General features: G+C 66.1%; 50 protein-coding genes (2 of these 50 cut by a window edge). 26 read left to right on the top strand and 24 right to left on the bottom strand.

Annotated features, from left to right (window positions below):
- The 3 genes in view from DR843_RS11085 to DR843_RS11075 are tightly spaced (each overlapping or abutting the next) and all read right to left on the bottom strand, a layout consistent with a single transcriptional unit that may run on beyond the window.
- Nucleotides 1–220 carry the 5' end (the start) of a DUF4350 domain-containing protein gene (locus DR843_RS11085; protein WP_109685823.1) on the bottom strand. The gene continues 815 nt to the left of window position 1, outside the view, so the window shows 220 of its 1035 coding nt (coding positions 1–220); it begins with the start codon at nt 218–220; the stop codon falls past the left edge of the window.
- A complete protein-coding gene (locus tag DR843_RS11080; protein WP_109685821.1) occupies nt 217–813 on the bottom strand; it encodes a DUF4129 domain-containing protein in 597 nt (198 codons plus the stop codon). The genes DR843_RS11085 and DR843_RS11080 overlap by 4 nt, the downstream gene beginning before the upstream one ends.
- Nucleotides 810–1784 (bottom strand): DUF7847 domain-containing protein, encoded by a 975-nt coding sequence (locus tag DR843_RS11075; RefSeq protein WP_146202556.1) that lies wholly within the window; start codon nt 1782–1784, stop codon nt 810–812. The genes DR843_RS11080 and DR843_RS11075 overlap by 4 nt, the downstream gene beginning before the upstream one ends.
- Nucleotides 1785–1811: 27 nt before the next feature.
- Here DR843_RS11075 and deoC point away from each other — a divergent pair, with 27 nt between their 5' ends.
- Both deoC and DR843_RS11065 read left to right on the top strand, forming a co-directional pair.
- On the top strand, nt 1812–2459 hold the full coding sequence (gene deoC / locus DR843_RS11070) for a deoxyribose-phosphate aldolase (protein ID WP_109685817.1): 648 nt from the start codon (nt 1812–1814) through the stop codon (nt 2457–2459).
- 5 nt (nt 2460–2464) lie between these two features.
- Nucleotides 2465–3064: a hypothetical protein gene (locus tag DR843_RS11065; protein ID WP_146202555.1), complete on the top strand. Its 600-nt coding sequence runs from the start codon at nt 2465–2467 to the stop codon at nt 3062–3064.
- Here the strand turns inward: DR843_RS11065 and DR843_RS11060 are convergent.
- Both DR843_RS11060 and DR843_RS11055 read right to left on the bottom strand, forming a co-directional pair.
- Nucleotides 3057–4655 (bottom strand): phospho-sugar mutase, encoded by a 1599-nt coding sequence (locus DR843_RS11060; protein WP_109685814.1) that lies wholly within the window; start codon nt 4653–4655, stop codon nt 3057–3059. The genes DR843_RS11065 and DR843_RS11060 overlap by 8 nt on opposite strands.
- Nucleotides 4613–5425: a purine-nucleoside phosphorylase gene (locus DR843_RS11055; RefSeq protein ID WP_109685812.1), complete on the bottom strand. Its 813-nt coding sequence runs from the start codon at nt 5423–5425 to the stop codon at nt 4613–4615. The genes DR843_RS11060 and DR843_RS11055 overlap by 43 nt, the downstream gene beginning before the upstream one ends.
- Before the next feature lie 31 nt (nt 5426–5456).
- On the opposite strand from DR843_RS11055, the gene DR843_RS11050 reads away from it, so the two are divergent.
- The gene (locus DR843_RS11050) at nt 5457–6869 is read left to right on the top strand and encodes an NAD(P)H-quinone dehydrogenase (protein ID WP_109685811.1); all 1413 of its coding nucleotides are present in this window, start codon (nt 5457–5459) and stop codon (nt 6867–6869) included.
- Nucleotides 6870–6922: 53 nt separating this feature from the next.
- Complete coding sequence (locus DR843_RS11045; RefSeq protein ID WP_109685809.1) at nt 6923–8257, top strand: HNH endonuclease; 1335 nt, start codon at nt 6923–6925, stop codon at nt 8255–8257.
- Nucleotides 8258–8413: 156 nt separating this feature from the next.
- On the opposite strand, the gene DR843_RS11040 is transcribed toward DR843_RS11045, so the two are convergent.
- The 3 genes from DR843_RS11040 to DR843_RS20095 are packed head-to-tail and all read right to left on the bottom strand — an operon-like array spanning nt 8414 to nt 9813.
- Complete coding sequence (locus DR843_RS11040; protein ID WP_109685808.1) at nt 8414–9415, bottom strand: pirin family protein; 1002 nt, start codon at nt 9413–9415, stop codon at nt 8414–8416.
- 8 nt (nt 9416–9423) lie between these two features.
- A complete protein-coding gene (locus DR843_RS20100; RefSeq protein WP_170119841.1) occupies nt 9424–9615 on the bottom strand; it encodes a hypothetical protein in 192 nt (63 codons plus the stop codon).
- 33 nt (nt 9616–9648) lie between these two features.
- Nucleotides 9649–9813: a hypothetical protein gene (locus DR843_RS20095; RefSeq protein WP_170119840.1), complete on the bottom strand. Its 165-nt coding sequence runs from the start codon at nt 9811–9813 to the stop codon at nt 9649–9651.
- 33 nt (nt 9814–9846) lie between these two features.
- Here DR843_RS20095 and DR843_RS11035 point away from each other — a divergent pair, with 33 nt between their 5' ends.
- Nucleotides 9847–10527 carry a TetR/AcrR family transcriptional regulator gene (locus DR843_RS11035; RefSeq protein WP_170119839.1) on the top strand — a complete coding sequence of 227 codons (681 nt, stop codon included), beginning with the start codon at nt 9847–9849 and terminating at the stop codon, nt 10525–10527.
- On the opposite strand, the gene DR843_RS11030 is transcribed toward DR843_RS11035, so the two are convergent.
- From DR843_RS11030 to DR843_RS11020, 3 genes are read right to left on the bottom strand one after another with little or no spacing between them, the layout of a single operon-like run.
- Nucleotides 10517–12277: an acetyl/propionyl/methylcrotonyl-CoA carboxylase subunit alpha gene (locus DR843_RS11030; protein WP_109685804.1), complete on the bottom strand. Its 1761-nt coding sequence runs from the start codon at nt 12275–12277 to the stop codon at nt 10517–10519. The genes DR843_RS11035 and DR843_RS11030 overlap by 11 nt on opposite strands.
- Nucleotides 12278–12295: 18 nt before the next feature.
- Nucleotides 12296–13576 carry a VWA domain-containing protein gene (locus tag DR843_RS11025; protein WP_109685803.1) on the bottom strand — a complete coding sequence of 427 codons (1281 nt, stop codon included), beginning with the start codon at nt 13574–13576 and terminating at the stop codon, nt 12296–12298.
- Complete coding sequence (locus DR843_RS11020) at nt 13564–14406, bottom strand: AAA family ATPase (RefSeq protein ID WP_109688858.1); 843 nt, start codon at nt 14404–14406, stop codon at nt 13564–13566. Before DR843_RS11020 ends, DR843_RS11025 begins: the two co-directional genes overlap by 13 nt.
- Before the next feature lie 23 nt (nt 14407–14429).
- Here DR843_RS11020 and DR843_RS11015 point away from each other — a divergent pair, with 23 nt between their 5' ends.
- The gene (locus DR843_RS11015; protein WP_109685801.1) at nt 14430–15401 is read left to right on the top strand and encodes a YihY/virulence factor BrkB family protein; all 972 of its coding nucleotides are present in this window, start codon (nt 14430–14432) and stop codon (nt 15399–15401) included.
- On the opposite strand, the gene DR843_RS11010 is transcribed toward DR843_RS11015, so the two are convergent.
- Nucleotides 15364–16632 carry an MFS transporter gene (locus DR843_RS11010; protein ID WP_109685799.1) on the bottom strand — a complete coding sequence of 423 codons (1269 nt, stop codon included), beginning with the start codon at nt 16630–16632 and terminating at the stop codon, nt 15364–15366. The genes DR843_RS11015 and DR843_RS11010 overlap by 38 nt on opposite strands.
- Nucleotides 16633–16651: 19 nt before the next feature.
- Nucleotides 16652–17254, bottom strand: coding sequence for a Maf family protein (locus DR843_RS11005; RefSeq protein WP_109685797.1), 603 nt, complete (start codon nt 17252–17254; stop codon nt 16652–16654).
- Nucleotides 17255–17320: 66 nt separating this feature from the next.
- Here DR843_RS11005 and DR843_RS11000 point away from each other — a divergent pair, with 66 nt between their 5' ends.
- Nucleotides 17321–18292, top strand: a complete 972-nt coding sequence (locus DR843_RS11000; protein ID WP_245934092.1) for a glycosyltransferase — start codon at nt 17321–17323, stop codon at nt 18290–18292.
- The gene (locus DR843_RS10995; RefSeq protein ID WP_109685794.1) at nt 18289–20559 is read left to right on the top strand and encodes a glycosyltransferase family protein; all 2271 of its coding nucleotides are present in this window, start codon (nt 18289–18291) and stop codon (nt 20557–20559) included. Before DR843_RS11000 ends, DR843_RS10995 begins: the two co-directional genes overlap by 4 nt.
- Here DR843_RS10995 and DR843_RS10990 read toward each other — a convergent pair.
- The 5 genes from DR843_RS10990 to DR843_RS10970 form a co-directional block, all read right to left on the bottom strand.
- Nucleotides 20535–22388: a Na+/H+ antiporter gene (locus tag DR843_RS10990; protein WP_109685792.1), complete on the bottom strand. Its 1854-nt coding sequence runs from the start codon at nt 22386–22388 to the stop codon at nt 20535–20537. The two genes, DR843_RS10995 and DR843_RS10990, sit on opposite strands and share 25 nt — an antisense overlap.
- A gap of 9 nt (nt 22389–22397) precedes the next feature.
- Nucleotides 22398–24044, bottom strand: a complete 1647-nt coding sequence (locus tag DR843_RS10985) for an APC family permease (protein ID WP_109685791.1) — start codon at nt 24042–24044, stop codon at nt 22398–22400.
- A 141-nt stretch (nt 24045–24185) separates the two neighbouring features.
- On the bottom strand, nt 24186–25844 hold the full coding sequence (locus DR843_RS10980) for a DUF885 domain-containing protein (protein ID WP_109685789.1): 1659 nt from the start codon (nt 25842–25844) through the stop codon (nt 24186–24188).
- Between the two features lie 9 nt (nt 25845–25853).
- Entirely contained in the window at nt 25854–26012 is a 159-nt protein-coding gene (locus DR843_RS10975) for an acyl-CoA carboxylase epsilon subunit (protein ID WP_109685787.1), read from the bottom strand.
- The gene (locus DR843_RS10970) at nt 26009–27628 is read right to left on the bottom strand and encodes an acyl-CoA carboxylase subunit beta (protein ID WP_109685785.1); all 1620 of its coding nucleotides are present in this window, start codon (nt 27626–27628) and stop codon (nt 26009–26011) included. The genes DR843_RS10975 and DR843_RS10970 overlap by 4 nt, the downstream gene beginning before the upstream one ends.
- Nucleotides 27629–27652: 24 nt before the next feature.
- Here DR843_RS10970 and DR843_RS10965 point away from each other — a divergent pair, with 24 nt between their 5' ends.
- From DR843_RS10965 to DR843_RS10955, 3 genes are read left to right on the top strand one after another with little or no spacing between them, the layout of a single operon-like run.
- Nucleotides 27653–29452: a biotin--[acetyl-CoA-carboxylase] ligase gene (locus DR843_RS10965; RefSeq protein WP_146202554.1), complete on the top strand. Its 1800-nt coding sequence runs from the start codon at nt 27653–27655 to the stop codon at nt 29450–29452.
- Nucleotides 29453–29462: 10 nt separating this feature from the next.
- Nucleotides 29463–30137 (top strand): response regulator transcription factor, encoded by a 675-nt coding sequence (locus tag DR843_RS10960; RefSeq protein ID WP_109685782.1) that lies wholly within the window; start codon nt 29463–29465, stop codon nt 30135–30137.
- 6 nt (nt 30138–30143) lie between these two features.
- The gene (locus tag DR843_RS10955; RefSeq protein WP_109685781.1) at nt 30144–31097 is read left to right on the top strand and encodes a sensor histidine kinase; all 954 of its coding nucleotides are present in this window, start codon (nt 30144–30146) and stop codon (nt 31095–31097) included.
- Here DR843_RS10955 and DR843_RS10950 read toward each other — a convergent pair.
- On the bottom strand, nt 31052–31552 hold the full coding sequence (locus DR843_RS10950) for a GtrA family protein (protein WP_245934091.1): 501 nt from the start codon (nt 31550–31552) through the stop codon (nt 31052–31054). The two genes, DR843_RS10955 and DR843_RS10950, sit on opposite strands and share 46 nt — an antisense overlap.
- Before the next feature lie 32 nt (nt 31553–31584).
- Between DR843_RS10950 and DR843_RS10945 the strand changes: the two genes are divergently transcribed.
- The 11 genes from DR843_RS10945 (at nt 31585) to DR843_RS10900 (ending at nt 49381) form a co-directional block, all read left to right on the top strand.
- Nucleotides 31585–32745: a 5-(carboxyamino)imidazole ribonucleotide synthase gene (locus tag DR843_RS10945; protein ID WP_109685779.1), complete on the top strand. Its 1161-nt coding sequence runs from the start codon at nt 31585–31587 to the stop codon at nt 32743–32745.
- Between the two features lie 19 nt (nt 32746–32764).
- Nucleotides 32765–33253: a 5-(carboxyamino)imidazole ribonucleotide mutase gene (gene purE / locus DR843_RS10940; RefSeq protein ID WP_109688854.1), complete on the top strand. Its 489-nt coding sequence runs from the start codon at nt 32765–32767 to the stop codon at nt 33251–33253.
- Between the two features lies 1 nt (nt 33254).
- The gene (locus DR843_RS10935) at nt 33255–34256 is read left to right on the top strand and encodes an LLM class F420-dependent oxidoreductase (RefSeq protein WP_109685777.1); all 1002 of its coding nucleotides are present in this window, start codon (nt 33255–33257) and stop codon (nt 34254–34256) included.
- Between the two features lie 46 nt (nt 34257–34302).
- A complete protein-coding gene (locus DR843_RS10930; RefSeq protein WP_109685776.1) occupies nt 34303–35469 on the top strand; it encodes an acyl-CoA dehydrogenase family protein in 1167 nt (388 codons plus the stop codon).
- Between the two features lie 515 nt (nt 35470–35984).
- The gene (locus DR843_RS10925) at nt 35985–39848 is read left to right on the top strand and encodes a sacsin N-terminal ATP-binding-like domain-containing protein (protein WP_211310226.1); all 3864 of its coding nucleotides are present in this window, start codon (nt 35985–35987) and stop codon (nt 39846–39848) included.
- Nucleotides 39849–39873: 25 nt separating this feature from the next.
- Nucleotides 39874–40587 carry a DEAD/DEAH box helicase gene (locus DR843_RS20390; protein WP_211310225.1) on the top strand — a complete coding sequence of 238 codons (714 nt, stop codon included), beginning with the start codon at nt 39874–39876 and terminating at the stop codon, nt 40585–40587.
- Nucleotides 40566–42104 carry a nuclease-related domain-containing DEAD/DEAH box helicase gene (locus DR843_RS10920; protein ID WP_342767180.1) on the top strand — a complete coding sequence of 513 codons (1539 nt, stop codon included), beginning with the start codon at nt 40566–40568 and terminating at the stop codon, nt 42102–42104. Before DR843_RS20390 ends, DR843_RS10920 begins: the two co-directional genes overlap by 22 nt.
- The gene (locus DR843_RS10915; protein ID WP_109685771.1) at nt 42101–45259 is read left to right on the top strand and encodes a helicase-related protein; all 3159 of its coding nucleotides are present in this window, start codon (nt 42101–42103) and stop codon (nt 45257–45259) included. Before DR843_RS10920 ends, DR843_RS10915 begins: the two co-directional genes overlap by 4 nt.
- 4 nt (nt 45260–45263) lie before the next feature.
- A complete protein-coding gene (gene drmB, locus DR843_RS10910; protein WP_109685769.1) occupies nt 45264–47081 on the top strand; it encodes a DUF1998 domain-containing protein in 1818 nt (605 codons plus the stop codon).
- A 187-nt stretch (nt 47082–47268) separates the two neighbouring features.
- Entirely contained in the window at nt 47269–48834 is a 1566-nt protein-coding gene (locus DR843_RS20385; protein ID WP_211310223.1) for a DNA cytosine methyltransferase, read from the top strand.
- A gap of 52 nt (nt 48835–48886) precedes the next feature.
- Nucleotides 48887–49381, top strand: a complete 495-nt coding sequence (locus DR843_RS10900; RefSeq protein WP_109685767.1) for a very short patch repair endonuclease — start codon at nt 48887–48889, stop codon at nt 49379–49381.
- Here DR843_RS10900 and DR843_RS10895 read toward each other — a convergent pair.
- On the bottom strand, nt 49331–49735 hold the full coding sequence (locus tag DR843_RS10895; RefSeq protein WP_245934231.1) for a transposase: 405 nt from the start codon (nt 49733–49735) through the stop codon (nt 49331–49333). The genes DR843_RS10900 and DR843_RS10895 overlap by 51 nt on opposite strands.
- Before the next feature lie 125 nt (nt 49736–49860).
- Here DR843_RS10895 and DR843_RS10890 point away from each other — a divergent pair, with 125 nt between their 5' ends.
- On the top strand, nt 49861–51153 hold the full coding sequence (locus tag DR843_RS10890; protein ID WP_109685761.1) for an acyltransferase family protein: 1293 nt from the start codon (nt 49861–49863) through the stop codon (nt 51151–51153).
- Here DR843_RS10890 and DR843_RS10885 read toward each other — a convergent pair.
- Together DR843_RS10885 and DR843_RS10880 are read right to left on the bottom strand one after the other, a co-directional pair.
- A complete protein-coding gene (locus DR843_RS10885) occupies nt 51095–52138 on the bottom strand; it encodes an LLM class F420-dependent oxidoreductase (protein ID WP_109685759.1) in 1044 nt (347 codons plus the stop codon). The genes DR843_RS10890 and DR843_RS10885 overlap by 59 nt on opposite strands.
- Nucleotides 52135–53268, bottom strand: coding sequence for an LCP family protein (locus DR843_RS10880; protein WP_245934089.1), 1134 nt, complete (start codon nt 53266–53268; stop codon nt 52135–52137). The genes DR843_RS10885 and DR843_RS10880 overlap by 4 nt, the downstream gene beginning before the upstream one ends.
- Nucleotides 53269–53317: 49 nt before the next feature.
- Between DR843_RS10880 and DR843_RS10875 the strand changes: the two genes are divergently transcribed.
- From DR843_RS10875 to DR843_RS10865, 3 genes are read left to right on the top strand one after another with little or no spacing between them, the layout of a single operon-like run.
- Entirely contained in the window at nt 53318–54316 is a 999-nt protein-coding gene (locus DR843_RS10875) for a glycosyltransferase family 2 protein (protein WP_425451555.1), read from the top strand.
- Between the two features lie 47 nt (nt 54317–54363).
- Nucleotides 54364–55206: an ABC transporter permease gene (locus DR843_RS10870; protein ID WP_109685757.1), complete on the top strand. Its 843-nt coding sequence runs from the start codon at nt 54364–54366 to the stop codon at nt 55204–55206.
- Between the two features lies 1 nt (nt 55207).
- Nucleotides 55208–56275 carry an ABC transporter ATP-binding protein gene (locus tag DR843_RS10865; protein WP_342767179.1) on the top strand — a complete coding sequence of 356 codons (1068 nt, stop codon included), beginning with the start codon at nt 55208–55210 and terminating at the stop codon, nt 56273–56275.
- On the opposite strand, the gene DR843_RS10860 is transcribed toward DR843_RS10865, so the two are convergent.
- Nucleotides 56272–56874 carry a TIGR03089 family protein gene (locus DR843_RS10860; protein WP_109685755.1) on the bottom strand — a complete coding sequence of 201 codons (603 nt, stop codon included), beginning with the start codon at nt 56872–56874 and terminating at the stop codon, nt 56272–56274. The two genes, DR843_RS10865 and DR843_RS10860, sit on opposite strands and share 4 nt — an antisense overlap.
- On the bottom strand, nt 56871–57671 hold the 3' portion of the coding sequence (locus tag DR843_RS10855) for a Gfo/Idh/MocA family protein (RefSeq protein WP_245934088.1). Its footprint extends 204 nt past the window's final position; the window shows 801 of its 1005 coding nt (coding positions 205–1005); its start codon lies beyond the right edge, outside the window; the stop codon is at nt 56871–56873. Before DR843_RS10855 ends, DR843_RS10860 begins: the two co-directional genes overlap by 4 nt.

Here is a 57671-nt window from a genome sequence, read left to right as displayed (position 1 = left end):
CAGAGGAGGGTGTCTCCATCAGTTCGGTCATGCTGCGGACCGGGGTGACGTCGACACCGGTCTGACTGAGCACCCGCGCGATCGCCTGCCCGCCAGCGGGATAGGGATTGTCGGGGTCGAAGAGGGTGGCGTTGCTGGTCTGCCGGCTGGCGAGGAAGACCGAGACAACGAGCAGCAGGAGCACCACGACGCCCCAGAACGCCCAGGGGTGCCGCTTCATGCGACCACCACAGGACGCGCAGCCCGAAGACGCTCATCCAGCCCCCGGATCCGGTTGACGTCAGCCTCGGAAGCCGGCACCTCGCCGTACCGGAAGAGGTCGAATCCGCTTGCGGCCCTCTCGATCTCGCCTGACTCGGCCGGGAAACAGCCGGCCAGGGGTCTGCCCAGTTCGTGCGCGGTCAGGCCGGGATCCGCGGGCACCAGCGCACGTTCCTGGCCACTGCGGGCCAGGGCCCGGAAGTAGTCAAGGTAGGCCCGGGTGTAGTCGCCCCGGGCGGCGGCCTCGGCGGCGCTCGTGCGTAGCTGCGCGGCGGTCGCGGTGGCGTCGGTGAACACCAGATCCTCGGCCACGCTCGGGGCAGCGCGGCGGGCGCGGAACCGGGTCAGCGAGTATCCGACGGCGATCACCAGCAGCACCAGCAGGATGGTCATCACGATGCCGGGCGCGGAATTGGCATGGCGCAGAATGGGATCCAGGACGTGGTTGATGAACCAATCCTTCGCCTCTTGCAGCCAGTTGCGCTGCGGGGCGTACTCCGGATTCGCCAACTCCTGCCGGAGCAGGTCGCGCGCGTGATCGGGATCAATCACGAAGCGGCTGCCATGAGGGTGACATCGAGCGCTTCCTTGCGGATCCGCTGGTCGATGTAGAGCAACCCGGTCACGTTGGCGGAGAACGGTGCGAGGACGCCGCCGATGATCGCCGACCAGATGGTCGTCACGGTTAGGGTGACCGCGCCGCCGAGGCCGAACGCGAGGAACGCGACAGGGGTGGTGGCCAGCCCGCTGACGAATCCGACCACGATCCGGGTCAGCACCTCGATGCCGAGAATCCGCCAGAACTGGCCGCGCGACAACGCCCACGACCGCTTGAGAGCGGCGATGGGACCCGCGCGCTCCAAGACGACGGCGGGAGCAGCGAGTGACCAGCGGGTCCAGACGAAGACCACGCCGGCCCCGATCGCGAGGGTCAGAGGAATGGCGATGGCGATGACCACCCCGGCATCGAGGGTGTTGGCCAGCAGGACGATGAGCCCGACCAGGAGGCCACCGACGACCGCGGTGGTGACCGCGAAGATGAGGGCGAGTCCGATCAGGGGCAGGATGCGCGAACGGATGCCCTGCCAGGCGGCGCCGATGCTGCACCGCCGGCCCAACACTGCTTCGGCGAGGACGAAGACCAGCATCCCGGCAAGCACGATCCCCGCAAGGCCGTCCAGTACGTAGCCGCCCGCCTGGGCGATGAGACCGCGGGCGTCGGTTTCCACCCCTCCGTAGAGGCTGGCCCTCGACAGCAGGGCAACCGCGAGCACCGAGGGGATCGCGGCGATCAGCGTCACCACCAGCGACAGGCCGATGGTTGCGGTCGGATTGCCCCGAATGGTCGCGACGGCGCCCTCCCAGATGTCGCCGAGTTTCAACGGCCGCAACGGGATCACGCCAGGTTTAGGGCTCAGCGGAATCGGTTGGTAGGGCATCATCGGCGCCTGCTGCCCCCATTGCGGCGTGCCGTAACCACCCTGCGGTGGCGTCCCCTCTGGCGGCGTCCAGCCCTGGCTCATAGCCGCAGCCTAGCTAGGCTGGCGACCATGCTGGCTGACCTGATCGACCACACCTTGCTCAAACCCGAAGCGACGGCCGCCGATGTGCAGGCGCTGATCGACGAGGCCGAGGAATTGGGCACCTACTCGGTGTGCGTCTCGCCGAGCATGCTGCCCCTGACGCTGCCCGACGATCTGAAGCTTGCCGTGGTGGCCGGCTTCCCCAGCGGTAAGCACCATTCCTCCATCAAGGCGGCCGAGGCGGCGCTCGCGGTGGCACAGGGCGCCGACGAAGTCGACATGGTGATCGACGTGGGTGCGGCCGTCGCGGGGGAGTACGAAGCGGTCGGTGCCGATATCGCGGCAGTCCGGGCCGCCGTACCCGATGCTGTTCTCAAGGTGATCATCGAGTCCGCGGCGCTGTCCGATGAGGCGATCGTGGCCGTCTGCGAGGCCGCAGTCGCCGAAGGAGCCGACTTCGTGAAGACCTCGACCGGGTTCCACCCGGCGGGAGGCGCGTCAGTGCACGCGGTCGAACTGATGGCCAAGACCGTCGCCGGCCGCGCGGGCGTCAAGGCTTCCGGTGGGATCCGTGACCGGGCGACCGCGGACGCCATGGTCGCCGCGGGAGCGACCCGGTTGGGCGTCTCCGGCAGCCGCGCGGTGCTCGCCGGCGAGACCTCCACCGGCTACTGACGCTCATGAACGTACGCCGAGTGGTGCGGCAGGGATCCTCCCTCGCCATTGGCTGGGGACTGATCGGGGTCTGCGTTCTGCTCGGCGTGATCTTCACCTTCGGGCACGGTGGTATCGATCCGCATTCGGCCTGTTTCCTGCTGGCGGCCGCGTTGGCCCTCTGGGCGGTCTTCGTGCGCCCATGCCTGATCCTGGCGACCGGCGGGGTCGGACTGCACAACATCGTGCGCGACGTGGATCTGTCCTGGCCGGTTATCGATCTGATCGAAAGCCGTTGGAATCTCAAGATTTTCGCGGCGGACGGCCGGGGCTGGGGGTCCTGGGCGATCACCACGCAGCGGCCAACCGCACGCGGCGCGGTCCGCACCGGCGGTGGGAGCGGCCTCGGCCTCGGCCGGGTCTCGCCGGAGGACTTGAAAGACCCAACGGCTTCGGCGTCGAGCGTGGCGCGGACCATCCAGGAGGCCAAGGCGGACTACGAGCGTGCCGTGCGGCAAGGTCAGTTGGCGCGGCAGGAGGAGCAGGTCCGGATCCGTCCGGCCTGGCCCTCGATCGCCGCCCTGGCGGCAGCTGTGGCGCTGATCGTGATCGGGATCCTCACCTGAGCAGGTCGCGGACCGCGCGGTTCACGGTCGCGAGCTGCTGGCTGGCCGTGTCGCGCTCGCCCGCGATCGCTTCGAGATAAACCTTCAGCTTCGGCTCGGTCCCGCTGGGTCGGATGATGATCCGGGTCCGGTCGGCCAGGTGGATCCGCACGCCCTCCGTCGGAGGCAGCTCTCCGCCCTGGGACAGGTCCTCGAACCCGGCCACGGCGATGCCCGCGACTTCGGTGGGCGGCTGGGCCAGCAGCGAGGCGGGCAGGCCGGCGCCGCGGATCGAGAAGCTGTCGGTGACGTGCGCGCCGTACCGCACATCCAACTCCCGCAACACATCGATCAGCGTGCGGCCCTGCGCCTTCAGGGTGGCCGCGAGTTCGGCGACCAGCAGGGCGGCGCTGACCCCGTCCTTGTCTTTGACCCGCTCGGGGTCGACGCAGTAGCCGAGGGCCTCCTCGTAGCCGTAGACCAGGCCGGGCACCCGACTGATCCACTTGAACCCGGTAAGGGTCTCCTGATGACGTACGCCGTGCGCCTGGGCCATGGCCGCGAGCAACCGGGAGGAGACGATCGAGTTGGCGAAAACGCCTTTGTCGGGAACCCCGCGGGCGAGTAGGTGGTAACCAAGCAGCGCCCCGACCTCATCGCCGCGCAGCATCCGCCAACCGCCCACGTCAGGTACGGCGACCGCGCACCTGTCCGCGTCTGGATCGTTGGCGATGACTAGGTCCGCGTCCTCGTGGCGAGCGGTCTCCAACGCCAGGTCGATGGCGCCGGCCTCTTCGGGGTTGGGGAAGGCGACGGTGGGGAAGTCTGGGTCGGGTTGCTGCTGCGCTGCGACCGGGATGGGCGTGGGGAACCCGGCTGCTTCGAAGGCGTCGAGCACGATCTGCGAGCCCACGCCGTGCAGGGCGGTGTGCACCACCTTCAGATCCCGCGCAGAGTCAGCGGCGACGACCCGGACGACGTCCTCCAGATACGCCTCCACGATGTCGTCGCCGAGCGTCTGCCACCCGTCGTCCGCGACGGGTACGTCGGCTGCGCGGGGTGCGATGAGTGCCTTGATCTCCTCGTCGGCCGGCGGCACGATCTGGCTGCCATCACCGAGGTAGACCTTGTACCCGTTGTCCTGCGGCGGGTTGTGGCTCGCGGTGACCATCACACCGGCATCCGCACCGAGGACGCGGATCGCGTAGGCCAGGACCGGTGTCGGCAGCGGCCGGGGCAGCAACATCGCGTGACCACCGGCGGCAACGGTCACTGCGGCGGTGTCCCGGGCGAAGACATCCGAGTTGTGCCGAGCGTCGTACCCGATGACCAGAGCCGGCTCGTCGCCGAGGTAACGGACAAGGCCAGCTGCCACTCGGCGTACGACGACGCGGTTCATCCGGTTGGGACCGGCACCGAGGGCACCACGTAGGCCCGCCGTCCCGAAGTCGAGTAGCCCGCTGAATCGGTCGGCGAGTTCGGCCTCGTCGTCCAGGAGCGCGGTGAGTTCGGCGCGGGTGGCGGGGTCGGGGTCGTCGGCGATCCAGGCCTCGGCCTGGTCCCGCAGGCTCACGGGAGTTTCCTGATCACGTTCGCCAACAGGTCGCCACATCTGGCGGCAGCGGCCTGTCCGGCCTCGATCACCTCTTGATGGGACAGCGGCTGATCACTGACCCCGGCGGCGAGGTTGGTCACCAGGGAGATGCCCAGGACCTTCATCCCGGCCTGCCGGGCTGCGATCGCCTCCAGCGTGGTGGACATCCCGACCAGATCGGCACCCATGATCCCGGCCATTTTCACCTCGGCAGGGGTTTCGTAGTGCGGACCGCGGAACTGCGCGTAGACGCCCTCGGGCAGCTGCGGGTCGACGGTGTGGGCGATGTCACGCAGTTCTTGTGCGTAGAGATCGGTGAGGTCGACGAAGTTGGCACCCTCGATCGGCGAGGCCGCCGTCAGGTTGATGTGGTCGCGGATCAGGACCGGTGTCCCCGGGCCCCAGTCCTTGTTGAGCCCACCGCAGCCGTTGGTGAGGACGATCGTCCTGCAGCCGGCAGCGGCCGCGGTGCGGACCGGGTGGACTACCGCACGCACGCCGCGGTCCTCGTAGAAGTGCGTCCGGGTGCCGAAAACCAAGGCGCGACGGTCGGTTTCGCCGATCTGGACCGAGCGCACGGTGCCGATGTGACCGGCAACGGCGGCCGGTTTGAAGCCGGGTAGGTCGGTGTTGTCGATCGTTGCAAGCGTGGGCCCGATCAGATCGGCCGTCTTGCCCCAGCCGGATCCCAGCACCAGCGCCACGTCGTGCGCGGCGATTCCGGTGCGGTCGGCGATGACGTCGGCGGCCGCTTGGGCCAGTTCGAAGGGTTCCTGGGTGTCAGCCACCCCGTCAGGTTAGTAGGGCAGCCGTGGAAGGATGAGGGCCGTGACGACTCGAAAGCGCTCCGTGGTCGTGATCGGTGGTGGCCCGGGTGGCTACGAGGCGGCGCTGGTCGGCGCCCAACTCGGCGCCATGGTCACCGTGATCGAAAAAGAAGGTATGGGTGGCGCCGCCGTCCTCACCGACTGTGTGCCGAGCAAGGCCCTGATTGCGACGTCGGACTTCATGTCCCGGTTCGAGGCGGCCGGCCGGCTGGGCGTCGGCTTCGACACCACCGAGTTGGACCAGCACGCGCACGCCGAGGTGCAGCAGATCAACCAGCGCATCGTGCGGCTGGCCAAGGCGCAGAGCCTGGACATCCGGGCGCAGTGCGAGAGCGCCGGCGTCCAGGTCTTCGACGGTGTCGGCCAGATCGTCGACCGCGGCCGGGTGTACGCCGAGGGCACGAACGGTGTGTCGCGCGAGTTCGGCGCGGACACGATCTTGGTCGCCGTGGGTACGACGCCCCGCCAGCTGCCGACCGCCGTACCTGATGGTGAGCGGATCCTCACGTGGCAGCAGATCTATGACCTGCCCGAACTGCCCAAGCACCTGATCGTCGTGGGCTCCGGTGTCACCGGTGCGGAGTTGGCGCACGCGTATCTGGGGCTCGGTTGCGAGGTCACGCTGGTGTCATCCCGTGACCGCGTGCTACCGGGGCAGGACGCGGACGCGGCGACGGTCATCGAGAACGTCTTCCGCCGGCGCGGGATGAACGTGTTGAACAAGTCGCGCGCGGTCGGCGCGCAGCGGGTTGGCGACTCCGTCGTGGTGACGTTGGACGACGGCCGGACGGTCGAGGGTTCGCACGCGTTGCTCGCGGTCGGCGCCATCCCGCAGACCGAGGGCATTGGACTGCAAGCTGCCGGTGTCGAGACGACGGCTTCCGGACACATCGTGGTGGACCGCGTGTCGCGCACCAGCGTGCCGGGGATCTACGCAGCGGGGGACTGCACCGGGGTCTACCCGTTGGCGTCGGTGGCGGCGATGCAGGGCCGGATCGCGATGTTCCACGCGCTGGGTGACGCCGTCGCGCCGCTGAATCTGCGTGGTGTGTGCGCGAACATCTTCACCGACCCGGAGATCGCGACCGTGGGTTACTCGATGGCGGATATCGACGAGGGCAAGGTCGAGGCCCGCACGGTGACGCTGCCGTTGTCGACCAACCCGCGGGCCAAGATGCGCAACATCACCGATGGTTTCGTGAAGCTGTTCGCCCGCCCCGGTTCGAACACGGTGGTCGGGGGCGTGGTCGTTGCACCCCAGGCGTCGGAGTTGATCTTCCCGATCGGCATCGCGGTGCAGAACCGGCTGACGGTCGACCAGTTGGCGTCGACGTTCTCGGTGTACCCGTCGATGACCGGCTCGATTTCCGAGGCTGCTCGGCGACTGCACACGCTGGAGTCCTAGCGGTCCGCGGGCGTAAGCCTGATGTTGTCAGACCCCTCTTCTAGGGTTCTTACATGGACGAGAACGAGGTGCTGGACGAGGCCGAACAGGCCGCGCTTGCCCTCGTGCGCGAGTGTCGGTCGCGGATCAATTCGACTGCAGGACAAGGTGATTCAGCTCGGATCGGCGACGTCCTCATCCAGGAGCTCGAGTACCTCAAGCACGCGATCAGCGCCCGGCAGATCGAGCTGACCGCCCACTTGGTGACGGAGGCGCAGGAGCGGCTGCAGCCAGAAGCGAAGGTGCCCGCAGGATGGGCGACACGGGTTACCGCCGTGGCCGTCGGGTTCGCTCGCCGCAAGCATCCGGCGGCCGCGGCGCGGCTAGTCCGCCAAGCCCAGGTCCTCGCCCAAGAGATGCCGTCGGTCCTCGATGCGATGCGTGCGGGCGAGTTGGGCGAGGAGCAGGCGGCCATCCTGGTCCGCGAGACCGACGGCCTCGATCCCGGCGCCCGCGCACAGGTCGCGGAGGAGATCTCCGATCGATGGCACCGACTCGGCGATCGTGGACTGCGCGAAGCGACCCGCTGCGTGGTCAACCGTCTTGATCCCAATCTCGCTCAGGTCCGCGCAATCGCTGCCGCGCAGGATCGTCACGTCAGCTGGCGTTCGGCGCCGGACTCGATGCTGCGTCTGACTGCGCTGCTGCCGGTGCGGGAGGGGCTTGCCTGCGTCCAGGCCCTGCAAGCCGACCCCGCCGTGGCGAAGGCGCGTGCCGCAGATCGCAACCGGGCGATGGCCGATGCCCTCGTTTCGCGCGTCACCGGTCGAGCCGCAGGCGAAGGTGCGCCGGTCGACGTGCGAGTCAACCTGATGATCCCGATCGAGGCGCTCGTCAAGGATGCGCCGGGCTTCCTGGAGGGATACGGCACGATCCCTGGCCACCTGGCCCGCGACTTGATCAGCGCCTGCCCCGACAAGGACGGCCCCGACGTGCGCCGGATCTTCACCGCACCCGGGCACGACGAACTCATCGGGATGGAATCGACCGCCCGCACCTACCGCGGGTTGTTGCGCGAGTTCATCAAGCTTCGCGATCAACGCTGTCGGACGCCGTTCTGCGAGTCACCGGTCAAGCACATCGACCACATCGCACCGGCTGCCGCGGGCGGCAGGACGACTGCCTCGAACGCCGGGGCCGATTGCGAGCGATGCAACTACACCAAGGAAATCCCCGGTTACTTCGTCACCGGCAACGCGCAGACCGTGACGTATCGGGTCGGGCGGTTGACCATGACCAGTACGCCGCCGCGGCCACCCAGCGCGCGACCTCGCGAGGCTGTGTCGAGGCTCGAGCGGCGTTTTGTAGAGGTCATCTGGCACGGCTTCACGGCGCCTAAGCGCGAGTAGCGGGTGCCGACACAGCGTCGGCCGTCGCTTCGTCCGATGCTGAGGTCACTGGAAGCTCCAACCAGGTCAGGATCGAGGAGCATCATCAGATGATGCCTTTTGTGTTCGTCGACCGTCGACTCAGTTTTGATCATGGGTCGGCGTTGACATAGCGCGTCAGCCGCGGGGCTTCAGCCGAGTGCCGGGCATGGTCGGGGCTGGGATCGGGGGCAGATGGTCGCCTTCGGCTCGCCCGAATCGTCCTGGTGCGCTGTCCTGCGTGTCGGTGATCAGCGCGCCGTCACGGGTGATCTGGTGTTGCCACTCCTCCCGGAACGACGCGATCTCGTCGTGATCGCGTCCGACGAAGTTCGACCACATGACCAGCGACTCGCCCAGTGGTTCGCCGCCCAGCAGGATCACCCGGGCCGGCTCAGCACCAGCAACCAGGGACATCCGTGCTGCGCCGGGTGGGAAGTAGCGCAACTCGGCCGGAGCCACCGGTTCGCCGGCGGCGGTGACGTGCCCGGAATCGACCAGGACGCCGTACTCGAAGTCGGGCTCCAGGTCGAGCTCGACCCGGGCGCCAGGAGCGAAATCGAGTTGGGCGCCGAGCAGGGCGGTGTACGTCGGGACCGGGCTGGACTGCCCGGCGGCGGATCCCAGGAAAACCCGGAGGCGGACGCCATCGGACTCGCTGACCGGAGGCACGAAATGGTGCAAGGTCGGCTCGCTGAAGCGATCCGGGTCGGGGAGGGCGACCCACAACTGCACACCGTGCAACGTGGCCGGACCGGCGGGATCGGAGATCTCCGAATGACTGATCCCGCGGCCGGCGTTCATCAAGTTGAGTTCGCCGGGCAGCACCGCCTGCACATTGCCAGCGGAGTCACGATGCTGGATCCGGCCCTCGAAAAGCCAACTGACCGTGGCCAATCCGGTGTGCGGGTGAGGTGCGACCTGCATTCCGCCGGTCTGTGAAATGTCGTCCGGGCCGTAATGATCAGCGAAACACCATGCCCCGATCAGGCTCCGGGCGCGCTGGGGGATGGTGCGACGTACCGTCATGGCCCGCAACCCGCCGAGGGGGACATCGCGCGCGGTGAGCAACTCGCTGCGGCCCGCGCAGGGCGCGGCGTGGATGGGTACCTCGAGCGGGTGCGGGTCAGGGTTGGTCATACGCCACCTTAGGCAGTGGCGAATCCGTACCGCCATCCGTCGCGGTAGTAGGGCACGAGGGCCTCGTGGCTGGCGAGGCGGACCTTGCGGTTCGCCACGAAGAAGTGGGTCAGCACCGTTGCGTAGATGCCGATGGACACGAGGGCCGCGACGCCACCGATGATGGCGAACGCCGTGACAGCGAAGGTAATGTCAGCCATGCGAAAGACACTACAGATGTAGAAAGATCGTGCTCAAGTCGAATCGTCGTGACGTCGCTCACCCGTCTGGTCCGGCAGCAAACCCTCGCGTTCCCACCGGTCGTAACGCGCCTGCCGGATCCGCGGTCGCACCCACCGGACATACGCCACGGCGAGTGCGATGACCACCAGCAGCGGCAGCAGATTGCCCCATCTCATACCGCCACCGTATGCCGGGACTACGCTGAGCGCGTGTCGAAGTCCCTTGAGCGCCGTCGCGCCGCACGTGGTCGCCGCAGCCGTCCGGAGGGGACTGCGGCCCGCCAGCTGCACCTCTTGGAGTCCGCGGCAGCGGTCGTGGCTGAGCAGGGTTTGCGAGGACTCACCCACCGGGCGGTCGACCGCGAGGCAGGACTGCCCGAAGGTACCTGCTCGGTGTACTACCGCACCCGATTGGCGCTGCTGACCGCGCTCACCGAGCACGTGGGAGCCCACTTCACCAGCGATGTAGCAGCCATGGGTGAGGGCTTCTCCGATGAGCAGATCCTGAACCGGGTTTTCGTGGTGAACGCGTGCACCAAACTGCTGCACGGGTGGACCCAGGACGCGACGCTGGTCATCGCGATGGGTGAATTGAGCTTCGAGTCACTGCGCAAGCCGACGCTCGCACCCGCCGCCAACCACTGGCGCGAGATGATGGCCTTCATCGTCGAGACGATCATCGAGCGGATGGGTATCTCGGCTCCGCAGATGCGCGCGAAGGCGTTGGTGTCCTCGCTCGAGGGCATCGTGGTGAGCTCGATGAAGCTGCAGCCGGCTGCCCGCGAAGGCTACCTGCGGCACACCATCGGGATCCTCGTGCTGGGCATCCTGAACCTGGACGCTGCCGACGTGGCGGCGCTCGACGCGGAGCAGCTGCAGCTCAGTCGCTGATCGTCGCCAGCACCGTGCCCGAGGTGACTGTCTCGCCGACACTCGCCGACAGCCCGCTGATCGTGCCGTCCTTGTGCGCGGTGATCGGCTGCTCCATCTTCATCGCCTCCAACACCACGACGGTGTCACCGGCCGCGACCTGATCGCCGTCGGCGACCAGGACCTTGACGATGGTGCCCTGCATCGGCGCGGTCAGCGCGTCGCCGGAGACCTTGGTCCCGCCGCCACCGGCGCGCTTCTTGCGCTTGGCGGGACCAGCGGGTGCCGCCGCGGCACCGGAGAAACCGGCGGGCAGACTCACTTCCAGTCGCTTGCCGCCCACCTCGACCACCAGGCTCTGCCGCTCCTGCGGTTCGTCAGCGTCGTCGAGCGCGCCTGAGTAGGCAGGGATCTGGTTGTCGAATTCCGTTTCGATCCAGCGGGTGTGGATGGTGAACGGCGTGTCATCGTCGGTCGCGAACGCCGGGTCTCGCACGACCACGCGGTGGAACGGCAGCACCGTGGGCATGCCCTCGATGACCAATTCGTCCAAGGCCCGACGGGAGCGCTCCAGCGCCTGCTGCCGGGTTGCCCCGGTCACGATCAGCTTGGCCAGCATCGAGTCGAACGCGCCGCCGATGATGTCGCCGCTGACGACCCCGGAGTCGACGCGCACGCCGGGTCCGGACGGTGCGTCGAAGAGCGTGACCGTGCCGGGTGCAGGCAGGAATCCGCGACCCGCGTCCTCACCGTTGATGCGGAATTCGATGGAGTGCGCGTGCGGGACCGGGTCGGGGTAGTCCACGGTGCCGCCAGCGGCGATGCGGAACTGCTCGCGGACCAGGTCGATCCCGGTGACCTCCTCGGACACCGGGTGCTCGACCTGCAGGCGGGTGTTGACCTCCAGGAAGGAGATGACGCCGTCCTGCCCGACCAAGAACTCACAGGTCCCGGCTCCGACGTAATTCGCTTCGCGCAGAATGGCTTTCGAGGCACGCACCAGTTCGTCGTGTTGCGCATCCGTCAGGTACGGCGCGGGAGCCTCCTCAACCAACTTCTGGTTGCGTCGCTGCAGCGAGCAGTCCCGCGTCGACACGACCACCACGTTGCCGGCCGCATCGGCGAGGCACTGCGTCTCCACGTGCCGCGGCTTGTCCAGGAACCGCTCGACGAAGCATTCGCCGCGGCCGAATGCCGTGACCGCTTCGCGCACCGCCGAGTCGTAGAGCTCGGGGATCTCCTCCAGCGTGCGGGCCACCTTCAGGCCGCGCCCGCCACCGCCGTACGCCGCTTTGATCGCCACCGGCAAACCGTGCTCGCGCGCGAAGGCGACCACCTCGTCCGCGTCGGCGACCGGGTCGTTGGTGCCGGGCACCAGGGGAGCGCCGGCCTTCGTCGCGATGTGCCGCGCCTTGACCTTGTCGCCGAGCGAGTCGATCGCCGCCGGCGGGGGCCCGATCCACGTCAACCCGGCGTCCAGGACCGCCTGCGCGAAGTCGGCGTTCTCCGACAGGAAGCCATAGCCGGGGTGCACCGCATCGGCGCCGGACTGCGCCGCGACCTCGAGCAACTTGTCCTGCTTCAGGTAGGACTCACCGGGCGTGGCACCGCCCAGTGCGTAGGCCTCGTCCGCGACGCGCACGTGCAGTGCGTCCCGGTCCGGATCGGCGTAGACCGCCACGGAAGCGATGCCTGCGTCCTTGCAGGCTCGGGCGACCCGGACGGCGATCTCGCCCCGGTTAGCGATGAGGACTTTGGACACGGAGGGCATGGCTCTGACTCTAGTGAGTCACAGGACCTGTTCGACGAAGTGTCGGAGACCTGCCGCCGTGCGCACCTCGTGCATGGGAACGATCTGCCCGTACGCCGAGGCGACCGAGTCGCCGGTATCCCACCTCGTGCGCGCCTCGGGGTTGAGCCAGTACACCCGGCGTACCTTGCGTCGGATCGCCTCCAGCGTGTCCAGATCCGGCCGGGCGTGGTTGCTGCGTGCGTCGCCGAGGATGAGCAGCGTCGAGCGAGCGGTCAGCCCGTCGGCCGCCAGAAGGTCGCGTAGCGACTGTTCGTAGTTGCTGGACCGCCCGCGCCGCGTCAGCTCAGGTCGTTCCAGCGCCCAGTAGGTCAGGGAGCCGTTCAACAGGTCGCCGGTGATCAACTCGGTGATGTCGGCGGCGCTACTGACGAACCCCAGGACCCGCAGCCGCCGGAAGTGGCTGTGCAGCGCCTTGAGCAGCAGCAGCGTGAACATCGAGAAGCCGCCGACCGAGCCGGACAGGTCCGCCAGTACCACCAGGTCGGGCCGGTGCTTGCTGCGTTTGCGATAGACCGGGTCCATCGGCACGCCACCGGTCGACATCGACGAACGCATGGTTCGGCGTACGTCGATCGGGCCTCGCGCGGTCTCCTTGGCTTTCAGTCGGGCCGCGAGTTTCTTTGCCAGCGGGACCAGTTCGGCTTTCAGTGCTGCCAGGTCGCCTGGTCCCAGCCCGAGAAGGTCACGCTCGAGTATGGTCTTGTCCACGGCGTACCGGCTGATCTGTTCGACGCCTCGGATCTCGGCGTTGCGGCGCCGTGCCTCGGCCTCGATCAACCCGCGGAAGTGGCGGACCTGGGCGCGCAGTTCGTCCCGTTCGTACGCCTGGGCGATGCCGCCGTCGCCTTTGCTCGCCCCGGCGATCGCCCGCTCGGGCCGCAGCTGTTGCAGCGTCTGCTGGGCCGACCAACCCGAGCCGACCTGGCCGTGCTGGGTGACCGCGTCCATCGCCAGTTGCTCAAGTGAATCACCCTGCGCCAGAGCGGTCCTCAGGTCCGCCAGCAGGTCACGGTCCTCGACGGGCCGGACGCCGACCGCGATCGGGAAGTACACATCGAAGAGCGGATCGAAGATGGCCCGCTCGTCCGGTGACCCGGTCAGCGCACTGGCCAGGCCGGCCCGTAGGCGCTCGCGCTCGGCGAACCCGAGAGCCCGCGCCGCCAGGGCCGCGTCGATGCCCTCGCTGGTGCCGACGGGTATTCCGTGGTCGCGCAGCGCGTGGCTGAATTCGACCAGCCGGTCGGCTATTTCAGCCATGCCGCGCGCACGGTGTCGATGTCGGTCTGGTGTTTGAGCACCACCCCGAGGGTTCGTTCGACCAGAGCCGGATCGAGATCATCGGCGCCGAGGGCCAGCAGGGTGCGCGCCCAGTCGACGGTCTCCGAGATCGAGGGCGCTTTACGCAGGTCGAGGTCGCGCAGCGCAGCAACAGTGCGCACCACCGAGGCGGTGAGCGCCTCGGGCAGGCCGGGTGCGTGCAACTGCACGATCTCGCGCTCGCGGTCCTGGGTCGGGTAGTCCAGATGCAGGTAGAGGCATCGGCGCCGCAGCGCCTCGGACAACTCCCGCTGGGCGTTGGAGGTCAGGATGACCAACGGGGTGTGCTTGGCCTTGATCGTGCCCAACTCCGGGATGGTCACCTGGAACTCGGACAGCAATTCCAGCAGCAGACCCTCCATCTCCTCGTCGGCCTTGTCCAACTCATCGATCAGCAGTACGGCGCGTGAGGGGTTGCGGACCGCCTTCAGCAACGGGCGGGGCAGCAGGAACTCCTCGGTGAACACGCTGGAGTCGTCGCCGGCCGCAGTGATCCGCAGCAGTTGCGCGGCGTGGTTCCACTCGTACAGCGCCCGGGCCTCGTCGACACCCTCGTAACACTGCAGACGAATGAGCGAGGACCCCGTGGCGGTTGCGAGCGCCGCCGCGAGAGCGGTCTTCCCGACGCCCGCGGGCCCTTCCAGCAGCAGCGGCCGCTGCAAGTGGTCGGCGAGGAAGACGGTCGTGGCAATGGCGTCGTCCGGTAGGTATCCGGCGCGCTCGAGGGCCGCGCTGACATCATCGGGGTCGCAGAACCACGGCTCACTCACGCTAGTGAGGGTAACGTTCGGGCATGTCGCTGACCCGGCGCGTGGACGCCTTCCAGCAGCGGCACGCCGTCCTCGGATTCCCGATCGGTGTGATCTACAAGTTCTTCGACGACTACGGCACCTATCTGTCGGCGCTGGTGACCTACTACGCGTTTGTCTCGATCTTCCCGTTGCTGTTGCTGGCCAGTACGATCCTGTCGATCGTGCTGCAGGGCCACCCGCATCTGCAGCAGGAGCTGATCGACTCGGCGCTGAGCGAGTTCCCGGTCATCGGTGACCAGTTGAAGACTCCGCAGAGCCTGGGCGGCAGTTGGACGGCCATTCTCGTCGGCGTCATCGTGGCTCTCTACGGTGCGCTCGGAGCGGCCCAGGCAATCCAGTACGTCTCCAACCAGGTGTGGCAGGTGCCGCGCAACAACCGACCCAATCCCTTTGTCGCACGAGGGAAGTCGATTCTGATCATCCTGATGATGGGCATCGGCGTCTTCGGCGTGAGCCTGGCCAATGTGATCATCAGCCGCTGGACGTTCCTCGGTGACCACAGCGCGCTCATCGCCGACACCGTCGCGTTCCCGTTGATCGTCGCGTCGATGATGTTCATCTTCCAACTCAGCGCGTCGTCCAAGGTGCGGCCGTGGCATGTCCTGCCGGGGGCGATCGTCGCCACGATTCTGTTGCGCGTGCTGCAGGGGTTCGGGTCGTCGTACGTGTCCGGGGTCGTGGCCAAGGCATCGAGTGTCGACGGGGTGTTCGCGATCGTCCTGGGTCTGTTGGCCTTCGTCTACTTGGTGGCGATGAGTCTGATCCTGGCCATGGAGATCAACGTGGTGTGGCGCAAGCGGCTCTACCCCCGGTCCCTGCTCACCCCGTTCAGTGACAACGTCGAGCTGACTCGGGCCGACCAGGCGATGTACGCCGGTCGGGCCCGGGCCCAGCGCTACAAGGGGTTCGAGGAGATCACCGTGGAGTTTGAGCGGGAGCCGGATCAGAAATGACCGATGACTGCCCGAAGGCGACACCCTTGTTCTCCTTGCCCACAGCGGTCAGCACGATGACCGCGATCAGCACCGGCACGATCGTTGCGGCCAGCGCGAACGGGTAGCCGTGCGAACTGGCCAGCGCCTCCTGGATCGGCAGGTTGAACGCGGCCAGGCAGTTGCCGAGCTGATAGGTGACGCCGGGGTAGAACCCGCGGATCTCATCGGGTGACAACTCGGTCAGGTGTGCGGGGATGACACCCCAGGCGCCCTGCACCATCACCTGCATCAGGAACGAGCCGAGGGTCAACATGCCTGCGGTCGTGGAGAAGGCGAAGATCGGCACGATGGGCAGGGCGAGGACCGCGCAACCGATGATGATCGCCTTGCGGCCGTACTTCTCCGAGAGCGCGCCGGCGATCAGGCCACCGATGATCGCGCCGATGTTGTAGATCACGGCGATCCAGGTCGCGGTGCTCTTGGCCAGGCCGGCGCCGTGGTCGTCGGTGGCCTTCAGGAACGTCGGGTAGACGTCCTGGGTGCCGTGGCTCATCCAGTTGAAGGCGGTCATCAGCAGCACCAGGAAGACGAACCGCTTCCAGATCACCGGGTTGGCGAAGATGTCCCGGGTGCGCGTCCGGGTGGCCTTCACGCGTTCGCGGGTCTGCTCCCAGACCTCGGACTCCTTGACCCGGGCCCTGATCAACAAGGAGATCGCCGCCGGGATGATCGACAAGGCGAACATCCAGCGCCAGTTCAGCCCCAGCCAGGTGTTCAGCAGCAGGAAGGCGAGCGCGGCGAACAGGTAGCCCATCGAGTACCCGCTCTGCAGGAAGCCGGAGAAGAAGCCGCGCCGCTCGGCGGGGATCTTCTCCATGGCCAGCGCGGCGCCAAGACCCCACTCGCCACCCATGCCGATGCCGTAGAGCATCCGCAGGATGATCAGGACGGTGAAGTTGGGCGCGAACGCGCACAGGAAGCCGACCGTGCTGTAGAAGGCCACGTTGGTCATCAGCGGGATCCGCCGGCCCTTGCGGTCGGCCCACAGCCCGAAGACGAACGCACCGACCGGCCGCATGATCAGCGTCATGGTCGTGATGAGCGCCATCTTGGTCAGCGGGACGTCGAAGTCCTTGGCGATGTCGGCGTAGATGAGCACGACCAGGAAGTAGTCGAACGCATCCATCGCCCAGCCGAGGTAGGCGGCGGCGAAGGAGTTGCGTTGATCCGATGTCAGCGGAGTGGGCATTCCTCCACGCTAGCGATCATTAGCCAAGCAATGTGATCCACGGAATACCCAATTGCGCGGTCAGGTCGCGCAGCGCCGGCAGGCTGACCCCGATCACGTTGTGGTGGTCGCCCTCGATCCCGCTGATGAACGCGCCGCCGATCCCATCGATGGTGAACGCGCCCGCCACCTGCAGCGGCTCGCCCGTCGCAACGTAGAAGTCGATCTCGTCGTCGTCCAACTCCGCGAAGTGCACCGTGGTGGAGACCGTCGCGCCGACGGCCGCGTCCCCCAGGATCAGCCAGTGCCCGGTGTGCAGGACACCGCTGTGGCCGCGCATCCGCCGCCACCTCGTCGTCGCCTGCGCTGCGTCGGCCGGTTTGCCGAGCACCTCGCCCTCGAACTCCAGGACCGAGTCACAACCCAGGACCAGCGACTGGGGAGCCTGCGGGGCGACGTCCTGCGCCTTGGCCCGGGCGAGCAGGAGGGGTACGTCGATCGGCGCCAGAGCGCCGTACGCCCCCTCCGCCTGCGCCAGGGTCGCCGGCTCGTCGACCGCGGAGACGATGACCCGCGGTTCGATGCCCCCTGCGCGCAGGGTCTTCAGCCGGGCAGGGGAAGCGGAGGCCAGCACCAGGTCCATGAAGGGCAGGTTAGAGCGCAGCGCGGCGTGGGCGGTTTGTCCGTCTCGGGTTGCTAAGGTGCGCTGGTGATTTCGGCAGGTCCTGAAGTGGCGTTCGACGGTCTACAGATCGCGGCAATCGTCCCGTGTTACAACGAGGAGATCGCGGTCGGCACGGTGGTGAAGGACCTGTTGGCCGCCGTCCCCGGTATGACGGTGTACGTCTACGACAACCGATCCTCCGACCGGACGGCTGAGGTCGCTGCTGCGGCCGGGGCCGTGGTGCGGACCGAGTCCCGTCCCGGTAAGGGCAACGTGGTGCGCCGCGCGTTCGCCGATATCGAAGCCGATGTCTACCTGTTGATCGACGGGGACGACACCTACGACGCCAGTGCCGCACCGACCATGATCAAGACGTTGTTGTCCGGTCCGTACGACCACGTGCTCGGCACCCGGACCGACGACCCGGAAGCCACGGCGTACCGGCCGGGCCACGCTGCGGGTAACCGGATGTTCAACAAACTGATCGGTGCCTTGTTCGGCGAGCAGGTCACCGACATGCTCTCTGGTTACCGGGTTTTCTCCCGACGCTTCGTGAAGTCGTTCCCGGCCCTGTCACGTGAGTTCGAGATCGAAACCGAACTGACCGTCCACGCCGTCAACCTGCGCGTGCCGCAGGTCGAGGTCCCCGTGGGGTTCAAGGACCGCCCGGACGGCAGTGAGAGCAAGTTGCGCACGTATCACGACGGATTCCGGATCCTGCGACTGATCGGCGGCCTGCTGCAGTACGAACGTCCGCTCGCGCTGTTCTCCGCCATTGGTTCGATCTTCGTCCTCATCGCGATCATCCTGGGCATTCCGCTGCTGGTCACCTACGCCCAGACCCACGAAGTGCCCCGCCTGCCCACCGCCATTCTGGCCACCGGGTTGGTCATGGTCGGCATCATGAGCTTCGTCATCGGGCTGATCCTGAACGGGATCCTGCGGCTGCGGCAGGAGAACGCCCGGTTGGCGTATCTGCGGCTGCCGTCGGTGACCCATTCCGGACCGACCACGTGACGGCGCCGCAGGGTCGGACCGGCCGGCTGCGCTCCCCAGCAGTCATCTCGGTCCTGTGTGTGACCGTGGTCGTGCTGCTGGCGAATGCCAGCTATCTGCTGCGCATCCGCACCGACAACCCGATGCTGTACTACTCGGGCCTGGGCGATCCCGAGCCCGGCCTGGTCTACGGCGCCACCACCATCGACGCCAACTACGGGTGGACGGTCCAGGCTCTCGGCCACCTCGCGGCCACGACGTGGTTCGACGGACAGGTCCCGTTGTGGAACCTCTACGAAGGACTCGGCCAACCGCTGGCCGGGGAGATGCAGTCCGCGGCACTCTTCCTGCCGTTCATCCTGTTGCAAGCCCTGCCCGGCGGCGCCTTCCTGATGCACGTGGTCCTGGAGTTCGTCGCCGCGTTCACCATGCTGGGTTTCCTGCGTTCGCTGCGGCTGTCCTGGACGGCAGCCACCGCCGGTGCCTGCATCTTCGGACTCAACGGCGCGTTCTCCGTCATGACCAACGCCCCGTTCAACCCGATCGCCTTCCTGCCGATGGCGCTGTGGGGAGTTGAACTGATCGGCCGCGCAGTGCGCGAACACCGCCGACCGGCTCTTGGCCTGTGGGTGTTGGCCTTCGCGTTCGCATTCATGCTCTTCGCCGGGTTCCCCGAGACCGCCCTGTTGGAAGGCTTGTTCACGGCGGGTTGGGCCTTCGTGCGGTTGACCTCCCTGCCCGGTCGACGTCGCCCGTTCGCGGGGTGGACCGTTCTTGCGGTCGTCGCCGGCGTCGCGCTGGCGCTACCGGCGATCGTTGCCTTCACTCATTTCCTGAGCTTCGGCTTCACCGGCTACCACGAGGGCAACGCCAACGACTTCGCGTATCCGGGCGCCAAGATCACCTCATTGGCGCTGCCCTACGCGGTGGGGGCGACCGGCAACGCGATCTCCCACGGACAGGCCGGTTATCTGACCCTGGTCACCCTCATCGCGGCCGTGGTGGGCCTGTTGGGTCGGCGGTCGCGGATGATGCAGGCCTTCCTGGTCCTGGTGGTCACCATCCTGGTGCTCAACATGTTCGGTCTGTCCCTGGCGCAGCATGTCGTCAACGCGGTTCCCGGGTTACGCAACATCCTCGTGGCCAAGTACGGCCTGATCCTGATCGAGTTCGCCGTGGCCATCTGCGCGGCGTACGGCATCGACGATCTTCGCAACGCGACCGTACGCCGCTGGACGGTGCTGCTCGCCGCCGTCCTGGCCGTCGGGTACGCCGTCACTGCCCTGGTCTTCGCGGCCCGCGAGGGCGTCCTGGTCAACCATCGCTGGACCGCCGCGGCGATGACCTGGACCACCGTGGCGTGCGCCTGCCTGGTGGTCCTGTTCCTGCTCGTCCGCTCCCGACCGGCGCGGGCACACGTCCTGGCGCTGGCAGCAGCCGGCATCGTGGTCGTCAATGCCGCTGGGACGTACGCCGTGCCGCAACTGTCAGCCAGCCCCAACAAGGGTGTTGACCTGGCGCCCGTGGAATTCCTGCAGGCCAACCTCGGGACCTCGCGGTTCTTCACCCTAGGTCCGATCGAAGCCAACTACGGCTCGTACTGGCGCATCGCGCAGCTCAACGCCAACGACTTGCCGGTGCCCCAGAAGTACGCCGATCTGGTCATCAACGAGTTGCGACCGGACAATTGGTCGTCGCTGTCGCCCTTCGTGCGCGGCCAGTACATTCCCTACCGGCTCGTGGTGCACAACCAGAGCGTCAAGGTCCAGCGCATCCTGTTGGCCGGTTACGGCGAGAAGCAAGCGGTCTACCGACAGGCCGGCGTCAAATACCTGGTCACCCGCCCCGGTGTCGTCACGCCCGCGGACGCCCAGAAGTACGACCTGACCAAAGCCTTCAGCAACGGCACCGCCGACATCTGGTACGACGCGAAGTCATCGCCGTACTACACGACTACCGCCGGCTGCACCGTGCAACAGCAGACGCTCAGCGACGTCACCCTCGACTGCCCGCAGGCAACGACGCTGGTGCGCCGCCAGCTGTCCAGCCCGGGATGGACGGCCACCATCAACGGCACCGCGCACCACGTCGCGGACAGCAAGAGCCAGCTGTACCAGTCGATATCCGTGCCCGCGGGCAAGTCCACGGTGAGTTTCTCCTACCGGCCCGCGCACTTCGTACCCGCGGTCGCCATCTCGCTGTTCGTTGTCCTGCTGATGGTGCTCAACGCGCTGTACTGGCTGGTCCGGCGTCGCCGGGTGGCTCAGCCCGGCAACCGGTCAACGTAACACCACATCCAGCCCTCCCCGGGTTCGAAGGATCGCATCACCGGGTGGCCGCTGTCGTGGAAGTGGCGCGTCGCGTGCTGGCCGATGGAGGAGTCGCAGCAGCCGACGTTGCCGCAGGTGAGGCACAGGCGCAGATGCACCGGTTGCGTGCCTTCGCGCTCGCAGTCCGGGCACCCCTGTGGCGTCAACGGATCCACTGCCACAGGGGCCTCGCGCAGGTGGTCGCACGCGCCGCGCCGCGGCTCCGGAGTCAGCAGGATCCGGTCACGCAGATCGTCCTGCGTCCCGTGGACGTAACCGATCATCGACTCCTCGATGTCCAGTTGCTCCAGCACGGTGGCCAGCAGCGCGTGATCAGCGAGCGCGTTGTCGCGCATCTTCAGCACCTTCGCGCGTTCGGCGTCCAGCATCGACAGCCGTAACCGGCGGTACTCCTCGGTGGGGGTGTCCGTCTCGTGGTCGGGCCGGCCCAGTTGCTCCCACGCCAGGTTGGCGCGGTTCTCGTTCTGCCGGCGCAGCGCCTCCACGACGTTCTCGGGGACCCGATCGTCCAGCTCCTGCTCGAGACGCTGGTCGCCGGCCTGGGTGGCGGCCTGGATGATCTGCGCCAGTTGCAGCGCGTCCTCGCGGGGGTCAGGTCCGTGCAGGTGCAGCGCGCGGGCCACCGCGCTGAGGGTGAAGCCGTGGATGATCAGCGTGCCGATGGTGACGAAGAGAGCGATGAAGATCAGCGCCTCGCGCTGCGGGGTCTGCTCCGGCAGGAGGAACGCCGCAGCCAGGGTGACCACGCCACGCATCCCCGCCCATGACACCACCGCAGCCTCGCGCGGACGCAAGTTGTCGGGATCGTCCGGGCGTAATCTCCAGGTCAGAAACCCGACGGTCATCACGTAGAGCGGTCGCAGCACCATCACCGTCAGCAGCACCAGCACCGCGACGCCCACGGTGCTCAGGCGGACGTCCTCGACGATCGTGCGGACCTCCAGTCCGATCAGCAGGAAGACGACGCTCTCCAGGACGTACTGCAACGACTGCCAGTTCAGCCGTTCGGAGACCCGGGAGGCGGCGGTCTGGATGCTCGGTGCCTGGTGCGCGAGCAGGACACCACAGATGACGACCGCGAAAACCCCTGAGGCGTGGATGGCTTCGGCGGGCAGGTAGGCCAGCCACGGCGTCAGATACGAGATCGCCACGCTCACCGTTGTGTCGGTGACCTGCCGGCGGATCCAGGCCAGGATCAGGTAGGCGAGCAGACCGACCGCGATGCCGCCGACGACCGCCAGGGCCAACTGGCCGGTGACCGCGAGCACCGTCACACTGCCGCTGACCAGAATGCTCTTGGCCGTGTTGACGGTGACCAGCGCGGTCGCGTCGTTGAAGAGCGATTCCCCTTCCAGCACGGCAACGACCCGCCGCGGCAGACCCATTCGCCGGGCGACGGCGGTTGCGGCCACCGCATCGGGTGGGGCGACGATGGCACCCAGAGCCAGCGCCGCGGCGTACGGGATCCCCATCAGCCACCAGGCGATGAGGGACACCCCGAACGCCGTGACGAGCACCAGCAGGACCGACAAGCTCAGGATCTGGCGGCGGTCGCGCCGCAGGTCGACCAAGGAGGTCTGGGAGGCGGCCGCGAACAGCAACGGCGGCAGCAGACCCAGCAGGATGAACTCAGGCTCGATCTCGATCCGCGGCATCCCCGGCACGAACGACAGTGCCGCGCCGACGGCCACCAGCACCAATGGCGCAGAGACGCGGAAGCGCTCGGCCAGCGTGCCGATGGCCACCGCTCCGGTGAGCAGCAACAGGAGCGGTACGGCGATGTGCACGCCCCATTGTCAGGCGATACCCGACGAAGTCCGCAATTCGGTGGGGTGGGACAGGTCGGCGTCCACAACCGGTTCGACCTCTTCGCGGGGGTAAGCCATCCGAAGCACCGCGAAGTAGTACATGGCGACGGCGAAGGCTGCGACCACGAGTGCGTCCCAGTCGTCGGGCAGGTAGCCCTTCCCGCCGTAGTTGCCCGCCCAACCCAGCAGGATCAGCCCCACCTGCCAGATCACCAACCAGATCAGGAACCGCCACCGGGCCCGGTCGGGGTCGACGTTCTTGGCGTTGACCAATGCCGCCAGCAGGTAGATCGCGCCGCCGATCACCACACCGATCGCCAGCTTCCAGGTCGAGGTGAAGGTGCCCCAGTAGATGATGAGGTTGGCGAACGCGAACCCGACGGGAAGGGTGACGGCTGGCCAGGGCACGCGGTACGGGTGCTCCCGGTCGGGGTCAGAACGACGCAGCGCGCCCAACGAGATCGGTGCGAACGCGTACATCAGTGCCGTAGCGCCCGTGATCAGGCCGACCAACTCCTGCCAACTGGGTGCCGGCATCAGGAAAAGGATGCCGAACACTGTCGCCACGAGGACCGACCACACCGGGACGCCACGTTTGTTGACCTTGGTCAACGAGTCCGGCAGACCCAGCGCGTAGGAGATGCGGGCAGTGGTCCCCACGTAGATCAGGCCGGTGCCACCAGGGGAGATGACGGCGTCGATGATCAGGATCGTGGCCAGCCAACCGACACCCGCGTTGATGGCCAGGGTGTAGTACGGCCCGTAGTCGCCGACCCCGATCGGGTGCTGCCAGTTGTGCACGATCTTCGCCGGGTCGAGCGCTCCGACGAACGCCACTTCGAGGCCGATGTAGATGATGGCGCCGACGACCATGGCCAGGATGATCGCCTTGGCCACATCCTTCTGCGGGTTCTTCGCTTCGCCGGCCATCTGGGTTGCTTGTTCGAAACCCTGCAGCGCGAAGACGACGCCGGCGGGCAGGGCGGCAAAGATCCCGTGGAAGCCGTACGGCGCGAATCCACCACCGGCAGTGAAGTTTCCCGGGTGGAAGCTGACCAACAGCAGCGTGACGATGGTCAGCAGCGGCACGAAGATCTTCCACAGCACGATCGCGGTGTTGCTGTCCGACATCCATTTCGCACCGGCCAGGTTGATCAGCATGAAGCCGATCATGGCCACGATGCCGATCAGGATGCCGACGAGCGTCAACGTGCCGTTGGTGTTGACCAGTTTGACGTGCGATTTGACGGCATCGATCGAGTTGACGTAGCTCAACGACGCCTCCACCTCCAGCGGCGCGATGGCCACCGCCTGCAGGTAGGTGACCCAGCCGGCGGCGAACCCACCCAGACCACCGAAGGCATAGTGCGGGTAGCGCGACGTGCCTCCGGCAACCGGGTACGCCGCGCCGAGGTCGGCATGGATCAGGGCGAGCACCATCAGCATGACCGCCGCAATCACCCAGCTGATCAAGGAACCGCCACCGCCGGCGATCGTGGCAGCGGTCAGCGCCCCGAGCAACCAGCCTGAGCCGATGATGGAACCGAGTGAAACGAAGGACAGTCCCCAGAAACCAACGGTGCGGTGCAGACCGCCCGTGCTTGCTTCGGGACCGTGGGTGGTGATGGCGGACATGTGGCAACCTCCGGATCGACGGGTCCGGGGCTACGTCGACCCGTGAATCGCGTAAGCGTAAAGACCACGTCGCGCCGGTCGCCAGACCCGCAGGCCGGTTTCCGCCGGATTGTCAGCACATTCCCAGGTTGGGCAGGTGGCTCAGGCGAGGTCGAATTCGCGCAGCACCGCAGTCCGCAGCGCATCCAGGCCGATCGAGCCGACGTCCAATGCCTTGCGGTGGAAGTCCTTGGCGTCGTACGAATCGCCTTGCGCCGCTTGCACATCCGTGCGCAACTGCCGCCACAGGCGCTCGCCGATCTTGTACGACGGCGCCTGGCCCGGCCAGCCGAGGTAGCGATCCAGCTCAAAACGCAGGAAACCGTCGGCCATGTTTGCGTGCGCCTTCAGGAACGCCCACGCCTTGTCGTAGTCCCAGGCGCCGCCACCGACTTCGGCGGGTGCCTCGAAACCGCAGTGCACGCCGATGTCGAGCACGACCCGGGCCGCGCGCAGCGACTGCCCGTCCAGCATTCCCATCCGGTCGCCGGGGTCGGACAGGTAGCCCAACTCGTCCATCAGCCGCTCGGCGTACAGCGCCCAGCCCTCACCGGAACCGGACACCCACACGTCCATTCGCCGCCACGAGTTCAACAGCGCGTGCCGGTACATCGTCTGGCCCACCTGGAGGTGATGGCCGGGCACGCCCTCGTGGTAGACCGTCGTCAACTCACGCCACGTCCCGAAATCGGTGACCCCCTTGGGCACCGCCCACCACATCCGGCCGGGTCGGGAGAAGTCTTCGCTCGGGCCGGTGTAGTAGATGCCGCCGGAGGTGGTCGGGGCGATCATGCACTGGATCGTGCGCACCGGCTGCGGGATGTCGAAATGGGTTCCGGCCAGGTCGGTGATCGCCTGGTCGGCCTTGCCCTGCATCCAGCGCTGCAACTCGTCGGTGCCGTGCAGTTGGTAGTCCGGGTCGGCGTCAAGGACGTCCATCGCCTCGCGCGGGGTGGCGCCGGGCTTGATCCGCTGGGCGGTCTGCTCCATGTCGGCGACGATCCGCGCCAACTCCTCCTGACCCCAGGCGTAGGTCTCCGCGAGGTCGATCGTCGCGCCCAGGAATTGCCGCGAACTGAGTTGGTAACGGTCCTTGCCGACCGCGTCGGCTTCGGGTGCGAGCGGCAGGATCTCATCGCGCAAGCGTTCCGCTGCGCGCGAATAGCCTTGCGCCGCAACGTTCGCCGCGTCGGCAAGATCGGGGTACGTCGATCCGAGGGTTGTGAAGTAACCATCCGTGGCCGTGTTGTCGGCCGCCTGGGAGATACAGGCTCGCACCTGCCGCACTGCCGCGACGTGGCCCTCGTCGGCCGCAGCATGCAGCGACTCCAACCACTGGTCCAGTGCGGTCGGCATCGCCCGCAACCGGTCGGCGACGTCGGCGCGCTGCTCGGCGGTGTCGGTGGACATCAGGTCCACGATGTCGCGCATCTCCTGGAACGGTGAGGCGATGTTGTTCAGGTCCATCCGGTCCAGACCGGCCTCGGCGAACTCCACCTGCAGACCCAGGCGTTCGCGCATCGCATCGATCGTCACCCGGTCCACGTCGTCGACGGGAGTGGCGTCGGTAAGCCGGGCCAGCGTCGTACGGGCCAGATCGGTCTTGGCTGCCAGGCCGGCGGGGGAGTAGTCGTCCAACTCTCCGTCATGGCCGGGAACGCCCAATGTCGTTGCCGCCGTAGGAGAAAGCTCCAGGTAGGCGCGGTGGTAGTCCTCCGCGATAGCGTCGACAGGGGTGGGAGTGCGGGTGGGCTCAGTCACCCTGTGACGTTAGCGCCCCCGCCACGAGCGTGTCCCCCACGGGTGCCGGCCGCTCCACCGGGACCGTGGTTTGGGCCTGGCTGCCGGCGCCCCGGAGGCGGCCAGCACCGCCACCAGGGCGGCCAGTTCCTCCGGTGTCGGGTTACCCGAGACGATCTTGAGGGTCACAGCGGAATGTTCCCGTGCTTCTTGGGCGGCAACTTCTCCCGCTTGGTCCGCAGCGCTCGCAGCGCCTTGGTGACCTCGATCCGGGTCTGGGCGGGCTGGATCACCGCGTCGACGTAGCCGCGTTCGGCGGCGATGTAGGGATTGGCCAGCGTGTCTTCGTACTCGGTGATCAACTCCTGGCGCCGGGTCTGCACGGCCGCGTCGCCGTTCTTCTCCGCGACCTTCTTCAACTCGCGTCGGTGCAGGATGTTGACCGCACCCTGCGCGCCCATGACCGCGATCTGCGCCGTCGGCCACGCCAGATTGATGTCGGCCCCGATGTGCTTGGACCCCATGACGTCGTAGGCGCCGCCGTAGGCCTTGCGGGTGATCACGGTGACCAGCGGCACCGTCGCCTCGCAGTACGCGTAGAGCAGCTTCGCACCCCGGCGGATGATCCCGCCCCACTCCTGGTCCGTGCCGGGCAGGAAGCCGGGGACGTCGACGAAGGTGAGGATCGGCACGTTGAAGGCGTCGCAGGTGCGCACGAAGCGGGCCGCCTTCTCCGAGGCGTCGATGTTGAGGGTGCCCGCCAGCTGCAGCGGCTGGTTGGCGATCACGCCCACGGGCGAGCCGTCGACGCGGCCGAAACCGCACACGATGTTGGGTGCGAAGAGCTCTTGCACCTGGAGGAATTCGCCGTCATCGCACACGGCCCGGATGGCGGTGACGATGTCGTAGGGCACGTTGGCCGAGTCCGGGATCAGGGTGTTCAGCGCCAGATCGTCCGGCGTCGGCTCACCGATCTCGCCGGTCGGGTAGAGCACCGGGTCGTCCATGTTGTTGGCCGGCAGGTAGGACAACAGGTCTTTGACGTAGTCGATGGCGTCCTGCTCGTCGCTGGCCATGTAGTGCGCGACGCCGGAGCGGGAGTTGTGCGTGCGAGCCCCGCCCAACTCCTCCATGCCCACGTCCTCACCGGTGACGGTCTTGATGACGTCGGGACCGGTCACGAACATGTGCGACGTCTGATCGACCATGACCGTGAAATCGGTGATCGCGGGGGAGTAGACCGCCCCGCCAGCACACGGTCCGACGACCAGGGAGATCTGCGGGATGACGCCGGAGGAGTGCACGTTGCGGCGGAAGATCTCGGCGTAGAGACCAAGGGCCACAACGCCTTCCTGGATGCGCGCGCCACCGGAGTCATTGATGCCGACGACGGGGCAGCCGATCTTCAGTGCCAGATCCATGACCTTGACGATCTTCTCGCCGAAGACCTCGCCCAGAGAGCCGCCGAAGACCGTGAAGTCCTGGGAGAAGACGCACACGGTGCGCCCGTCGATGGTGCCGTACCCGGTCACCACGCCATCGCCGTACGGGCGATTCTTGTCCTGGCCGAACGCGGTGGATCGGTGCCGGGCCAACGCGTCCAACTCGGTGAACGAGCCCTCATCGAGCAGCGCGTCGATGCGCTCGCGGGCGGTTAACTTGCCCTTGGCGTGCTGCTTCTCGACGGCCCGGTCCGAACCGGCGTGCACCGCTTCGTCGAGGTGGCGCTCCAAATCAGCCAATCGCCCCGCCGTTGAATGCGGGTCGGGCGCAGACGAAGGATCGGGTGTGGCGACAGCGCTCATGCGTCAAGACTCTAGCCTTGTGTCGTGAGCCACCATCTTGATGCCGACGCATTACGAGAACGTCTGGCCGGCACGGTGTGGGCCGGGATCGACGTACGCGACGAGGTCGGCTCCACCAACGAGGAGTTGATGCGCGACGCCCGGCCGTTCACCGCGCTCACCGCCGACTTCCAGAGTGCGGGTCGTGGCCGGTTGGACCGGGTGTGGCAGGCACCCCCCGGCAGTTCGGTCGCGCTGTCGGTCAGCATGCCGCTGCCATCGGATCCGGCCCGCTGGGGCTGGGTGCCCCTGCTCGTCGGGGTGGCGTTGCGCCGCAGCCTGCGGCGCCTGACGGACGTGGAGCTGGGGCTGAAGTGGCCCAACGACGTGCTGGCCCGAGCGACCCTGCACGACGAATGGCGCAAAGTGGCCGGCATCTTGTGCAACGTCGTCGGTGGCACCGAGCCGTTGGTCATCATCGGGATGGGCATCAACGTCTACCAATCCCGTGAAGAGTTGCCGCTGCCCGAAGCGACCTCCCTGTCGCTGTGCGGCGCGGTCGTCAGCCGAGAGGAACTCATCGCGACGGTCCTGGAAGAACTCTCGAGCACCTCGGCGGCCTGGGTCGACGGCAGCCTGGACCACACCTACCGGGCCAGCTGCGTCACGATCGGCCAACAGGTGCAGATCAGCCTCGGCGACGGACCGGTGGAGATCGGCCGCGCGGTCGCGGTCGACGAGATGGGCCGGATCGTGCTGCAGGAAGCCGGCGGCGGTCAGGTGCCGCACGCCGCAGGAGACGTCGTGCACGTCCGTCCCCGGGACACGGTCGAGATCGACGATGAGTTCTTCAAGATCCAACAGCCGGACCCGGCGGTGTTCGTCGACCATCTGGAGTCAGAGCTGCTGGGATCGCCGCGCACCATGCGTCGTGCCGATGTGGCGCATGCGGTCGGCACTGACACCGAGACGACCCGGTTGATCTGGCGTGCGCTCGGTTTCGCCAGCCCTCGCGATGAAGACCTGGTCTTCACCGAGGTCGACGCGCAGGCCCTGCGCCGGTTGCACGAGGCGATGGCCGAAGGCGCCCTCGATGCCACGACCGCCATGGGTCTGGCGCGGGCGATGGGTCGCACCACCGACCGGTTGGCCATGTGGGCCTTGCAGTTGATCACCGACATGGTGGCCGGGGAGAACGAAGGCTTCGATTCGCGCACGGCGTTCCTCGCCGCTGAGCGGACCGTGGAGATGATGGACACGTTCGAGCCGTTGCTGAACTACGTGATGCGCCGCAACATGGCGGTCGCGATCTCCCGGCTGATCGCCGACGCCGAACCGGAGAGCCACGTGGGGGTCGTGCGGACCATCGGTTTCGCGGACCTGGTCAATTTCACCCAACTGGTCCGCGAACTGTCCGAGCGCGAACTGGCCCAGCTGGTCTCCCGTTTCGAGGGGACGGCCTCCGACATCGTCGCGGCGCACGGCGGTGCGTTGATCAAGACGGTGGGTGATGAAGTGCTCTTCTCCCACACCACCGTCGAGGGCGCAGTGGCGATCGGATTCGACCTGTTGGATCTGGCGGCCGAGGACGACGTCATCCCTCGGATGCGGGTGGGCATGGCCAAGGGCCGGGTCCTGGCCCGGCTCGGGGACGTGTACGGCACGGTCGTCAACCGCGCTGCCCGGCTGACCGCAGCCGCCGACCCGGGGACGCTGTTGGTGGACAAAGCAGTCGCGGATGCGATCAGCGGTGGGGACCTCGCGCGGGCGGTACCGCACCCCACCGTATTTCTCACCGGGTTGGGTGAAGTCATCCCGTGGGTGCTGAAGCGCGAGTCGCACTAGCATCCACCACATGACACGGGTACTGCTGGCGGAGGACGATCCGACGATTTCCGAACCTCTGGCCCGCGCTCTGCGTCGCGAGGGGTATGACGTCGTGGTCACCCCCGACGGAGCGGCTGCCCTGCGAGGGGCCGAGGACAACCCCGATCTGCTGATCCTCGACCTCGGGCTACCGGTACTGGACGGTCTGGAGGTCTGCCGTCGACTGCGCGCGGCGGGCAACCCGGTGCCGGTGCTGATTCTGACGGCGCGTGCCGACGAGGTCGACACGGTCGTGGGTTTGGACGCCGGTGCGGACGACTACGTGACCAAACCGTTCCGGCTCGCTGAACTGCTCGCGCGGGCCCGTGCCCTGCTGCGGCGGCAACCCATCACGGAAGACGACCAGGCCTTCGTGCGCATCGACTCCGAAGGTCGCCGGGCGTTCATTGACGACGAAGAATTGCAGTTGACCGCCAAGGAGTTCGACCTGTTGCGGGTCCTGGTGCGTGAAGCGGGCAAGGTGGTCTCCCGCGAGCAACTGATGCAGGAGATCTGGGAGACCTCGTGGTACGGGTCGACCAAGACACTCGACATGCATGTCTCGGTGTTGCGCCGCAAGCTCGGTGACGACGCCACGAATCCGCGGTTCATCGCCACGGTGCGCGGTGTGGGCTTCCGGTTCGAGCAGCCAGAGGGGACCTGAGTTGACGTGCGTCGGCGGCTGACCCGTGAGGGAGTGCTATCCCTCACCTGCGCCGGACTGCCGCCGACGGTGGCAGGGGTTGTCGTGGCCCCCAACTGGCCGACGCGCGTGGTCGTGTTGGTCGTCGCCGTGCTGTCGTTCGCCGTCGCGTCGTGGCTGACCGTGCGACGAATCGACTGGGTGACCTCGTCGGTCAATGAGTTGGTACGCCGAGCGGAGGACACCCGGGTGGGCAGCATCGGGCCGCCGCTCAACAGTGGGGTCGAGGAATTCGACCGGATCGCTGCCGTGTTCGAGCATCGCGCAGCCTCCCTGTCCCGCAGCATCGCCGCGGAACGAGACTTCGCGGCGGACGCCAGTCACCAACTGCGCACACCGCTGACCGCGCTGATGATGCGGTTGGACGAGATCGCCGAGACCGACGACATCGGGCTGATCCACGAAGAGGCGCACGTCGCCATTGAGCAGGTGGAGCGGTTGACCGAAGTGGTGGAGCAGTTGTTGCACCGCACCCGCACCCAGGACGACGAACCGGCAGAGACGGTGTCGTTGGACTCGGTGATCGCGGCCCTGCAGCGGGAGTGGCAGCCGGCGTTCACCGGGGCGCGGCGGGCGGTCCGGGTGACCGGCCAGCGTGGGCTGCAGGTGTTGTGTGCCCGAGGTGACCTCGCCCAGGTGCTGTCGACCCTGTTGGAGAATGCACTCACCCACGGAGCAGGCACTGTCGAGGTCCGCGCCCGCAGCAACGGTCCCTCGGTCGTGGTGGAGGTGTCCGATCATGGCCCCGGCGTGGACGCCGCGCTGGCGCCGCGGATCTTCGAACGCCGGGTCAGTACCGGTGGCACCGGGCTGGGTCTGGCGCTGGCGCGCGACCTCGCCGCAGCGAACGGGGGTCGGTTGGAACTGCGCTCGGCTCATCCAGCGGTGTTCGCGCTGTTCCTTTCCGAATCGCGCTCCTGAACCGCTTCCGGGCCATCCCCATCGACGTCTTCGTTGGCGAAGACCACGTTTCGGTAGGCCCAGAAGCGGAAGATGGTGCCCAGGCCGATACCGATGAACGCGTGCACGTTGAGCATCAAGGTGCCGTGTGCGTGCAGGACGTAGTGCGCGAACGCAACCCACGCGGCAGAGATCGCCAGGGCGACGCCGTTGACGGCGAAGAACAAGAACACCTCGTGATGCACCGGGCGGTTGTGCCGGTGCCGGAAGGTCCAGAACCGGTTACCCACCCAGGCGAAGGCCGTCGCCACCGCCCCGCTGATGATCTTCGCGGTCGTCACCTTGTGTGCCATCGGGCCGGCGATCAGCAGGTTGTAGCCACCAAGGTCGATCACGAACGAGATGGCGCCGATGACTCCGAACTTGGCCAACTCTCGCCAGAGTCGGTGGAAGGCATCGATGAGTCGGGTACGCACGATGTCCAAGGGTAAACCCCTACGATGGCGGCGTGACGGCACCGCGACGGGCTCCAGGCGGCTTTCCAGTGGTTGGCATCATCGGCGGTGGCCAGTTGGCGCGGATGTGTGCACCGGTCGCGGTCAATCTCGATATCACCCTGTCAGTTCTCTGCGAGACCCCTGAGTCGGCAGCGGGGTTGGTGGTTCCCTCAGCGCCGGTAGGGGACTACACCGACGTCGACACGGTGCTGGAGTTCGCCCGCGACTGCGATGTGATCACCTTCGACCACGAGCACGTACCCCAGGACGTCCTGCACGCGCTGGTGGCCACGGGCGTCCCTGTGCATCCGTCCCCGGAGGCGTTGGTGTTCGCCCAGAACAAGCTGGCGATGCGCGAGCGGCTCACGAGCATGGCGATCCCCTGCCCGGCGTGGGCGTCGGTGTCCACGGCGGAGCAACTCGCCGCGTTCGGCGCCGAGCACGGCTGGCCGGTGGTGCTGAAGACTCCGACCGGCGGGTACGACGGCAAAGGTGTCCTGCTGGTGTCCTCGCCGCAGGAGGCGGCCGATTGGTTGGCGCACGGCGAGCCCCTGCTCGCCGAGGAGGCCGTCGACTTCCTCCGCGAACTCGCCGTGTTGGTGGCACGCAGCCCCTCGGGGCAGGCGGCCGCCTGGCCGGTGGTGCACACCGTCCAGACCGACGGCATCTGCACCGAGGTGCTCGCCCCCGCCCCGCAGCTGGTGCCCGATCTCGCCGCACGCGCCACCGAAGCCGCGTTGCGGATTGCCGGCGACCTCGGGGTGACCGGGGTGATGGCGATGGAGATCTTTGAACTGCCCGAGGGTGGATTCGTGGTCAACGAGCTCGCCATGCGCCCGCACAACAGTGGCCACTGGACGATGGACGGATCGGTGACCAGCCAGTTCGAGCAGCACCTGCGCGCGGTGCTCGATCTGCCGTTGGGTTCGCCCCGGCCACGCGAGCAGTGGACGGTGATGACGAATGTGCTCGGTGGCCAGGATGAGGACCTCTACCCGACCTACCGGCATCTGATGGCCCGCGATCCCGAGTTGAAGATCCACCTGTACGGCAAGGCCGTCCGACCTGGTCGCAAGATCGGTCACGTCAACCTGACCGGTACCGATCTGGCCGACCTGCGTGAGCGCGGACGGCACGCAGCGGACTATCTGGAAGGAACCGTTCGTGAGTGAGGCCATCGTTGGCGTGGTGATGGGCAGCGACTCGGACTGGCCGGTGATGAAACTGGCTGCCGATGCGCTCGCGGAGTTCGGCATCGGCTTCGAGGCTGATGTGGTCTCAGCCCATCGGATGCCCACCGAGATGATCGAGTACGGCCAGCGGGCCGCCGACCGGGGCCTGCGCGTCATCATCGCCGGAGCCGGGGGAGCCGCCCACCTGCCCGGCATGTTGGCCGCGGTGACCCCGCTGCCCGTGATCGGCGTACCGGTGCCGCTGAAGTATTTGGACGGGATGGACTCGTTGCTGTCCATCGTCCAGATGCCCGCGGGGGTGCCGGTGGCCACCGTGTCGATCGGTGGCGCCCGCAACGCGGGCCTGCTCGCTGCCCGAATCATCGCCTCGGGCACGGATTCGCTTGCGGCGCAGGTGCGTACGGCGATGGTGGACTTCCAGTCCACCTTGCGGGACCAGGCGCACGCCAAGGGGGCGTCGCTTCGATCAGAGATTGCCGGGAGTTGACATGCGGTTTGGTGCGTTCGTACCCCAGGGCTGGCGTTTCGATCTGGTCGGGATCGACCCGGCGCAGCAATGGGACGTGATGTCGGGGCTGGCCTCGACGATCGACGCGGACCCGAACTGGGAGTCGCTGTGGGTCTACGACCACTTCCACACGACGCCGCAGCCCAGCGATCAGGCCACCCATGAGGCATGGACCCTGATGGCCGCGTTCGCCGCGTCGACGGCGCGGGTGCGGTTGGGCCAGATGTGCACCTGCATGGGGTACCGCGAACCGACTTATCTGGCGAAGGTCGCCGCCACTGTCGACCTGATCAGCGGCGGTCGCGTCGAGATGGGCATCGGCGGCGGCTGGTACGAGCACGAGTGGCGGGCCTACGGCTACGGGTTCCCTTCTGCGGGTGAGCGATTGGGGCGTTTGCGGGAGGGAGTCGAGATCTTCCGGCAGATGTGGACGACCGGTTCGGCGACGCTCGACGGCACGTACTACCAGGTCGACGGGGCCCTGTGTCATCCGCAGCCGGTGCAGACCACCAGCGAGGCCAATCGGATCCCGATGTGGATCGCCGGCGGGGGCGAGAAGGTCACGCTGAAGATCGCGGCGCAGTACGCCGACTACACCAACTTCGACGGCACGCCGGGCAAGTTCGAGGCGAAATCAGCCGTGTTGCAACAGCATTGCGAGGATCTTGGCCGCGACTTCAGCTCGATCACCCGGTCGTCCAACTACAACGTGCTGATCGGATCACCCGCCGAGGTCGACGCCACGGTGCGACGCGTCGAGGAGCGGTACGCGCCGTACCTCGGGTCCCAGAAAGCAGCAGCGGCCGCGGCGGCGCTGCGGGAGCAACCACTGGTCGGTGAGCCGGAGCAGATCGCTGAGACGTTGCGCGGTCTCGAGTCGGTGGGAATGGACTATGCGATCTGCTATTTCCCGGACGCCGCCTACGACGATACGGCGTTGCGCCGGTTCAGCGAGGAAGTCATCCCGCTCGTGACCACCTAACTAAGCGGTTGCTTAGTAGGACGTCCAAGCGGGTAGCATTCAGAGCGTGACCGGAAACACTGACTTCGACCTGTTCAAGACCTCCGAGGAGCACGAGGAGCTGCGGGCCGCGGTCCGTGCCGTCGCGGAGGACAAGATCGCTCCGCACGCGGCGGAGGTGGACGAGAAGAGCGAATTCCCCCAAGCGGCGCTGGACGCTCTGGTCGCCTCGGACTTCCACGCCCCGCACATCCCGGAGGAGTACGACGGGGTCGGCGCCGACGCGCTGGCCACCTGCATCGTGATCGAGGAGGTCGCACGGGCCTGCGTGTCGTCCTCGCTGATCCCGGCGGTGAACAAGTTGGGTTCGATGCCGGTCATTCTCGGTGCCTCCGAAGAGGTCAAGGCCAAGTATCTGCCGCCGGTGGCTCGTGGTGAGGCGATGTTCTCCTACGGCTTGTCCGAGCGCGAAGCTGGCTCCGACACCGCCGGGATGAAGTGCAAGGCCACCGCTGACGGTGACGACTTCATCCTCAACGGTCAGAAGTCGTGGATCACCAACGCTGGTGTCTCGCAGTTCTACACCGTCATGGCGGTGACCGACCCCGACGGTCCGCGCGGTCGCAACATCACCGCCTTCGTGGTCGAGAAGGACGACGAAGGATTCACCTTCGGTGCCCCCGAGCGCAAGATGGGCATCAAGGGCTCTCCGACCCGCGAGCTGCACTTCGACAACGTCCGCATCCCCGGGGACCGGATGATCGGCGAGCCCGGTGAGGGTCTGAAGATCGCGCTGCGGACGCTGGACCACACCCGTGTCACGATCGGTGCGCAGGCGATCGGCGTCGCGCAGGGTGCGCTGGACTACGCGATCGCCTACGTCAAGGAGCGCAAGCAGTTCGGCAAGGCCATCGCGGAGTTCCAGGGACTGCAGTTCATGCTGGCTGACATGGGCATGAAGCTGGAGACCGCCCGACAGATGGTCTACGTCGCCGCCGCCAAGTCCGAGCGCGGCGACGCGGACCTGACCTTCTTCGGTGCGGCGGCCAAGTGCTTCGCGGCCGACGTGGCGATGGAGGTCACCACCGACGCGGTGCAGCTGCTCGGTGGTGCCGGCTACGTCAAGGACCACCCGGTGGAGCGGATGATGCGCGACGCCAAGATCACCCAGATCTACGAAGGCACCAACCAGATCCAGCGGGTCGTGATGGCCCGCCAGCTGCTGAAGGGCTGAGCACACAGCCTCAGCCGTGATGGATCTACGCTGCGGTTCTTTGTGTCACGACCATCGTTGGCAAACATCGCGACAGTGAGATCCTGCAGAAGGTGATCTGTGTGCCCGTGCAAGTGTCGGAGGAGGGGGACCGTTGCGAACGGTGGCCCTGACTGTCTTCGAAGTTCCGGATGCGAGTTGCTCGCCCGCAAGCGCAATCGGACGGGTTGCGAATCGTCGATTCCCCCGGGCGGACCATATTTCGTGTGATTTGCCCCACAAAGACCCTTCCGCCGTTAACATCGCAAACACGACCGCGCGAGGAGCGGCGCAGCATCACGGGTTGTCGCCGCATCGGACTGCCGATGTGCGCCGCCCAGCCTTTGCCTGGCACGCGAGGATAGCCCCCGGTTCGGTTGAGGAGCAGTTGCACAGTGTCGTTTGATCGCGAAGCTTGGATTCCTGACGCCCAGCTCGTGCGGGAGGTGAACGACCAGTTCCGGCGGGCTATCGACTCTTACCGAATACAGCCTAACTTGATCGACGAGCATGCGAATCTCGAGGAATCGATCAGGACCGGTGGGTACGCGGATCGAACGCTCCTCGAGTTGGTCCAGAATGCGGCCGATGCAATCGTGGGCGCAGAGGACAGCGGAGTCGCCACGGGACGCGTAGAGATCGTGCTCGACACGGCGAACGAAATCCTGTATTGCGCAAACGCCGGGCGGCCGTTCTCGGTCAGTGGTCTGACAGCGATCTCGATGGCCTATCTGAGTGCCAAGCGTGGTGATGAGATCGGTAGGTTCGGGCTCGGGTTCAAGTCGGTCCTCGCGGTTTCCGATGCCCCCCAGGTATTCAGTCGCTCGATCTCCTTCGAATTCAATACGCCGGAGGCTCAGAAAGAACTACGCGACGTGAAGCCGTCCGCTAGGAGATTGCCGATACTGCGGACAGCCAACGTCGCGGACTTCAGCCGGGCTGCTGCCGAGGATCCGATTCTGGCGGAGATGGCGGTTTGGGCAACTACAGTCGTCCGCCTTCCCTGCGCCAAAAATCTGCGCCGGCTCCGGGACGAGATCGAAGACTTCCATTCCGAGTTCCTTTTGTTTGTTCAGGATGTCCGAGAAGTGCGGCTCAGGGTCGTCGGTGGAGGCGGGTATGCGGCCAACCACTCTTCGCGTGATCTTGGACAAGGACGATTCAGCATCGAATCCACGGGTGAGGACCCAAGCGAGTGGATCGTCGCGAGCCGAATGCACGAGCCGTCGACTGCGGCGCGTAGGCAAGTTGGCGAGGCCGTCTCTCGGTCCCGGGTGAAGGTCACCGTGGCGGTCCCGGTCAACCAGCGAAATCAGCGGCGAGGACAGTTCTGGTCGTACTTCCCGCTGCAGGACGAGACTTCGGCATCGGCTCTATTCAACGCGCCGTGGAGCGTCAACGACGACCGTACGACGCTCCTGCGGAACGACTACAACCGCGAGATTCTCCTCACGGTCGCAGAGATGTTCGTCGACATCATGCCCCGCTTGAGTACCTCCGAAGATCCCGCGGGGCACCTAGACTTCATGCCAGCCAGAGGACGCGAGGCCCTGAGCTTCGGAGACGAACTTCTGACGGTCCATGTCCCGCAGATCGCCGCCCGACGCGAACTGATCCCCGACGCTAGGGGCGTCCTGCGCACCGCGAACGCCCTCAAGCCGCTCGACTTCAGTGTCACCTTCGACAAAGCGGTGCATTACGCGTGGATCAAGTCGCCGAACACCGGTGAGGACGTACCTCACTGGCTCTGCTACCAGACCGGCACTCGTTCCACGCGCCTTCGTGACCTCTATATCCTCGGCCGAAGTCCGGACGCAGACACGCGCGACCCGAGCCGTGCGTTGACCCACCTGCCCTCGCGCGGATTGCTCGCCTGGCTACGCGAGTGGGCGGATGGGAACGACCCGGTCTCGGCGGCGGACGCCTTGCGAGTAGTCGCCAGTTCCCCCGGCCTCCCGGATATCAACAAGGCCAAGGTCATTCCTACCAGCAGCGGCATGCGCGCCTTGGCGGATCACCGCGTGGTCTTCCTCCATCGCGAGTCAGACCTTGAGATCGAGGACGCTGTATTCGTCGCCCCCGCGTTCCTCAAGCAGCACAGTGTGGAAAGAATCCTTCAAGAGCGGGGCTTCCGTGACCTCGACCCGGAGGCCATTCTCACCGCCCGCCTCGCAAAGCTCGACAGCGTGCCCGACCCGGATGACCTGGCCAAGGTCTGGGACTCAACCCTCGACCTGTCGCCTCAGGCAGCTGCCCGAGTGATGCTGGCAGCGAAGGCGCCCGTTAAGGTGCCCACGGTCGACGGGGGGTGGGCCTGGCCCCAACAAGTGTTCGACTTGGACGTCGCACTTGGAGCGGAACTCGCCCCACGGCTGCTGGACAAGCATCGGTGTTCTATGGACGTCGCCTACCAGCTTGGTGTTATTCGGCGCCCGATCAAGGAATATCCACTTGAGGATGAACCGTTCTACGACGAGTATCTGCTGTGGGTATTGGACGAACTGAACCGGCACAAAGGCCCCGGAGAACGGCCGGTGGAGACGGTCGAGTTCGACCATTCCAGGGGGCCCGGACCCTTTTCTCTCCTGTTCATGCTCCGAGACGCCGAGGCTCCGGCCAGCGTTCTAGAGTCATGGACGGCTGGACTACTGGCGCAAGGTGATGACAACTGGTGGTGCGAAGACCTTGCGACGGGGCGCACCTACGAAGTCGACTCCCCGCTCAGGTGGGCGGTTCGGACGGCAGGACTGGTGATATCGACTCATGGCGTTCGCCCACCCGCGGCCGTCGTCGCGCCCTCACTCATTCGTTACGAGGGGCTACTGCCATTGTTCCGAGGGCCATCACAAGCCGCCGCGATCCTAGACCTCCCCGACGAGTTAAGCGAAGTTCCGCCAAATCTGATGCGCGAGATGTTGCAAGGGAAGCTATTCCCTCCGGCCGTGAAGGATGAAATTCTTCTCGATTTCATCGTTGCGGCGACGAAGGTGGGATTCGAGGGCACGAAGCCTTCCACCATTCCAGCACGTATCGCCCGGACTATCGAGCCGTTCTCTCCGGATGCGGTGTACATCGCGACGAGCGACGAGCAGGAGACCTTCCTGCGAGCGCGTCAGCGTCCCTACCTGCGGGCTCGCGAGGATCAGGTCGCTGAGCTAATCCAGTTGGTGGGCTGCCGCCGTTTTGAAGACAGCTTCGCGTTCTCCGAGATCATCGAGGGACGACAGAACAGCGAGCCCGTGCTGGATGTCTACCCCGGGCTCCGAAACATGGTCGGGTCCGATCGGCTCAACCGAGTCAAGCTAGCGCGGGCGATGATGATCGCAAAACGCGTCACTACTGAAGACGGGGTCGAAGACCAGCCGATCGACTGGTACCTCGACGGAAGCGAACTCGTGGTTCGCGGCGACGCCGATGACGTTCAGGTCCTCAAGTTCATCAACGCAGCGTTCGAGCTTCGCTTAGACAACCCGCAACTGGCCGCCGTCATCAAGGCGGGCCTCGACCACAAGCTCGAGGATCTGAGGGTTCAAGCGAAATTGGTTGACTCCGATGCCGAACGCCTCGAGCTGTATATCGGATCTGATGATCTTCGAGATGCCCTGCCGACGGGCCTGTGGTCGGCGCTCGAAGCGCAAGGACTGGTCGACGACAACACGTCGGTCGCAGAGCTGTTGCTGGTGGTCTATGGCTCCGACTCGCTCCGGATTCTCGCCGATCGTTTCCGGGAGCTCGGATTCTCGGACGTCCCTACCGCCTGGGCGGGCACACCTGCGGCGATCTCATGGGTGCGCAAGATGGGCTTCACCGCGGAGTACGCGGGCCAGCGAGCGCGGTCCCGTCCGCAAGAGTTCGTAGTGCCGGGTGCGGTCAAACTCAACGACCTTCACACCTTCCAGAAGCAGATCAGCGAAAAATTGCGCGTCGTGCTGACGCAACCGTCCGACCAGGGCCCTGCACAGAAGGGGATGGTCGAGTTACCCACCGGAGCTGGCAAGACACGCGTTGCCACCCAGACGGTGCTTCGCCTCTTCGTTGACGAGGTTCTCAGCGGGCCAATTCTGTGGATCGCGCAGTCCATCGAGTTGTGCGAGCAGGCCGTCCAAACCTTCGAGACCGTGTGGCGGTACCTTGGCGACGAGCGGCCGTTAACGATCGGCAGGTTATGGGAGAACAACAAGGTCCATGAGCCGGACACCGAGGTCAGCGTGATCGTGGCGACAGATGCCAAGATCGACGCAATCATGAGCCTGCCGGAGTATGAGTGGCTCAAGACACCAACGGTCGTGTTCATAGACGAGGCCCATCGGGCTGGCGGATCAACGCGCTACACTCAAATCCTGCGGTGGCTCGGGGGTTGATGGACGCAGTTGGGAGCGGCCACTCGTGGGCCTTTCCGCGACCCCCTTCAAGGGCAGCATCGGTGACACGGAGAGAACCCAGCAGCTTGCGGCCCGATTTGGGCACAACCGCCTGTACGCGTTCGAAACTGACGCGTACAAGCACTTGGTGGGCCTAGGTGTCCTCGCTAGCGTCAAGCACGAAGTCTTGCCCGGCGTCGACGTGATCCTGAGTGCCAGCGAACAAGCGGGGATCCGCTCGTCACACGTGATCGATCGCGTCCTCTACGAGCGTCTCGGTCGAAGTGAAGCCCGTATGAAGATCCTCGTCGAGCACATCATGGACCAGGATCCTGAGTGGCCGATCCTCGTGTTCACTCCGAGCGTTCTATCTGCACAGGTCCTCGCTGCTTCTCTTCGATATCGGGGTATCAAGGCCGAGTCGGTTAGCGGCCAGACCGGCCGCCAACAGCGTCGCGATGTCATCAAGCGATTCCAGAAAGGTGAGATCAAGGTCCTCGCCAACTGCGACCTCCTTATCCAAGGTTTTGACGCCCCCGGTGTGCGGGCTCTCTACATCGCGCGCCCCACCTTCAGTCCGAGCGCCTACATCCAGATGGCTGGCCGCGGTCTGCGAGGCCCGAAAAATGGCGGCAAGGAAGAGTGCCTCATTGTCGATGTTGCCGATAACTGGGGTGCCATGAATGATTTCCTCGGATACCACGACTACGCCCAGCTGTGGACGGAGCAGCAGGGGTGATCCTGGTACCCGCACTTGCGGACATAGAAAGTCGCGCTTCCAGCAACGCCGAGCGCACGGTGGCGCGACTGTTGCGTGACGTCGAGGGTGACCCTGACGCCGTCGCCTTCCACTCTGTTGATCTCCGCTCCCACGCCTACAAGCAGCAGGCCGAGGCGGATTTCGTCGTGCTGTGGAGGGGCGTCGTCGTAGTGATCGAGGTCAAGGGCGGCGGCGTACGAAGGCATGATGGCGTCTGGTATTCAATCGACCGACGAGGCGACTGGCATAAGTTGTCGGGCTCCCCGATGGAACAGGCCCGTTCTGCGGCCTACGCGTTGCGGGACATCCTGCGAGAAGAGGGCGCAGGCTGGTTCGCTCACGAGGCCGTGGTCATCACCCCTGACATCGACTCCCCACCGAGCGCGGTCGGTTGGCTCCCGACGCACTGGCTCGCACGCGACGATATGAGCGCCGCAGGCCTTCAAGGCGCGCTCGACGGGGTGGTCCGAAACGGACGGATAGCACCGAACGGACAGAAGCGCGCGCGGATGGGCGACCTGCGGTCGCGGTTGTTCGGAGAGTTCACCAGGATGCCCGTGATCGACGCCCGGCGGGGAGCCGTCCTCGAAGAGCAGAGTCGTGCCACCGCAGGTCAGTCGCGCGTTCTGGCAGCACTTGCCCGCAACCCTCGCGTGCTCGTGTTCGGGGGTGCAGGAACTGGCAAGTCGTTGGTACTCGTTGAGGCAGCTAAGCAGGAGGCCGACCAGGGAAGGTCGGTCCTCATCACCTTCCACTCGCCAGCTCTAACGGGCTTCTTCAAGCCACATATCGCGGGTCGGAGCATTGACCTAGTTGCGTTCCACGAGTTGCCGAACGAAAGGGCATACGACGTAGTCCTCGTCGACGAGGCGCAGGACATGATGACCGCCGACGCGATGGACCGAATCGATACGCTGATTGCTGGCGGACGTGCAGATGGTCGATGGCGAATGTTCCTTGACCCGAACAACCAGGCGCACGTCGACGGCGCGTACGACAAAGACGTCGCCGACCTGATCGCCTCCGAGGCGATCATCGTCGATCTCGACCTCAACGTTCGAAATACCAAAGCGATCGTGCACGTCGTCCAGGAATACCTCGGGGCGGATGTGGGTGATCCAGGGATTGTTCACGGCGAGAAGGTTCAGTGGTGTACGCCGCTGGGCGAGGCCCAGATTGGCGCTGCGGATCGGGTCGCACAACAGATCGTTGCGGATGGCGCCCATCGGTCCGACGTCTGGATAATTAGCACAACGTCGGACGCTCCGCCCACGACAAGCCCTGAGGGGTTCGTCGTAACGAGTCCTAGGTACGCGAAAGGACTGGAGGCGGAGCACGTCGTCGTCTTCGACCTACCCCAGACGTACGACGAAGCCGCGAACGCTGCCCTCTACGTTGCCCTCACACGAGCCCGCGTGTCACTGCACATCATCACATCGAAGCGCGACAAGCGGAATCTGCAGCAACTCTTGAAGGATCGGATGTTCGCGAAGTGAGTCTGACCAGTTCCCAGCAAGCGGCGTTAGACCATCTGCGGAAAGCTTATGTCGGCCCGGAGGGCGGCGACGAGGAGGTCGTCTGGAACCCGCCAAATCGGCGATACGCCGTCGGCATGCTCTTCCCGCAAGAGGCCATCGACCGCTCCGAGAGCGAGCATGCGGACGACCTTGACATCGAGGCTGAGGTCGAAACACCTGGGGAGGTCGAAGAACGGGGCGCCGCGGTGCCCGTCTCAGAGGAGTGGAGACCCTCTTCCGTGGCGATCTCTTTCGTCACTGATCGCGCGACGGCGGTATGCAATCTTGCCGGCGGGACCTACGAGGCAGTCGAGGGAGACGGCCCGCCGAGATGGCGGCGTCGACCCTTCTTCGTGGAAGACCTAGAAATGCGCCGCGGTCGAGGCCCCCACCAAATCAGTGTGAATGGTGTAGGGGTCGAAGTCGGGTCTCGTTGGCGCGCATATGGCTCCGTCTACCTCGCGACGGTATTCGTTCGCGTCAGGGAAGAGTCTAGTGGAGACGACCGTTTCGATATCTCGAAAATGCTCTACCAGGTTGCGCTCAGCGTCACCCTGAAGGATGGCGGGCGATTTCTCGAGTACGACCCCGCTCGATCCTTTGACGTGGACGACGAAGCCGCCGAGCTGAGGCTTCGATATCGCGACCGCAAGGTGTACGCGGTCGGCCATGGCATGGCGGCAGACTGGACATTCGAGGAAGATCTGTGCACCCGCATCTGGCTCGATCCGGTGCCCTCATTCGTGGTGCCTGCAGTCGAGACGCTCGCCCTTGAAGCCGATACCCCGGAAGCCGGTGCACTCGAGCTCGCCCACCTCGCAAAGCTCGACGCAAACCCGGATGTTGTCCTGGCGTCACTGGAGGCGTTCGTCGACGCCTTCGGACTCTGGGTGTCGGAGCAGGACCAGCGTGTCGTTGGCTTCGGGGCCGACCAGAACGTGGCTCGGCGTATCGTCGATCGATCGGAGAGGGCCGTCACGCGGATGCGGGAGTCGATCGCGCTCCTGCGCCAGCCAGACCAGGGTCATATCCGGACGTCCTTCGCGCTTGGTATGGCCGCGATGCGCCTTCAGATGCGTCAGTCGGAGATGAACCAGGGTGGCGAGAGCGGCGAGCCCCGGTGGCGCCCTTTCCAGCTCGGCTTCCTGCTCGTGACGCTCTCCTCGACGATCGACGAGACTCACGCTGATCGCAAACTGGTCGACCTGATCTGGTTCCCGACCGGTGGCGGCAAGACCGAGGCTTACCTGGGGCTTGCTGCGATCGAGATCTTCCGTCGTCGTCTTCTGTACGGCGTATCGGGCGGTGGGACCGCGGTCATAACGAGGTACACGCTTCGCCTTCTAACTGCCCAGCAGTTCCAGAGGGCGGCGTCCCTCGTTTGCGCGATGGAACTTTTGCGACGGCCGGGTGAATTCGGTGACGCACGGGTTCGCAATATGGTTCCGTTCAGCATTGGTCTCTGGGTCGGCAACGAGGTGACACCAGGAAGCCGGATCGAAGCCAAGGCCGATCTCGAGCGTCTCTATAAAGCTGCGCGACCCGAGGAGGCTAACCAGTTCCAGGTCGAAAGTTGCCCGTGGTGCGGTATCGCCTTGTTGCCGGCGTCGAGGTCGGAGGATAGGTCGAAGTATGGTGTCCGACTCGTCGGTCGTGACGTGCTGGTGCACTGCACTAGCCGAGACTGCCACTTCAGCGACGAGCTGCCAGTAGTGGTCGTCGACGAGCTGATCTACGAGCAGCCGCCGACCATCCTGCTAGCCACAGTGGACAAGTTTGCCCGGCTGCAATTCAACCCCGATGCCAGCAGGATCCTCGGCTTGGGCACTACCTATCGCCAGCCTTCCATGATTATCCAAGACGAGCTTCATTTGCTGTCGGGGCCGCTGGGCACCACCGTCGCGGTCTTCGACGCGGTGATTCAATTGCTGCTCAGTCGAGGCGGCTCGACCCCAAAGATCGTCGCCTCGACGGCGACCATCCGAGCATCGGATGAGCAGGTGAAGGGTCTTTACGGCCGCAAGGTCGCGCTCTATCCGCCGTCTGGACTGGACGGCGACCGCACCTTCTTCTCCCAGCCTGTGAGCAGCGGCGTGGGCCGCCTCTACGTGGGGCTGATGCCGCAAGCGCTGTCCCAGATGTCCGCTGTCGTCGCGGCGGCAGCGCCACTCCTCGAGATCCCGGAGGTCCTTGAAGCGGACGTGGACGACACGTCCACCCGCGACGCCTATTGGACGGCAGTGATGTACCACAACAGCCTGCGCGAGCTCGGTCGCACTGGCACGCTGGTGGTCGATGACGTCAACAGCCGACTCAGGCCCCGTGCCGAGCGTCTTGGGCTATCCCTGCGTCGGGTGCGCGCTGACAAGGTCCTTGAGCTCACAAGCCGCCGCGGTCCCGAGGAGCTCCCGAACGACCTGCGTGCACTGAAGCGCCGTGCAGATGAGTCGGATGACGCGATCGACGTGGTGCTCTCATCCAACATGCTGTCGGTCGGCATAGACATCCCTCGGCTAGCGCTGATGCTGATGGTGGGCCAGCCCAGGACGACGGCCGAGTACATCCAGGCGACCAGTCGAGTCGGCCGAGGTGCCGTCCGCGGCATCGTGACCACGCTTTTCCGCTCCAACCGAGCTCGAGATCGATCGCACTTCGAAACCTTTAGGGGGTACCACGAGGCGCTCTATCGTAGTGTCGAGCCGACTAGTGTGACGCCATGGTCGTTGGCGTCCCGCGACCGTTCCCTCGCGGGGGCGCTCGTCACGCTTCTGCGCCACACGATTTCATCGCTGACTGAGAACGCAGGCGCTTCCCGGATGGACTTGAACGACGCCGACCTGAAGGCGCAGATCGAGACGTTGGTGAGTCACTTCTTGGCGATCGTGAATGACTCCGACACGAGCGAGACGGCCAACACCGACGCGGCGGTGTGGGAGTTGCTGCGGGAATGGGACAACCGAGCCCAACGCGCTCGACTTGACGGCGCGAGACTTCTCTACGACCGCAAGGGCGCAGACGACGCGGCCCTCTTCAAGAGATTCGGTCAATCCGGCGAGGGATGGCTCGTGGCGGACTCTATGCGGTCGGTCGAGCCGGGTGTCGCAATCGACGTACGCGAGCCATTTGAGGAGTGATTCCGTGGAACGGATCAAGCATGACCTGAGGCTGTCGGAGACCGTCATCCCCTTCGGCGTCGGCGCGATTGTAGACATCCGCGGTGCGTCGCTCATCGCGCCCGACACTTCCTGGTGGGACAGGAAGTACGCCGCCGAGATTAAATGCGAGCGCCTCGTGGACCGACTAGGTCCCAGCGTTTTGCTCGAGGCACCAACCCACGCCGGTCGTGCGGGAGAAGCGACCAAGGGCCTCCTGTACTGGCGTTTCCCGGAATGGCGATTCTGTGAACGCTGCACTCGCCTTTCGCGCAAGACCGCGAAGGATAAGGGAAAGTGGGCCAACGTCTGCGCCAATTGCAAGGGCGCGCTGGTACCGATGCGATATGTCGCCGTCTGCGAACGGGGAAGCCACATCCAGGACATCCCATGGTTTCAGTGGGCGCACCGCGGCCACGACAGCGGCGTCACCGAGACCGTCCGGCACTGTCGGGCCTACAAGGAGCTCAGGTTCGTTCGTACCGCCACGCACGGTGAGGGTCTCAAGTCGCTGCGAGTCACCTGCGGCGGCTGCGGCCGGTCGCGGCCGCTCTCGGACCTCGTGGCTACCGAGTCGCTCAAGCGTGACGGCGTCCGTTGCGAGGGGCGACAGCCTTGGGAGGATGAAAAGGACGGTGACCCGTGCGAGCACAACCTCGTCGCAGTTCAGCGTGGTGCTACGGGCAACTACATCGCCGAGCGAATCTCAGCCCTCGACATTCCAGAGGATAAGCCGAGGTCAATCAGCGGGACCGACGCAATTCGCGGGCACATGTTCTTCGAGAAGGTCGTCGCTGACAACGGTGGACCGCAAGCCGAGATGGTGGCCGGCTGGATCGCGAACGAACTCGGTGTCACGCCGGACAAGGTTCTGGCCGTCGCCGCAGCTGACGACGACGTGGACGACGCTGTTCTTCTAAACCTTAAGGACGGCGAATGGGCGGCATTTTTGAATAAGTTGGACAAGCACGCGCGCGATACAAGCGAAGGTGACTTCGTGGTCGACGGCTGGCGAATCGATCAATCAGAGGGAACCTCCCAGGCAGTTGCCGACCTCATTGCTGGCATCGGTCAAGTTCGCCGCGTCCGCGAGGTGCGGGCGCTCAGAGGGTTCAGGCGTCGCAGCGCTGATGCTTCGATGGTCTCGGCTGATCTAGGTTTCGACGCCAGGCGCCAGCCAGCGTACCCCGCTATCGAAATGTATGGCGAAGGCATCTTCATCCGCTTTAACGAGGAGCGGATCAGCGAGTGGGAGAGCCAGCCCGCCGTTCAAGCACGCGCTCGGCTCCTGACAGAGCGACGAACTGTGACGCCTTGGGCGCATCGCCTCGATCTACCGGAACCAAGATTCATTGCCCTGCATACGGTCGCGCACCTTCTCATTCGACGCCTCGCCTTCGCCAGCGGCTACTCCTCCGCATCACTTCAGGAGCGGATCTATTCCAACTCGGATCGTGTCGACCGGACCGCCGGGGTTCTGATCTACACCGCAGCCGGCGATGCACAAGGGACCCTGGGCGGCCTTGTCAGACTGGGTCAACCCGAGAAGCTGGTGCCGCTGCTCACCGCCGCCCTGGACGACGCTGACTACTGCTCCAACGATCCCGTTTGCATCGAGAGTGACCGACAAGGCACAGGAAGTCTCAACCTGTCCGCCTGCCATGGTTGCGCACTGATCAGTGAGACCTCGTGCGAGACCTCGAACCGGCTCCTTGACCGCCAGCTCGTTCTGGGCGGGCGCAACGTTCAAGGTTTGTTCGAGGGCGTTCTCAAGCAGGCACGAGCCGAAATCCGTATTAGGTGATGGGCAAGTCGGCAGCGGTGGGCCGGCACCCTGAACCAGCGTCCAGGCCGGAGGCTCGCGCGCTAGCAGTGGCGGCCATCAACACGGATATTTGCCGAGAGGTCACACGGACGACGCGCCGGGCGAAGACACCTGCTTCGGTGGGGCTCCCAGAAATTTGCGAGACCGCCACGGATAAGATCCTGAGGTGGCACAGGTACCACCCGACTCGGGGCCGAGCACCGAGCCGATCACGGTCCTCGACCTCTTCGCAGGATGCGGCGGACTCACCGAGGGATTCCACCAGTTCCGGCCGGGTGCTGGCGGCTGGCCGGTGTTCCGCAGCGTCGGCGCTGTTGAGTGGGACAGGGATGCCGCTGCGTCCTACGCCGTTAACTTCGGGAAAGCGTCCTCGAGGCACGCGTACTTCCAGCCGCCTCAGATCTTCTGTCGGGATATCGTGGGCTGGAGGCCCTCCTGGTTGCATGACGAGGTCGATGTCGTTGTCGGCGGACCGCCATGCCAGGGTTTCTCCGGGCTCAACAGAGAGGGCGTTGGAGCCGAGCGAAATAAGCTCTGGCAGGAGTTCATCCGGGTCGTCGTCGAGGTGCAGCCCAAGGTCTTCGTGATCGAGAACGTCGATCGATTCGTGCGCTCACCGGAGTTTGCCGACCTACAGGCACGAATCGGCAACGGCGACCTGAAGAACTACGAGCTTCGCGAACCCCCTCACACTACAGCTGGCGACTCCAAAAGGCAGCGGGCGCGACTTTATCTGCTAAACGCCGCCGACTACGGTGCGATGCAAGTACGTCATCGGGCGATCGTGATCGGCGTGCGTACCGATGTCGACGATCTACGTCCTATTCGGATGCGCTACCCGATGCCGACACACTCGAAGGCTCGCGTGGACAACCCAGCGCAGCCCGGCGGGTTGCGGATCGCTGGCCCACGGCCAGCATGGATCACGGTGGGTGCTCTCTTCGGACAGACCTCCCAGATGATGCTGTCCGGGACGAAGCTGCCAGCCAATCGCCGATGTCGAATCGTCGAACTGCAGTCCGATCGGAGGGTCCCCGTCGATTTCGAGGGCCCGTTCCGCACCTCGGAGCTGCACTTCACCAGAAACCCAGAGCCGATATCGCTAGCTCGCTACGAGGCCATTCCGCCAGCCGGTAATAGAAAGGATCTGAGAGGGCGATATGTGTGTCGGTTTGAGGACGGTAGCCATGTCATCCTGGAGAAGGTGGGAGCGTGGCGTGACCCCGACGGGGGTCTTGACCCGCTCGGTGTCTACCGGAAGGTGGTGGGTGGCAAGCCCGTACCGGACTGCATTTTTCACGTCCACCTTGAGGACGGGAACGGCCTACTCGTACGCGAACGCACCGGGCGAGACAAGGCCCAAGCATTCCGCGTTTTGGCCTTCCAGCGCGGCAGCGGCCGCCGGGCCGTTCTCGAGTACCTTTCCACGGACTCGTGGGACGCTCACGATGCAGGTGCCGCCGATGTCATGGGCCGCATGAGTCCGATCGCGCCGTCGGTGACTATCCGTACGGAGTTTTTCAAACCGGAGAAAGGTCGATACCTTCATCCAATCGCCAACCGACCGATTACCCACTACGAGGCCGCGAAAATTCAAGGATTCCCCGACGATTTTCTATGGTGCGGATCCAAGACCGCGATCGCAAAGCAGATCGGCAATGCTGTGCCGGTCCCATTGGGAGTGGCCATCGCGCAGGCGATCTACGAGTATCTGCGGCCGAGTCGGCCCTGAGTCGCGGTGGCGCGCTGCATAGGCACGGCGGCAGCAGGGGGGTGATCCTCTTATGACCAAGCGATCTTGGGCCTCGAGCGCCCAGGTTCGGCGGAGCATGCAGGCGAACCAGTGGCGCGACACGAAACCGGAGCTGGCAATTCGCAGAGTCGTGTACGCATCGGGTTTGCGCTACCGCGTCGATGCCCGACCGTTGAAGGAGCTCAATCGTCGCGCCGACCTGGTCTTTCTCGGGGCCAAGGTCGCCGTTTTCGTCGACGGCTGTTTCTGGCACGGGTGTCCCCAGCACTACACCGTCGCGATCGCGAACGCGGAGTTCTGGGCAGAAAAGGTACGTCGCAATCGCGAACGGGACATTGAGACGAATGAGGCTCTTGTGGCAGCAGGGTGGGTCGTGATTCGGGTGTGGGAGCATGAAGATCCGAATGCTGCGGCCGGTCAAGTGGCTGAAACCGTGCGCGGACGCTCTCGTTCGGCTTCTCGCCGTGGCGCCCCACTAACCGCCCCGTGCTCCAACCGACCGCGTTCTGTCGAGCTGCCCCTCTAGATGCGGGCACCCGTACTTGGACCGCGGCACTCGACAGTTGCCGAGGTCACTTGACAGGCCGGTAATGCCCAACGTCCGGACGAGCTTGTCCATCCGCCGCGTGGTGACCCCGAGCAAGTACCAAGTTCCCACCACGCTCGTGAGTGCGCGTTCGGCCCTCTCGCAGGCGTTCGAACAACCACCCCAGATTAGTAGACCCTCGCCACAGCTTCGGACGGCGACGTCAAGGGTCCCAACACGGGTGTCGAGATCGCCGTGCCGGAAGCGACCACGGGAGTTGCCCGCTCCGGTCCGTCGCGGTACCGGCGCCGCACACCACCTGCGCCGACAGTAGCGAGTTGACGAATGGGTCAGCAGGTCCGTCGTCCAGCACTACTCTGCTGGACTCCACTCCGGCAGCTACTGAAGGGCTGAGCACACAGCGCCCGCTCAGGGCGTGTGTACCCGGTGGCCAATCGCGGTGAGCAGCCTCATGGGGGATGACTTCTGCAACCCTGACTGCCCCCACCGCCACCAGCCCTGCGGTTCACCGCACCCGCCTGGACTGGCTCGACGGACTGCGCGCCATCGCTGCGCTGCTGGTGGTGGTGCAGCACTTCGGCACGCTTGCGCTCGTGCCCGGTGGCGACTGGCTACGACAGCACTGCGACCTGGGCATTTACGGGGTGATGCTCTTCTTCCTGGTCAGCGGTTACATCGTCCCGGTGTCGCTGGAGCGGAGCGGCGACGTACGCGCCTTCTGGATCGGTCGAATCTTCCGGCTCTATCCGCTCTTGATCGTCCTGGTCGTGGTGGGCTGGCTGATGCCGGATGACCAGTCCGCGCTCTACCCGTCGGTCTTCGATCACACCGGTTGGAACACCCTGGCCAATCTCACCCTGATGTCGGAATTCACCGGGGCCCACCGGTTCACCTCCGTGATGTGGACCCTTAGCTACGAGATGGTGTTCTACTTCCTGATCAGCGCGTTCTTCGTGCTGGGAGTGCGTCGTGCCAGCACACCGGCCGCGCTCAGCGCAGCGGCTGCTGCGGTGCTCGGCGGCGGTGTTATCAGTGCCCAGATGCTGACGGGTCCGACCTGGACTACAGCCACCCAACTCCTGATCGCTGCCGTGAGCGCCGCCGTCATCGGCGGTCTGGGGCTGGTGTGCACCGGCCGCAGCCGCCAGGGGGCGGTGCTCCTGGCTGTGACCGGCCTGGCCGCGCTGGCGTTGAACGCTCGAGCACCGTTCTTCGAAAGCGCCGTGATTCTGGCGACGATGTTTGCCGGCACCGTGATCTACCGGACCCAGCACGGTCGCCTCGATCGACGTACGGGCATCGCCGTCGTCCTGGTCGTTGCACTGGCGGCTGCGCTGAGCGGCTTCCTCTTCGACCGCGGGGTCCGGACTGGTTCCAGCCTGAGCCCGAACTGGCAGGCGTTCGTGGTCGCCTACGTGGCCGCGTGGGTCACGTTCGCGGTGGCCCTTGCTGCCCGGCATCGTCGCTGGCCGCGCGCGGTGACCTGGCTCGGCCAGGTCAGCTACTCGGTGTACCTGGTGCACATGGTCGTCTACTTCGCCTCCGCCTGGCTGGCCACCCACGTGCTGCGTCTGCCCACCGGAACTCCGGGCCGCTGGTTGGTCTTCGCCGTGCAGCTGACGGCGATCCTGGTGGTCAGCGGCTGGACGTTCCGCTGGATCGAGCGACCGGGTCAGCGCCTCGGGCGTTACCTCAGCGCAATGCCTCCGCGAGGGTCTGCAGTCCTCGCAGCGGGTCCGGCCAGTAGGTGACCCCCTGCACCAGCAGTGAGGTCACCACGGTCGGCTCCCATCGGCTGAACTGCTCGCGGACCCGCGCCGCCGGGCCGACGAGCGCGACGTCGTCGACCATCTCCATCGGGATGGCGGCGGCGGCTTCGTCCTTGCGGCCCTCCAGGTAGAGGTCCTGCACCTGCGCGCAGACGTCCTCCCAGCCCATCCGGACGAAGACGTCCAGGTGGAAGTTCTGCCCGCGCGCCCCCATGCCGCCGACGTACAGCGCCAGGTTGCGTCGGATGAGGTCGGCCGCCCCGTCCACGTCGTCGGCGATGACGACCGGGACCGAGGCATGCACCTCGAAATCCGTTGCCGTACGCCGTGCCCCGGGTTGCGCGAAGCCCTCGGCCAGCGCCGCCCGGTAGAAGTCGTCGCTACGCGGGGAGAAGAACAGCGGCAGCCAGCCGTCCGCGATCTCGGCGGCCAGCGCGACGTTCTTGGGGCCCTCGGCACCCAGGAAGATCGGCAGATCGGTGCGGTAGGGGTGCAACGTCGAACGCAGCGGCTTGCCCAGGCCCGTGCCACCATCGGTCAGCGGCAGCGGATAGTGCGGTCCGGCGGAGGTGACGACCTCGCGGGCGATGGTGCGCCGCACGATGTCGATGTATTCGCGAGTGCGGGCCAACGGCTTGGGGTAGCTCTGGCCGTACCAGCCCTCGACGACCTGCGGCCCGGAGACGCCGAGTCCGAGGATGAACCGACCACCGGAGAGGTGATCCAAGGTCATCGCTGCCATGGCAGTGGCGGTCGGAGTCCGGGCTGACAACTGGATCACGTTGGTGCCCAGGCGGATCTGCTTGGTCGATGCACCCCACCAGGCCAATGGGGTCAGTGCGTCGGAGCCGTAGGCCTCGGCACTGTAGATCGCATCGAAACCCAGGTCGTCGGCCGCGCGGACGATCTCCTGCGCGTGCTCCGGCGGGCCGGCCGACCAGTACCCGAGGTGGATCCCCAGCTTCACGGCGACACCGAGGTCGGCAACGCCGTGTCGTTGCGCAGCGCCTCGAACAGAGCCAGCGCCTTCGTCTTGTCCCACAGCAGCACGTCACCCACATTAGTGCTGGCGTTGCCCGCAATCGGGACCTGCACGGAAGTTCCGTTGGACGAGATCCCCTTCAGCGCCCACACCGTCTTCAACGCCATCCAGGGCGACATCTCGTTGTCGACGGCCAGCCCCTGCGCGCCGGAGACACCGATGCTGTGCAGCTTCCACGGCATCAGCACGTTGGTCGGGCTGGCGATCTTGCTCATCAGTGCGGCGAGGAACTCGCGCTGGTGCTTGGCCCGGGCCAGGTCGCCCTCGGCGAACGCGTGCCGCGAGCGCACGTAGCCCAGTGCGTCCTTGCCGTTGAGGGTCTGGCAACCGGCGGGCAGGTCGATGTGGGCGTAGTCGTCCTTGACCGCTTCGGGCAAGCACATCCGCACCCCACCGACGGCGTTCACGACACCCGCAAACCCGCCGAAACCGATCTCCATGTAACCGTCGATCCGCAGGCCGGTGGCGTCCTCGAGGGTCTCGATGAGCAACGGTGCGCCGCCGAAGGCGAACGAGGCGTTGATCTTGTTGCGGCCGTGGCCCGGGATCGGCACGTAGCTGTCGCGGGGGAAGCTGACCAGGGTCGGCTGGCCGGAGGAGGGCAGGTGCAGCAGCATGATCGAGTCGGTGTGCGCGCTGCCTTCGCTCACGTTGGAGCCACCGGTGCCGAGGTCGTGAGCTTCCTCACTGCTGAGGCCGGCCCGCGAGTCGGAGCCGACCAGCAACACGTTGGTGCCCGACCCCGCCGCGGGGCGGTCCCCGGTGGGGAAGGCCGCGATCTTGTCGACCGCACCCCACGCGCTGAATCCCGCCCACGCCAGCAGCCCCAGCCACAGGGCGATGACCAGGCCCATCGCCACGAGGATGCGCCGCCACAGGTACTTGCGGGGCAGCTTTCTACGTGCAGGTGCAGGTGCAGTCGCCGGCTGCGGTGCCGGCCGGTTCGGTCCAGCGGGCCGGACCGGCATCGTGCGGGTGGCCTGCTGGGGTTGCGTAGACGGCAGTCGGTGGCGCACCGGGATCGGTTGCGCTCTCTGGTCGTCGGATCCGCTCACGCAGGCGAGGGTAACCGGCCAACCTGGCTGGTCCGGGTAGCCTTGCCGGGTGCTGGACGAGAGTGGGCTGGGAGTTTCGGTGATCATGCCGATTCTGAACGAGGAACGGCACCTGAAGGAATCGGTCGATGCGATCCTGGCCCAGGAGTACGCCGGTCCGATCGAAGTGATCCTGGCCCTCGGCCCGTCGCACGACCGCACCGATGAGGTCGCGGCCGCGCTGGCCGCCCAGGACCCACGCATCGTGCTGGTTGACAACCCCTCAGGGCGGACCCCGGAGGGCCTCAACGCCGCGATCGCCAAGTCGCAGTACCCCGTGGTCGCGCGGGTCGACGGGCACGGAATTCTCTCGCCGGGTTACCTCACCACCGCCGTGCGCACGTTGGCGCAGCAGCAGGCCGCGAACGTCGGCGGAATCATGGACGCCGAGGGCACCAGCGACTTCGAGCGTGCGGTGGCGTGTGCGATGAAGAGCAAGATCGGTGTCGGCGGGGTCAAGTTCAAACAAGGTGGCGCACCGGGACCCGCCGAGACGGTGTACCTCGGGGTGTTCGATCGCATCTGGCTGGACCGGGTCGGCGGTTATGACCCGCGCTACATCCGCGCCCAGGACTGGGAGATGAACTACCGGATCCGGCAGGCCGACGGGCTGGTGTGGTTCACCCCGGACCTGAAGGTCACCTATCGGCCGCGCGGTTCGTTCCGGGCGTTGGCAACCCAGTACAAGCAGTACGGCACCTGGCGGCGCGTCGTGGCCCGCGAGCATCGCGGTTCGATCAACCTGCGCTACCTCGCGCCCCCCACCGCCCTGGTGGCGATCGCCGGCGGGACGCTGGGCGGTCTGGTCTGGCGACCGCTATGGGTCATCCCACTGGGTTACGTCGGAGCTGTTGGGGTGGGTGGCCTGGCCATCTCGCGCGGGCAGGCGCCGAAGGTGCGGGCGCTGCTACCCGGCGTACTGGCCACCATGCATCTGTCCTGGGGGTGGGGATTCCTCACCAGCCGGGTACGGCTACCAGAAACCACCCAGGGGACATCCAGCAACTGACGGGTAGCCTGACCCGGCACGCCCGACCACGTAAGGATCACACGTCAATGCTCGAACGTCTCCGCAGGATCGTCGAATACCGCAAGGTGCTCGGCACACTCGTCCGGCGGGATCTGCGCGTCCGGTACGCCCGCAGTGTCCTGGGCTACCTGTGGACGCTGATCGACCCGTTGGCGATGACGCTGGTCTATTGGTTCGTCTTCGGTGTCATCTACAGCATCAAAACGACCGGTTCGCACGACATCGCGCACAGCCGCTCCCAGGGCGCGCCGTATGTGGTGTTCCTGTTGGCCGGTCTGCTCGCCTGGAACTGGTTCAACAACTCGATCAACGAGACCGCGCGCGCGCTCTACTCCGAGCGCTTGCTGGTGCGTTCGACCAACCTGCCGCGGGAACTGTGGGTCATCCGGGTCGTCATCGCCAAGGGCATCGAGCACCTGATGTCGCTGCCCATCCTGATCGCCTTCATCCTGCTCTTCGCGGTCACCGGTGATCAGATCCACCTCAACTGGCGCTTCGTGCTGTGGATACCGGCGTTGATCCTGGAGTTCTTCCTGTGCGTCGGTCTTGGTCTGGTCATGGCGCCGGTGACGGCGCTGGTCGATGACTTCATCCGGATCGTGCGGATCATGCTGCGGATGGGTTTCTACCTGACCCCGATCGTCTACTCCGTCGGCATGCTGGACAAGGAACACGCCTGGGCGAAACTGATCCTGCAGTTCAACCCGCTGACCGGCATCAACGACATGTATCGCCTGGGCTTCCTCAGCACCGAGATCCGGCCGGACTACTTCGCCTGGGCGACCTGCACGGGCATCACGGTCTTCTGGCTGTTCTTCGGCATGTGGGTTTTCCGTAGGCTCGAATCCCCGGTTCTCAAGGAGATCTGAGATGACCGATCAGTCGCCACCCCTCGGCCCGATCGGTGAGCCGATCATGGGCGAGAACGGCAAACTGCGCTGGCGCCCGATCCGCAAGGCCAACGACCCCGCGGGTTACGACCCCGAGCACAAGCATCACATCGACGACTACGACCTGCCGCCCGTCGAGTCGACGGTCACCTGGAAGACCAAGCCCGGTGAGCCGGTCATCGAGGTCGAGGATTTGGGCATCGAGTTCCTGCGTGGGCGCAAACGGAACCTGTCGTTGCGGGAGATCGTCTTCACCGGCAAGAGCGCGCACAAGCGGGATACGTTCTGGGCGTTGCGCAATCTCAACTTCCGAGTCGGCCGCGGTGAAGCCGTCGGTCTGGTCGGCGGCAACGGTGGTGGCAAGTCCACGCTGCTGAAGTTGATCGCCGGCACGCTGCTTCCCGACGAGGGCCGGGCGAAGGTGCACGAGGGGGTTGCGCCGCTGATCGAACTCACCGGTGGCTTCGTCGGCGAACTCAGCGCTCGGGAGAACATCTACCTCACGGCCGGCTTGCACGGCATGAGCAAGGAGCAGGTGGAGGAGCGCTGGGACGACATCGTGGACTTCGCCGGTCCGCAGGTGCGGGCTGGTTTGGACGTCCCGTACCGGCACTTCAGCTCCGGTATGCAGGTGCGGCTCGGATTCGCCGTCATCACCTGCCTGGACGAACCGATCATCCTGGTCGATGAGGTGCTGGCCGTCGGCGACGCGGCCTTCCGGGAGAAGTGCTACAACCGGATGGAAAGCCTGCTGGATCAGGGCAGAACGCTCTTCCTGGTCTCGCACTCCGGCCCGGACCTGCTGCGGTTCTGCACCCGCGGGCTCTACCTCAACGGCGGGCACCTCGTCGGCGACGGACCGATGGACGAAATCATGGACCGGTACCTGTCCGAGTTGATGGGCGACAACTACCAGTTGCCCACCGACGAAGAAGTGACCGACCGGCGGCTCAAGCGCACCGACGACCAGATCAAACGCCGGCTCAAGCGCGAAGCCGAGCGCACGGCGATCCAGAACGAGGCCGATCGGCGCCGGGCGGTCGGCTAGGCCAAGGGCAGCCCTTCGGCCAGGAGCCGCGCCGCCCTCTTGTCGACATCCTCGTTCCGCAGCAGGATCACCGATCCGTCACGCGCGTACGTCGTCAGGAGCGTCTGGGCCAGATCCCCGGTGACCAGCACCCGGGGGGTCTGTCGGGGGGCGGTCGCCAGCAACGCGGCGTACGGCACCTGCGCGCCGCCCAGGTCGACGGCCAGATCCTCCGGTGCCGGATCGACGTACGCCGTGAACGCGTCCGGCTGGCTGGTGATGTCCGAGGGGGCGAGGGAAGCTTCGGGCTCGGACAGGTCCGCGGTCGGGTCGTCCAACCCGATCCGGATGTCCGCGTCCGGATCGTCGCTGAGGACTGCGCCCACCGCCCAGGTGGCCAGGATCCAGTAGACCGCTCGCCAGTGGTCGGCGGGGAGGTCGACGTGCACGCTCGTGCCCGGTCCTGCGTCCATCTCGTCCTGCAACCAGTTGGCCGCCTTGTTGACCCAGCGCAGCACGGTCGAGCCGGACAACTCGATGCGTTCGCCGGTGGCGTCGTTGTAGTAGGTGACCCGTGGCCGGGCGTTGTCGGCCGCGAGGTTGCGCAGCAGCGGGATCACAGCTGCGCCCGGATGTCGTCGAGCAGACCCATGATCGCGGCCGTCTCGGCCAGCGGCAGCAACGGCGACTCGCGACGGTCATCGGCGACCAGTTGCGCGAAATGCGTTGCCTCATAGACCAATCCCTCATGTCGGCGCAGCGGGCCGGGGTCGATCGTCGTCGTGTCGCCGTCCCGCGTGACCAGCGTGATGGGGGTGGGGGTGTAGAAGTCGGCGGCGAACTCCAGGCGGGCCTGCGTGCCGCTGATGGAGGCCGTGGTGGGCGTGCGGGCGAACAGCGTGGTGTCCAGGACCGCCGTCGCAGCGTCCCGGGTGGCCACGATGCTCACGTGACCGTCGACGCCGGTCGGTGCCGGGCGGCCACTGGCCCGGATAAGTAGCGCGGTGCCGAGGGCGAACGCGGCGAACGACACCGGGTAGATACCCAGGTCGAGGAGCGCCCCACCAGCCAGATCCGGGTTGAACAGGCGATGCTGCGGGTCGTAGGCGAACCACTGACCGTGATCGGCGTACACCGCTTCGAGCTGCCCCAACGCACCGTCGGCGAGCAGCTGGCGTACGACGTCGTGGCCCGGTAGGAACCGGGTCCACATCGCCTCCATACAGGTGACGTTGTGGTTGCCGGCGGCCTCGATGAGTTGCCGGGCCTGCCCCGCGTCGACGGTGAAGGCCTTCTCCACCAGGACGTGCTTACCTGCCTCGATCGCGATCAGCGCCTGCTCGAGATGGCTGGAGTGCGGGGACGCGACGTAGACCGCGTCCACCCTCGGGTCGGCGCACATCGCGGCCAGATCGTC

This window comes from Branchiibius hedensis (genome assembly GCF_900108585.1).
In the GTDB taxonomy this organism is placed as follows: Bacteria; Actinomycetota; Actinomycetes; order Actinomycetales; family Dermatophilaceae; genus Branchiibius; species Branchiibius hedensis.
Note: the sequence above shows the minus strand (reverse complement) of the source record. Positions and strands in the feature narration are given on the sequence as shown.

Coding starts and splice junctions, on each gene's coding strand:
- DR843_RS10890 (WP_109685761.1), top strand. CDS start 49,861: ATGACTTCTGCAACCCTGACTGCCCCCACCGCCACCAGCCCTGCGGTT.
- DR843_RS11025 (WP_109685803.1), bottom strand. CDS start 13,576: ATGGCTGAAATAGCCGACCGGCTGGTCGAATTCAGCCACGCGCTGCGC.
- DR843_RS11060 (WP_109685814.1), bottom strand. CDS start 4,655: ATGTGGCGACCTGTTGGCGAACGTGATCAGGAAACTCCCGTGAGCCTG.
- DR843_RS11005 (WP_109685797.1), bottom strand. CDS start 17,254: ATGGACCTGGTGCTGGCCTCCGCTTCCCCTGCCCGGCTGAAGACCCTG.
- DR843_RS11010 (WP_109685799.1), bottom strand. CDS start 16,632: ATGCCCACTCCGCTGACATCGGATCAACGCAACTCCTTCGCCGCCGCC.
- deoC (WP_109685817.1), top strand. CDS start 1,812: ATGCTGGCTGACCTGATCGACCACACCTTGCTCAAACCCGAAGCGACG.
- purE (WP_109688854.1), top strand. CDS start 32,765: ATGGGCAGCGACTCGGACTGGCCGGTGATGAAACTGGCTGCCGATGCG.
- DR843_RS11030 (WP_109685804.1), bottom strand. CDS start 12,277: ATGCCCTCCGTGTCCAAAGTCCTCATCGCTAACCGGGGCGAGATCGCC.
- DR843_RS11040 (WP_109685808.1), bottom strand. CDS start 9,415: ATGACCAACCCTGACCCGCACCCGCTCGAGGTACCCATCCACGCCGCG.
- DR843_RS10960 (WP_109685782.1), top strand. CDS start 29,463: ATGACACGGGTACTGCTGGCGGAGGACGATCCGACGATTTCCGAACCT.
- DR843_RS10970 (WP_109685785.1), bottom strand. CDS start 27,628: ATGAGCGCTGTCGCCACACCCGATCCTTCGTCTGCGCCCGACCCGCAT.
- DR843_RS10900 (WP_109685767.1), top strand. CDS start 48,887: ATGACCAAGCGATCTTGGGCCTCGAGCGCCCAGGTTCGGCGGAGCATG.
- DR843_RS10870 (WP_109685757.1), top strand. CDS start 54,364: ATGCTCGAACGTCTCCGCAGGATCGTCGAATACCGCAAGGTGCTCGGC.
- DR843_RS11050 (WP_109685811.1), top strand. CDS start 5,457: ATGAGGGCCGTGACGACTCGAAAGCGCTCCGTGGTCGTGATCGGTGGT.
- DR843_RS10935 (WP_109685777.1), top strand. CDS start 33,255: ATGCGGTTTGGTGCGTTCGTACCCCAGGGCTGGCGTTTCGATCTGGTC.
- DR843_RS20100 (WP_170119841.1), bottom strand. CDS start 9,615: ATGGCTGACATTACCTTCGCTGTCACGGCGTTCGCCATCATCGGTGGC.
- DR843_RS10865 (WP_342767179.1), top strand. CDS start 55,208: ATGACCGATCAGTCGCCACCCCTCGGCCCGATCGGTGAGCCGATCATG.
- DR843_RS10985 (WP_109685791.1), bottom strand. CDS start 24,044: ATGTCCGCCATCACCACCCACGGTCCCGAAGCAAGCACGGGCGGTCTG.
- DR843_RS11045 (WP_109685809.1), top strand. CDS start 6,923: ATGGACGAGAACGAGGTGCTGGACGAGGCCGAACAGGCCGCGCTTGCC.
- DR843_RS20095 (WP_170119840.1), bottom strand. CDS start 9,813: ATGAGATGGGGCAATCTGCTGCCGCTGCTGGTGGTCATCGCACTCGCC.
- DR843_RS11015 (WP_109685801.1), top strand. CDS start 14,430: ATGTCGCTGACCCGGCGCGTGGACGCCTTCCAGCAGCGGCACGCCGTC.
- DR843_RS11065 (WP_146202555.1), top strand. CDS start 2,465: ATGAACGTACGCCGAGTGGTGCGGCAGGGATCCTCCCTCGCCATTGGC.
- DR843_RS11075 (WP_146202556.1), bottom strand. CDS start 1,784: ATGAGCCAGGGCTGGACGCCGCCAGAGGGGACGCCACCGCAGGGTGGT.